At 73.5% G+C, this 40,388-nt stretch carries 49 protein-coding genes; 26 read left to right on the top strand and 23 right to left on the bottom strand.

The window, feature by feature from the left end; translation table 11 throughout:
• Nucleotides 1-790 precede the first annotated feature (790 nt).
• From ACFVTF_RS21475 to ACFVTF_RS21455, 5 genes are all read right to left on the bottom strand, one after another.
• A complete protein-coding gene (locus ACFVTF_RS21475) occupies nucleotides 791-994 on the bottom strand; it encodes a DUF397 domain-containing protein (protein ID WP_387815570.1) in 204 nt (67 codons plus the stop codon).
• A 39-nt stretch (nucleotides 995-1,033) separates the two neighbouring features.
• Nucleotides 1,034-1,579: a GNAT family N-acetyltransferase gene (locus tag ACFVTF_RS21470; RefSeq protein WP_387815568.1), complete on the bottom strand. Its 546-nt coding sequence runs from the start codon at nucleotides 1,577-1,579 to the stop codon at nucleotides 1,034-1,036.
• 75 nt (nucleotides 1,580-1,654) lie between these two features.
• Nucleotides 1,655-1,861 carry a DUF397 domain-containing protein gene (locus ACFVTF_RS21465; RefSeq protein ID WP_387815566.1) on the bottom strand — a complete coding sequence of 69 codons (207 nt, stop codon included), beginning with the start codon at nucleotides 1,859-1,861 and terminating at the stop codon, nucleotides 1,655-1,657.
• A 70-nt stretch (nucleotides 1,862-1,931) separates the two neighbouring features.
• Nucleotides 1,932-2,141: a DUF397 domain-containing protein gene (locus ACFVTF_RS21460; protein WP_371515372.1), complete on the bottom strand. Its 210-nt coding sequence runs from the start codon at nucleotides 2,139-2,141 to the stop codon at nucleotides 1,932-1,934.
• Between the two features lie 24 nt (nucleotides 2,142-2,165).
• Nucleotides 2,166-3,029, bottom strand: coding sequence for a helix-turn-helix domain-containing protein (locus ACFVTF_RS21455; protein ID WP_387815563.1), 864 nt, complete (start codon nucleotides 3,027-3,029; stop codon nucleotides 2,166-2,168).
• Between the two features lie 252 nt (nucleotides 3,030-3,281).
• Here ACFVTF_RS21455 and ACFVTF_RS21450 point away from each other — a divergent pair, with 252 nt between their 5' ends.
• From ACFVTF_RS21450 to ACFVTF_RS21440, 3 genes are read left to right on the top strand one after another with little or no spacing between them, the layout of a single operon-like run.
• Nucleotides 3,282-3,722 carry an ATP-binding protein gene (locus ACFVTF_RS21450; RefSeq protein WP_387815561.1) on the top strand — a complete coding sequence of 147 codons (441 nt, stop codon included), beginning with the start codon at nucleotides 3,282-3,284 and terminating at the stop codon, nucleotides 3,720-3,722.
• A complete protein-coding gene (locus ACFVTF_RS21445) occupies nucleotides 3,719-4,075 on the top strand; it encodes a hypothetical protein (RefSeq protein WP_387815559.1) in 357 nt (118 codons plus the stop codon). The genes ACFVTF_RS21450 and ACFVTF_RS21445 overlap by 4 nt, the downstream gene beginning before the upstream one ends.
• The gene (locus tag ACFVTF_RS21440; RefSeq protein ID WP_387815557.1) at nucleotides 4,072-4,269 is read left to right on the top strand and encodes a hypothetical protein; all 198 of its coding nucleotides are present in this window, start codon (nucleotides 4,072-4,074) and stop codon (nucleotides 4,267-4,269) included. Before ACFVTF_RS21445 ends, ACFVTF_RS21440 begins: the two co-directional genes overlap by 4 nt.
• 312 nt (nucleotides 4,270-4,581) lie before the next feature.
• Here ACFVTF_RS21440 and ACFVTF_RS21435 read toward each other — a convergent pair whose 3' ends face one another.
• Nucleotides 4,582-5,103, bottom strand: coding sequence for a GNAT family N-acetyltransferase (locus ACFVTF_RS21435; protein ID WP_371515367.1), 522 nt, complete (start codon nucleotides 5,101-5,103; stop codon nucleotides 4,582-4,584).
• 208 nt (nucleotides 5,104-5,311) lie between these two features.
• Between ACFVTF_RS21435 and ACFVTF_RS21430 the strand changes: the two genes are divergently transcribed.
• Nucleotides 5,312-5,854 carry a hypothetical protein gene (locus ACFVTF_RS21430; RefSeq protein WP_387815555.1) on the top strand — a complete coding sequence of 181 codons (543 nt, stop codon included), beginning with the start codon at nucleotides 5,312-5,314 and terminating at the stop codon, nucleotides 5,852-5,854.
• Between the two features lie 158 nt (nucleotides 5,855-6,012).
• Here ACFVTF_RS21430 and ACFVTF_RS21425 read toward each other — a convergent pair whose 3' ends face one another.
• Nucleotides 6,013-6,555 (bottom strand): DUF1707 domain-containing protein, encoded by a 543-nt coding sequence (locus ACFVTF_RS21425; protein ID WP_371515364.1) that lies wholly within the window; start codon nucleotides 6,553-6,555, stop codon nucleotides 6,013-6,015.
• A gap of 140 nt (nucleotides 6,556-6,695) precedes the next feature.
• Between ACFVTF_RS21425 and ACFVTF_RS21420 the strand changes: the two genes are divergently transcribed.
• Complete coding sequence (locus tag ACFVTF_RS21420) at nucleotides 6,696-7,007, top strand: helix-turn-helix transcriptional regulator (RefSeq protein ID WP_063352995.1); 312 nt, start codon at nucleotides 6,696-6,698, stop codon at nucleotides 7,005-7,007.
• Between the two features lie 170 nt (nucleotides 7,008-7,177).
• Nucleotides 7,178-8,434 carry an MFS transporter gene (locus tag ACFVTF_RS21415; RefSeq protein ID WP_387815552.1) on the top strand — a complete coding sequence of 419 codons (1,257 nt, stop codon included), beginning with the start codon at nucleotides 7,178-7,180 and terminating at the stop codon, nucleotides 8,432-8,434.
• 131 nt (nucleotides 8,435-8,565) lie between these two features.
• On the opposite strand, the gene ACFVTF_RS21410 is transcribed toward ACFVTF_RS21415, so the two are convergent.
• The 4 genes from ACFVTF_RS21410 to ACFVTF_RS21395 form a co-directional block, all read right to left on the bottom strand.
• Nucleotides 8,566-9,051 (bottom strand): DUF6879 family protein, encoded by a 486-nt coding sequence (locus ACFVTF_RS21410; RefSeq protein WP_387815610.1) that lies wholly within the window; start codon nucleotides 9,049-9,051, stop codon nucleotides 8,566-8,568.
• Between the two features lie 131 nt (nucleotides 9,052-9,182).
• Nucleotides 9,183-9,371: a hypothetical protein gene (locus tag ACFVTF_RS21405; RefSeq protein WP_387815550.1), complete on the bottom strand. Its 189-nt coding sequence runs from the start codon at nucleotides 9,369-9,371 to the stop codon at nucleotides 9,183-9,185.
• A gap of 123 nt (nucleotides 9,372-9,494) precedes the next feature.
• Complete coding sequence (locus ACFVTF_RS21400) at nucleotides 9,495-10,331, bottom strand: helix-turn-helix domain-containing protein (protein WP_387815548.1); 837 nt, start codon at nucleotides 10,329-10,331, stop codon at nucleotides 9,495-9,497.
• Nucleotides 10,328-11,083 (bottom strand): DUF6879 family protein, encoded by a 756-nt coding sequence (locus ACFVTF_RS21395; protein WP_387815546.1) that lies wholly within the window; start codon nucleotides 11,081-11,083, stop codon nucleotides 10,328-10,330. Before ACFVTF_RS21395 ends, ACFVTF_RS21400 begins: the two co-directional genes overlap by 4 nt.
• A 339-nt stretch (nucleotides 11,084-11,422) precedes the next feature.
• Here ACFVTF_RS21395 and ACFVTF_RS21390 point away from each other — a divergent pair, with 339 nt between their 5' ends.
• A complete protein-coding gene (locus ACFVTF_RS21390) occupies nucleotides 11,423-12,418 on the top strand; it encodes a zinc-dependent alcohol dehydrogenase family protein (RefSeq protein WP_387815544.1) in 996 nt (331 codons plus the stop codon).
• A gap of 111 nt (nucleotides 12,419-12,529) precedes the next feature.
• Here the strand turns inward: ACFVTF_RS21390 and ACFVTF_RS21385 are convergent, their stop codons facing one another.
• Together ACFVTF_RS21385 and ACFVTF_RS21380 are read right to left on the bottom strand one after the other, a co-directional pair.
• On the bottom strand, nucleotides 12,530-12,877 hold the full coding sequence (locus ACFVTF_RS21385; RefSeq protein WP_350886075.1) for a helix-turn-helix transcriptional regulator: 348 nt from the start codon (nucleotides 12,875-12,877) through the stop codon (nucleotides 12,530-12,532).
• Between the two features lie 298 nt (nucleotides 12,878-13,175).
• Nucleotides 13,176-14,048 (bottom strand): BTAD domain-containing putative transcriptional regulator, encoded by an 873-nt coding sequence (locus tag ACFVTF_RS21380; RefSeq protein ID WP_371515356.1) that lies wholly within the window; start codon nucleotides 14,046-14,048, stop codon nucleotides 13,176-13,178.
• 598 nt (nucleotides 14,049-14,646) lie between these two features.
• Between ACFVTF_RS21380 and ACFVTF_RS21375 the strand changes: the two genes are divergently transcribed.
• The 15 genes from ACFVTF_RS21375 (at nucleotide 14,647) to ACFVTF_RS21305 (ending at nucleotide 27,313) form a co-directional block, all read left to right on the top strand.
• A complete protein-coding gene (locus tag ACFVTF_RS21375) occupies nucleotides 14,647-15,858 on the top strand; it encodes an aminotransferase class I/II-fold pyridoxal phosphate-dependent enzyme (RefSeq protein WP_063352988.1) in 1,212 nt (403 codons plus the stop codon).
• Nucleotides 15,859-15,994: 136 nt separating this feature from the next.
• Nucleotides 15,995-17,233, top strand: coding sequence for a beta-ketoacyl-[acyl-carrier-protein] synthase family protein (locus ACFVTF_RS21370; protein ID WP_387815541.1), 1,239 nt, complete (start codon nucleotides 15,995-15,997; stop codon nucleotides 17,231-17,233).
• Entirely contained in the window at nucleotides 17,230-18,150 is a 921-nt protein-coding gene (locus tag ACFVTF_RS21365) for a MaoC family dehydratase (protein ID WP_387815539.1), read from the top strand. The genes ACFVTF_RS21370 and ACFVTF_RS21365 overlap by 4 nt, the downstream gene beginning before the upstream one ends.
• A gap of 7 nt (nucleotides 18,151-18,157) precedes the next feature.
• On the top strand, nucleotides 18,158-19,684 hold the full coding sequence (locus ACFVTF_RS21360; RefSeq protein ID WP_387815537.1) for an AMP-binding protein: 1,527 nt from the start codon (nucleotides 18,158-18,160) through the stop codon (nucleotides 19,682-19,684).
• 57 nt (nucleotides 19,685-19,741) lie between these two features.
• A complete protein-coding gene (locus tag ACFVTF_RS21355; protein ID WP_371515352.1) occupies nucleotides 19,742-20,014 on the top strand; it encodes an acyl carrier protein in 273 nt (90 codons plus the stop codon).
• A 3-nt stretch (nucleotides 20,015-20,017) separates the two neighbouring features.
• Nucleotides 20,018-21,049, top strand: coding sequence for a hypothetical protein (locus ACFVTF_RS21350; RefSeq protein WP_387815535.1), 1,032 nt, complete (start codon nucleotides 20,018-20,020; stop codon nucleotides 21,047-21,049).
• Nucleotides 21,042-21,944 (top strand): tryptophan synthase subunit alpha, encoded by a 903-nt coding sequence (gene trpA, locus ACFVTF_RS21345; RefSeq protein WP_387815533.1) that lies wholly within the window; start codon nucleotides 21,042-21,044, stop codon nucleotides 21,942-21,944. The genes ACFVTF_RS21350 and trpA overlap by 8 nt, the downstream gene beginning before the upstream one ends.
• A 19-nt stretch (nucleotides 21,945-21,963) precedes the next feature.
• The gene (locus ACFVTF_RS21340) at nucleotides 21,964-22,338 is read left to right on the top strand and encodes an ectoine synthase (RefSeq protein WP_387815531.1); all 375 of its coding nucleotides are present in this window, start codon (nucleotides 21,964-21,966) and stop codon (nucleotides 22,336-22,338) included.
• A 277-nt stretch (nucleotides 22,339-22,615) separates the two neighbouring features.
• Entirely contained in the window at nucleotides 22,616-23,761 is a 1,146-nt protein-coding gene (locus ACFVTF_RS21335) for an acyl-CoA dehydrogenase family protein (protein WP_371515348.1), read from the top strand.
• Nucleotides 23,758-24,483 carry an N-(5'-phosphoribosyl)anthranilate isomerase gene (locus ACFVTF_RS21330; protein ID WP_371515347.1) on the top strand — a complete coding sequence of 242 codons (726 nt, stop codon included), beginning with the start codon at nucleotides 23,758-23,760 and terminating at the stop codon, nucleotides 24,481-24,483. The genes ACFVTF_RS21335 and ACFVTF_RS21330 overlap by 4 nt, the downstream gene beginning before the upstream one ends.
• Nucleotides 24,480-25,184, top strand: a complete 705-nt coding sequence (locus ACFVTF_RS21325; RefSeq protein WP_387815528.1) for an indole-3-glycerol-phosphate synthase — start codon at nucleotides 24,480-24,482, stop codon at nucleotides 25,182-25,184. Before ACFVTF_RS21330 ends, ACFVTF_RS21325 begins: the two co-directional genes overlap by 4 nt.
• The gene (locus ACFVTF_RS21320; protein WP_371515345.1) at nucleotides 25,181-26,113 is read left to right on the top strand and encodes an alpha/beta hydrolase; all 933 of its coding nucleotides are present in this window, start codon (nucleotides 25,181-25,183) and stop codon (nucleotides 26,111-26,113) included. The genes ACFVTF_RS21325 and ACFVTF_RS21320 overlap by 4 nt, the downstream gene beginning before the upstream one ends.
• Nucleotides 26,114-26,169: 56 nt before the next feature.
• On the top strand, nucleotides 26,170-26,643 hold the full coding sequence (locus ACFVTF_RS21315) for a hypothetical protein (RefSeq protein ID WP_387815526.1): 474 nt from the start codon (nucleotides 26,170-26,172) through the stop codon (nucleotides 26,641-26,643).
• On the top strand, nucleotides 26,640-26,993 hold the full coding sequence (locus ACFVTF_RS21310) for a hypothetical protein (protein WP_387815524.1): 354 nt from the start codon (nucleotides 26,640-26,642) through the stop codon (nucleotides 26,991-26,993). Before ACFVTF_RS21315 ends, ACFVTF_RS21310 begins: the two co-directional genes overlap by 4 nt.
• 116 nt (nucleotides 26,994-27,109) lie before the next feature.
• Nucleotides 27,110-27,313: a hypothetical protein gene (locus ACFVTF_RS21305; RefSeq protein ID WP_387815522.1), complete on the top strand. Its 204-nt coding sequence runs from the start codon at nucleotides 27,110-27,112 to the stop codon at nucleotides 27,311-27,313.
• Nucleotides 27,314-27,322: 9 nt separating this feature from the next.
• Here the strand turns inward: ACFVTF_RS21305 and ACFVTF_RS21300 are convergent, their stop codons facing one another.
• The 3 genes from ACFVTF_RS21300 to ACFVTF_RS21290 all read right to left on the bottom strand — a co-directional run bounded on the left by ACFVTF_RS21300 (nucleotide 27,323) and on the right by ACFVTF_RS21290 (nucleotide 31,124).
• Nucleotides 27,323-28,822, bottom strand: a complete 1,500-nt coding sequence (locus ACFVTF_RS21300; RefSeq protein WP_387815520.1) for a pentapeptide repeat-containing protein — start codon at nucleotides 28,820-28,822, stop codon at nucleotides 27,323-27,325.
• Between the two features lie 425 nt (nucleotides 28,823-29,247).
• Nucleotides 29,248-30,483 carry an MFS transporter gene (locus ACFVTF_RS21295; RefSeq protein WP_387815519.1) on the bottom strand — a complete coding sequence of 412 codons (1,236 nt, stop codon included), beginning with the start codon at nucleotides 30,481-30,483 and terminating at the stop codon, nucleotides 29,248-29,250.
• A gap of 209 nt (nucleotides 30,484-30,692) precedes the next feature.
• Nucleotides 30,693-31,124: a tetratricopeptide repeat protein gene (locus ACFVTF_RS21290; RefSeq protein ID WP_387815517.1), complete on the bottom strand. Its 432-nt coding sequence runs from the start codon at nucleotides 31,122-31,124 to the stop codon at nucleotides 30,693-30,695.
• Nucleotides 31,125-31,308: 184 nt separating this feature from the next.
• Here ACFVTF_RS21290 and ACFVTF_RS21285 point away from each other — a divergent pair, with 184 nt between their 5' ends.
• Nucleotides 31,309-32,394 carry a hypothetical protein gene (locus ACFVTF_RS21285; RefSeq protein WP_387815515.1) on the top strand — a complete coding sequence of 362 codons (1,086 nt, stop codon included), beginning with the start codon at nucleotides 31,309-31,311 and terminating at the stop codon, nucleotides 32,392-32,394.
• Between the two features lie 57 nt (nucleotides 32,395-32,451).
• Here the strand turns inward: ACFVTF_RS21285 and ACFVTF_RS21280 are convergent, their stop codons facing one another.
• The 3 genes from ACFVTF_RS21280 to ACFVTF_RS21270 all read right to left on the bottom strand — a co-directional run bounded on the left by ACFVTF_RS21280 (nucleotide 32,452) and on the right by ACFVTF_RS21270 (nucleotide 33,767).
• Entirely contained in the window at nucleotides 32,452-32,589 is a 138-nt protein-coding gene (locus ACFVTF_RS21280; RefSeq protein ID WP_387815513.1) for a hypothetical protein, read from the bottom strand.
• Between the two features lie 147 nt (nucleotides 32,590-32,736).
• Complete coding sequence (locus tag ACFVTF_RS21275) at nucleotides 32,737-32,943, bottom strand: DUF397 domain-containing protein (RefSeq protein ID WP_387815511.1); 207 nt, start codon at nucleotides 32,941-32,943, stop codon at nucleotides 32,737-32,739.
• Entirely contained in the window at nucleotides 32,928-33,767 is an 840-nt protein-coding gene (locus ACFVTF_RS21270; protein WP_387815509.1) for a helix-turn-helix domain-containing protein, read from the bottom strand. The genes ACFVTF_RS21275 and ACFVTF_RS21270 overlap by 16 nt, the downstream gene beginning before the upstream one ends.
• A gap of 118 nt (nucleotides 33,768-33,885) precedes the next feature.
• On the opposite strand from ACFVTF_RS21270, the gene ACFVTF_RS21265 reads away from it, so the two are divergent.
• Nucleotides 33,886-34,083, top strand: coding sequence for a hypothetical protein (locus ACFVTF_RS21265; RefSeq protein ID WP_387815507.1), 198 nt, complete (start codon nucleotides 33,886-33,888; stop codon nucleotides 34,081-34,083).
• Between the two features lie 97 nt (nucleotides 34,084-34,180).
• Nucleotides 34,181-34,648 carry an NUDIX domain-containing protein gene (locus ACFVTF_RS21260; protein ID WP_387815505.1) on the top strand — a complete coding sequence of 156 codons (468 nt, stop codon included), beginning with the start codon at nucleotides 34,181-34,183 and terminating at the stop codon, nucleotides 34,646-34,648.
• Between the two features lie 18 nt (nucleotides 34,649-34,666).
• Here ACFVTF_RS21260 and ACFVTF_RS21255 read toward each other — a convergent pair whose 3' ends face one another.
• The 4 genes from ACFVTF_RS21255 to ACFVTF_RS21240 form a co-directional block, all read right to left on the bottom strand.
• Nucleotides 34,667-35,575, bottom strand: coding sequence for an aminoglycoside phosphotransferase family protein (locus tag ACFVTF_RS21255; RefSeq protein ID WP_387815503.1), 909 nt, complete (start codon nucleotides 35,573-35,575; stop codon nucleotides 34,667-34,669).
• A gap of 104 nt (nucleotides 35,576-35,679) precedes the next feature.
• Nucleotides 35,680-36,411: a DUF6875 domain-containing protein gene (locus ACFVTF_RS21250; RefSeq protein ID WP_387815501.1), complete on the bottom strand. Its 732-nt coding sequence runs from the start codon at nucleotides 36,409-36,411 to the stop codon at nucleotides 35,680-35,682.
• Nucleotides 36,408-37,073 (bottom strand): hypothetical protein, encoded by a 666-nt coding sequence (locus ACFVTF_RS21245; protein WP_371515336.1) that lies wholly within the window; start codon nucleotides 37,071-37,073, stop codon nucleotides 36,408-36,410. The genes ACFVTF_RS21250 and ACFVTF_RS21245 overlap by 4 nt, the downstream gene beginning before the upstream one ends.
• 129 nt (nucleotides 37,074-37,202) lie before the next feature.
• Nucleotides 37,203-38,582: a pyridoxal phosphate-dependent decarboxylase family protein gene (locus ACFVTF_RS21240; protein WP_387815498.1), complete on the bottom strand. Its 1,380-nt coding sequence runs from the start codon at nucleotides 38,580-38,582 to the stop codon at nucleotides 37,203-37,205.
• Nucleotides 38,583-38,840: 258 nt separating this feature from the next.
• Here ACFVTF_RS21240 and ACFVTF_RS21235 point away from each other — a divergent pair, with 258 nt between their 5' ends.
• Nucleotides 38,841-40,349 (top strand): multicopper oxidase family protein, encoded by a 1,509-nt coding sequence (locus ACFVTF_RS21235; RefSeq protein WP_387815496.1) that lies wholly within the window; start codon nucleotides 38,841-38,843, stop codon nucleotides 40,347-40,349.
• Nucleotides 40,350-40,388: the final 39 nt, after the last annotated feature.

Here is a 40,388-nt window from a genome sequence, read left to right as displayed (position 1 = left end):
TGTTTCCCACAACCTCTCTGGGTTTCAAACCATCCGTTTTTTGGGGGGGGGGGGGGGGGGGGGGGGGGGGGGGGGGGGGGCCCGGGGGCGGCCCCCCCCCCCCACGCCGACGCGTCCGCTGCTGGGGGTGCGGTCCGGGGCGAACCGTTCCTGCGGCCCCGTTGCTCACCGCAAGGGGCCTTCGGCGCAACAAGGTTGGCCGTCCCGGCTGTCTCCCGCACCTGTGCGGGGAGGTCGTGGCCACCGTGGTGCGGGTCGGGCCGGCGGGGCGGGGCGTCGGGCCGGACGGCATTCCCGTGGTGCTGCGGTTGTACGGACCTGTCCACGGCCTTCCGCCGGACGGCGGCGCGGCCTGTTCCGACGGCTTTCCGATCTTTCTCGTGCTCGCTGTTCTGTTCGGCCTGGCGGTCCTGCTGGCCGAGGCGGTGCGGCGGGTGCGCGGGACGCCTCGCTACCGGCTGGGCGTCGAGGTCGGCGGGCCGCAGCCGCGCAGCCTCCTGCTCGATCTCAAGCACCGGGCGCAGGCGCAGGATTGCCGCCGGAGCCGGGCTGTCGGCGTCGGCGGGCACGGCGGGGGAGCGGTGCCCCCGCACCCCGCAGGGCGGCGGGGGCGGACTGAAGCGCGAGAAGTCGGCCGGTCCGACTTCCTGTGCGGAACCACCGGTTTGCTGCGGGCCCGCGCCCTGCCGGGTCCCCTGTTCGGCTCCCGCTCAGAGGCCTGGTGGATCCGCTGGGGCGGGCTCTTGGCGCTCGCGGTGCGTTGCAGGCGGTGGCGGGGGTGGTTGGAGGGTCAGGCGGTGGGGAAGTCGCCGGCCTTGATTCCGGTGAGGAAGTCGGACCAGGCGTCGGAGGAGAAAGCGAGCACGGGCCCGTCGGGGTCTTTGGAGTCGCGGACGGCCATGCCGTCAGCGACGATGTTCCCCGCCTCGACGCACTCGTTCGCCTGTGCGCTGTAGCTGCTCTTGCGCCACCGTGTCTGGTCGTTCGCGTGCACGGTTGTCTCCCTTGGCCGCAGGGTGTTGTGAACGAGACGCTATGCCAAGGGGGTTGGCTTTCGGTACAGCATCGCGATCAGCGGCGGCGCGTCCGGGTGGGGGCGGACCTCGTTGACGTCCTCGTAGCCCCACGCCCTGTACAGCGCGTGCACCTTGCCGTCCCCGGCGGCGGGGTTGACCATGAGCGTGGCCCGCTCCTCGGGTCGGGCGGCGAGGAGCGCGTCGTGGATGCGGCGGGCGACGCCGGTGCCGCGCCACGGGGTGCGCACACCCAGTTCCTTGAGGGCGAACACCGGCGCGGTGGTCAGGTGGTGGGGCATCGGGCGGGCCATGCGGGTCCACCAGCGGTCGGCCGCCTCGACGGTGTTGCCGTAGGCGTAGCCGACGGGCACGGTACCGGCGTAGCCGATGACGGCCTCGAAGCCGGGCTCACCGCCGTGGCGCTGCAGGCGTCCGGTGAAGGTGGGCAGGGCGTAGTTGGGCAGATGCAGCAGCGGGGCGCGCACATCGGCGTACAGGGCGGCCAGTTCATGGCGGACCGCGTCGGCGAGTTCGCGGTGGTGGCGCAGTTCGATCTCGGTCATGCCGCCGTCCTCGGGGAGTCCGCGAAATGCCCGGGTCCCCTGCCGCAGTGGCATGGACCCGGGCCTGTCAAACCGTCAGATCTGGCCGAACTCGCCGCTGCGTACGGCCGTCACGAAGGACTGCCAGGCATCAGGGGAGAAGGCCAGCCGGGGGCCGTCGGGGTCCTTGGAGTCCCGGACGCGGCCCGGGTGTGCGTCGTCGACCTCGACGCAGACACCGCCGTCGTTGTTGCTGTGGCTACTCTTGCGCCAGGAGGCGGGGTTCTGGGTGGTGCTGGTCACGGGCGATCCTCCGCAAGCTGGGTTGCGTTGTTGCCGGGTGGTCCTTCGCTCCGACGGGGTGGTTGGAGGGTCAGGCGGTGGGGAGGCCGTCGGCCTTGATCCCGGTGACGAAGGCGGTCCAGGCGTCGGCGGGGAAGACCAGTGCGGGGCCGTCGGGGTCCTTGGAGTCGCGGACGGCCATGCCGCCGCCGACGACGCGCCCCGCCTCCACACACTCGTTCGCCTGTGCGCTGTAGCTGCTCTTGTACCAGCCCCGAGCGGAGATCTTCGGCTTGGTCATGCGCTCACCCTCTTGTCTGATCTCTTAACTCGCTGTCTCTGCCGCGATTGCGGTGATCATATCCAGCGACTGGGCGGGGTTCAGGGCTGACGATCGCAGGTCCTCGAAGACGAGCCCGTAGCCGTCGAGTTCCGCCTCTCGTTCCAGGTAATGGCTGCTCGTCAGATTCTCCAGGAACACCGCTCCCGAGGTGGGGGAGCCGGTGAATCCGTACATCACGAATGCCCCACAGGCGCCAGCGGTCGGACCGATGTCGAGCGGAACCACTTGCAGGGTGACGTTGGGGAGTTGTGCCGCTTCGACGAGGTAGTCCAGTTGCGCGCGGTGTGCATCGGCGCCGCCCACCGGGCATCGGAGGGCCGGCTCCCAGACGATCGCGCAGAGTCGGGCCGGATCGGGCTTGGTCAGAACCTCCTTGCGTTCCATCCGGAGCTTGACCAACTGGTCGATGCGTTCCGGGCGGACAACAGCCGGGTTGGCCTGAAGCAGGGCGCGGGTGTAGTCCTCGGTCTGCAACAGGCCTGGCAGGACCAGCGGCTGCCAGTTTCGGATGTAGCGAGCGTCTGCTTCCAGATCGAGGAAGTCCACATAGGCGGGCGGGATCGTATCGCCGTGGTCGTGCCACCAGCCGCGCTTCTTGCTGTCGCGGGCCAGCGCCTCAAGGGAATTGCGGTCCCTCGGCTCCGTGACGCCATACAGGTCCATCAGGACGCCGAGGTCCAGCCGGCGGATCCCGACCGCGCCGGTCTCTATCCGGCTGATCTTCGCGCGCGAGCACGCGAGCGCGGATGCGGCGTCCTCGGTGGTCTTGTTCGCTGATTCCCGGAGCCGACGGAGCTCCGACCCCAGGCGGCGGCCGCGGACGGTCGGCCTCGGTTCGTCGGTCATGCGCGATTCCTCCCTTGAACTGCCCAGTCTGCCCCGTGACGGACCGTCGGGGCCACGCGCCTCGCAAATCTGCATGGTTGCAGTTGTTCTTGTTGCAGACAGCATTGGTGCAGTGGCATGCTACAGGGAGTAGTCCATGAAAAACACAGTGTGATCTTGATGGGTCGTCACCCGGGCATCCCCATGCCCGCAGACCGTCCTCGGGCCTTGCCCCACGCGCCCGGATCACCACGCCGCCGAGGAGGCGTCGCCATGTCCGAAACGCTGAAGATCCCGCCCTCCGCCGTGGGGGAGTACTCCTGCTGGCTGTCGCGCCACCAGAAGTCCGTGCCCACCGCGCGGGGGCTGCTGCGAGGCTTCCTCTCCGACCACCAAGGGGGTGAACTGTTCCGCGACTACTCCGGGTTGGTGCTCGGCGCACTCGTCGCCAACGCCGTCCAGCACGCCCGCACCCCGTCCGACCGGCTGCTGTTCGTGCGCTTCGCCCTCTCCTCCGACGACCTGCGGATCGAGGTCCACGACGCCGACTCCCGGCCGCCCGTGCTGCGCCGCGTCAACGGGGACCAGGAATGCGGGCGGGGGCTGTGGCTGGTGTCCGAACTCGCCCTCCAGTGGGGCTGCCGCCCCCGCGCGGGCGGAGTCGGCAAAGCGGTCTGGGCGGTCCTCGGACCCCAGAACGGCGCCGCCGCGTGACCACCACCCCGCCCCGCGACTACCCGCACCCGGTCACCGTCGAGATCGGCGGCGTCACCAGGACCGCCACCTTCACCCGGCTCGCCGACGCCCTGACGGCCGTGCGCACCGCCCTGGCCCGCCTCCCCCTCGACGACGACCACGCCGCCTACCTCGCCGACCTGTTCGCCCCCGAATCCACCGCCCGCATCGCCCGCCGGCTGACCGACTTCGGCGCGCTGCGCACGATCGCCTTCGTCGGCACCCACGCCCACCCCATCCACCTGCGCCCCGCAGACGGAGCCGACGACACCGAAAGCCCTGACGGCACCGGCAGCACCGCAGGCGCCGACGACTTCCCGGATCCGGCGTGAGGCGCAGCTGCGCCCGGGTCGTGAGGTGGTGGTGCCTGCACGGCCAGTTCTCCCTGCCCGTACGGGCGTTGAGCCCCGGGCGCCGCGCCGCCCACGCCGGGATGCGGCACTGGGCGGCCGCCCCCGGCAGTGCCGAGGCCCTGCTGCGGGCCGTCGCCGACCGCGCCCGCCAGACGCCCTCGCGCCGGCCGTAACAGTGCTCGACGTGACGAGGCTTCGGCTCTCGGACCGTGGCCTCGTTTCTCGAAGTGGCCGGTACGGGAACGGTGTTGGCGTCGGCAGCGCCAGCGGGACCCGCAGGACCAGCGGGACCAGTGCGGGATGTGGGCCGGTTCTGCGGCGAACGGGCCGGGTGCGGCGGGCGATCAGCCGGCGGATCCCGGGGAGGTCGGGCGGGATCAGGCCCGGCGTCCGAGCGGGCCCGGCCCCGCCCGGTCGCGTACCCGAGGAAGGCACCGACCCGGTGTCCGGCCGGCGCCGCCGCCCGCATCATGCGCGTCCTGGGATCAGCTGTCGCGCACCGGCGCATCCTCGACCTCGGTGCGGTAGACGCGCAGGCCCCGGCGCCGGTAGTTGACGAGCGCGCTCGGGTGGTCCTCGGAGTCGGTGTGCAGCCACACCCTGCGGACGGCCTGCGCCTGCGGGAGTTCGGTTCCCCAGGCCTGCTCCAGCGCCAGCGTGAGGGCGTGCCCGCCGAGCCCGCGGCCGACGTACTCGGGCAGCAGCCCGAAGGTGCGGACCTCGACGTCCCCGCCGGGCTGGGGCTCCAGCGCGACGACCCCGGCCGTCTCGCCCGCCAGCTCGATCAGCCAGTACTGGCAGCGCGGGTGCGCTGCCGCCAGCTCCTCCCACTGCTGCTCGGAGCGCGTCGAACTGCGCCACCCGTACGCCGCACCGACCCGGGCCATCACCGAGCGCACCAGCGCCGACAGCCCCTCCTGCCGCCGAAGCCCCACCTGCGGCACGACCCGCCCGGGCCGCAGCTCCCCGCGGCTGGTCATCTCCAGATACGTCACAGTCCGTCCCATCCCGGCACGCTACCGTGCGCCTCCGACACCGGCCGCGCCGGCCGGACGGCACCACGCGGCCCCAGGCCGCGGGGCTTCGCGCCCAGACCGTCAACTCGACCGCGCGAAAGGCAGGGTGGGCGCACCGGCGGCCGTCGGAGGCGGGGGGCGCCGAGCCGGGGCGGCCCCGGGCGGGTGCCTCGGGGGCGGGGGTGGCATCGTGGGCGGTGTGATCGACGGAGACTCGCGGACGGCGGCGGGGGCGCTCGCGCGCCAGGGGCGCTTGGTGCTGGGCGAGGTGGCGTGCCGCTACCGGGTGGGGGAGGTCGACGCGGCGCAGCTGCCGATGATCGCGGCCGAGGCGCTCGCGGCCGGGCTGGACGGGCCGACGCTGTGCGAGCTGGCCGGCCGGCCGCGCAACGCGGACGGCCAGGAGCTCCGCGACGAGTTCGAGCGGGCGCTGGCCGAGTGCGGGATCGCGCTGCCGGACCTCGCCCTGGCCGGCCGGCACGCCCTGCGGCGGACGGCGGCGCGGTTCCTGGCCGGGGAGGTCCCGCTCGCCGACCTGGGCTTGGAGGACCTGGGCTGGGACGACCTGGGGGAGACCGGGGCCCAGACGGCGCAGGAGCGTGCGTTCGTGCGGCTGATCCCGCAGTGCACCTGCTGCCTCGCGTACACGCTGGGGCTCGACCAGCAGGCGGAGTGGGAGGCCGAACTGCGGGCGGCCGCGCTCGCCCTGGTCTCGTCCACGCCGGCCGAACCCGGCTGCTGACCCCGCGCGCGGCGGCGCCCGCGACCCCGCGGCCCGGCTAGCGCCCTTCCCGCGCTGCCGCGGGGCGGAGAGCGGGATCGATCCCCGGATATGACGAACCGTCAATTATGCTTTAGCCAAAGGAATTTAAAGAATTCGCCAGCCCCGGGGGAGGGGCCTCAGCGCCGCGCGTGGCGGATCTTCAGCCGTCCGAATCCGGTGGTCCCGGAGATCCGGATGGTGGGGCCGCCGGGCGTGGGGTGCCGCGGGGGCTTGTAGCGGGCCTCCTTCCAGCCGGCGTGCATGCCCTCGATGTCGACGACCGCGTCGTGGGGCACCGTGATCCTGGCGCCGCCGGTGCCGAGCTGCAGTTCGATGTCGACGACCGGGTGCTCGAAGACCGCCCGGGACAGGTCCAGGCGCACCCTGCCGAGCGCGGAGGCGACCTTGAGGGTCCGGGGCACCCGCCAGGCGCCGCTGCGCCGGATGCGTCCCGTGGCGGCGCCGATCGTCACCTCGGCGCCCGCGCCCGGCTCGGGGAGCGAGGCCAGGGACCGTGCGAGTGCGCCCTGCGTCCTGGCGGTGAGCGCCTGGTGGAGGCGTTCGTCCATCTCCTCGTGGGAGATGCGCCCTTGGCTGTACGCCTCCTGTAGGCGCTGCACGGCCGTGTCGCGGTCGTCGTCGCCGGCCAGGGGCGAGAGGTCTTCCGGCAGCGAGGTCACCGCCACACCCTAGCGCCGCGAACCCGCCAAGGCCCCGGGCGGGAGGGGCCCGCCCCGCGCCGGCCCCGGTTGACACGCTTCTTCACATCTAGAATATTGGATACGTCATCTGGTCGAGGCTCGGGCGAAGGGAGCGCGCGGTGGATCCGCTGGCCGTCCACAAGGCGCTCGCCAACCCGGCGCGGGCGGACTTCCTGCGCTGGCTCAAGACGCCCGAGCGCTACTTCGACGAGGACTACTACCGCGAACGCGGCGTGGGCTTCCACATCGGCGTGTGCGTGACGGACATCCGGGAGAAGTCCGGGCTCGCCCAGTCCGTCGTCTCCGGCTACCTGCAGATCCTGCGCGACGCCGGACTGCTGGTGTCCGAACGCGTCGGCAAGTGGACCTTCTACCGCCGCGACGAGGAGACGATCGCCGCGTTCGCCGCCTACGCCCGCGACGAACTCTGACGCTCCGCCCCCTCAGGGGCGCACCCCACCGCCCCCGCCCGGGGCGGCCCGGGCTGCGCCCTTCCTTTTCGCCCCATTCCATCTAACTATCTAGATTTGTAGCCCCGTACGTGGGGGGGCGGGTGCCGTGCGCCCGCACACCCCGCGCACCGGGCGGACGGAGGCACCACATGGGAAAGACCGGCCCCGCCGTCCTGACGCTCTCCCTGGGAGTGTTCGGGATCATCACCACCGAGATGGGCGTCGTCGGCGTCCTGCCCCGCATCTCCGAGGACCTCGGCGTCACCCCCTCCGCCGCCGGCTGGCTGGTGGGCGTCTTCGCCCTCGTGGTCGCCGCCACCGGACCGTTCGGCACCCTGCTGGCCTCCGGCCTGCGCCGCAAGGCCGTCCTGGCGAGCGCACTGGCCGTCTTCGCGCTCTCCAACGCCGTGTACGCGCTCACCGACGACTTCGCCGTGATGTTCGCCTTCCGGATCCTGCCCGCGCTCTTCCACCCCGTCTTCTTCGCCGTCGCCCTCACCACCGCCGCCAACCTGGTCCCCGCCCACCGCGCCACCCGGGCGGCCACCACCGTCTTCGCCGGCGTCACCGTCGGCTTCGCCTTCGGCGTACCGCTCACCTCCTACCTCGCCGAACACGCGGGCCTGGCCGCCGCGTTCTGGTTCGGCGCCGGCGTCAACCTGCTGGCCTGCCTGGGCGTCCTGCTCCTCCTGCCCGCCACCCCCGCCGCGCCCACCACCCCCGCAGCATCCGCAGCGCCCGCCGGTCGGCGCCCCTCCTACCGGGGCCAGCTGGCCATCCTGCGCCGGGGCCGCCTGTGGCTGTCGGTCCTCGCCGTCGTGTGCGTGTTCGCCGCGATGTTCTCCGTCTACGGCTACTTCGCCGAATACCTGGAACGCGTCACCGGCCTGAGCGCCTCCCTGGTGGGCGCCGCGCTGATGGCCTTCGGGATCGTCATGGTCCTCGGCAACCTCCTCTTCGGCCGCCTCCTCGAACGCGACCTGCCGCGCACCGTCACCGCCTTCCCCGCCCTCTACGTCCTCCTCTACGCCCTCCTCTACGCGATCGGCCCCTGGCCCGCGCCGATGACCGCCGGCGTCCTGCTCTGGGGCGCGGTGCACTCCGGCGGACTCGTCGTCAGCCAGAGCTGGCTGGCCCGCGACGCCCAGGACGCACCCGAGTTCGGCAACAGCCTGTTCATCTCCTTCTCCAACCTGGGCATCACCGTCGGCAGTGCGGTGGGCGGCCTCGTCGTCTCCACCGCCGGCGCCCGCCACCTGCCCTGGGCCGGAGCGGGCTTCGCCCTCGCCGCCCTGGCCGCCGTCCTCCTGCGCCGCCGCCTGGGCCCCGCCACCCCGGCCGCCACCCCGGCCGCCGCCGTCGTCCCGGCGCCGCGGGCGCAGGACGCACCGCCCGCCGCCGTCTGACGCCTCCCGTATCAGTCCAGGCAGGCCAAGGCGCCCGCCACGAGCGAGCGCGCTGCCGCGCCCCGCACCGCCCCTGCGGGCCTGCTGAACGCTCGCAGAGGGGCGGTGCGGGCGCGCAGGCCCGGCCTTCGTCAGATGTCGTACAGGTGGTGCGGGACCGCTCGCTCCCAGACCGCTTCGAACGCGGTGGCGCACAGCTCGACGGTCTGCGGGTCCTCGGTGATCTCGTCCTCGACCACCGCGCCGTCGCCGGAGAAGTGGTGCACCCGGAGCAGCGCGCCGTCGAACAGCCAGAAGTCGTTGCCCGGCAGGGGGATGCCCGTGGCCCGTCGCCGGGGCAGCCAGCGGACCTCCTCACCCGCCGTGACGTTGGCGTGGGTGACGTAGTGCTCCCACCGGACGTACGCGGACACGGGCTCGGAGACGACCCGGGCCCGGCGCACGGCCACACCCCGGGCCACCGTGTCCGTGATCAGCTGGTCGTAGGGATGCCACCAGGACGCGCGGTCCTGCCAGTCGATCCGCTCGCCGCGCCGCCATGCCTCGAACCGCTCGGTCGGGGCATAGGAGTCCCGCAGCTCCAGATGGACGGCGGAGCGCCGGCACCGCCCGAGCAGCTCGGCGAAGTCGGGCCCGCTCGACGGCGCTCGCGTTCCTCCGGGGACGGCCTGGACGGCCGGACCGCTCGCCGGGGCCCGGCGGGGCCGCCCCGCCTCCCGGCGGCCGGGGGCCCCTTGCGGTGCCGCGCTCACGTGTCCAGGGCTTTGCGGATCAGGGCGGCGAGCGCGGCGGCCTCGGCCTCCTTGAGGTGTCCCAGGGCCACCCAGGAGAAGCTGGATCCCGCGAACACCTCCGGGCCGCCGCGGACGAGGGTGGAGATCCCGGCGGCGCGCAGTGCTTCCCGCAGATCGTTCGCCGCCGACTCCTCGGCGCTCACCCGTTGCGACTGTCCAGTCGGCTCAAGACCCGCCATGTGCCACTCCCTTGACCGGTGGGGGTTCCGTCACCACGAAGGTAGGGGCGGCGGCCGGAACCGGGCGCCGGTGATTCCCGGTGATTCTCACAGCAGCGACCGGCGGGCCCGGGAAATCACCCGATGGGCTGACGGTCCGTAGACGGCGCTCTCCGCCAGGGCCTCCCACGCCCGGACGTGAAGCGCGACGTCCGCCGGATCGTCCAGCCACATCTCCGCGTGCCAGGACTCGGTGATGACCAACGCGCCGTCGTGGATGGAGAATCCGACTCCCGCGGGCACTCTGAGATCGGCATCGAACGGCACGATCCCGAGCCGGACGTTGCCCCGGGCCAGCCAGGGGGCCAGGGACTCCAGCTGGTCCGCCAGTACGGCCGGCGGGCAGAGCCGGGAGACGAGGGCGCCTTCCCACACCAGGAAGTGGAACGACCGCGACCGGTCGTCGAGAGCCCTCTGGCGTTCCATGCGGGTTGCCGTCGCGGCCTCCACGTCGCGGATCGACGGATGGACCCTGGTGTACCGGGTGAGGACCGCTCGCGCGTACTCGGCGGTCTGGAGCAGGCCGGGAACCAGGGTCGGGTCGAATGACCGCCGGTCGCCGGTCCGCTTCCCCTGCGCGGCGTGCGCCTCCTGTACCGGCCGGACACCGCCGGCGAGTTGGCGCCGCCACGACCGGTACTGGGTCTCCACCGTCCGCAGCCGGCCCACCAGTTCGGCGCCGGCTTCGGGCCGGCCGACGGCCTCGGCCCAGGCGACCACATCGGCCCCGGTGGGCGACTGCCTGCCGTTCTCCAGCTTGCTGACCTTGGACTGGGGCCAGCCCAGCCGCACGGCCAAGGCGCGTCCGGACAACCCGCACTCGGTGCGCAGTTCACGCATCCGGGCACCAAGAGCAGACCGCGCCTGCTGATAGTCGGTGCTCACATGCCGGAAGGTACCTGAGCCCGGAACTGCGCGTAGGGCCTCGCGTGGTGCCAGGCGGCATCACGCACCTGGCAGGCACGGAGGACTTCCAGCGGGTCGGTGACCAACTCCATTCCCACGGTGCGCTCCCCCTCGAAGTGGAAGCGCGCGACCGTGCGGGAGCCGAAGAGCCAGAAGTCCGACAGCCCGGCCAGCCCGGCCGCCTCGGCCTCCGAGCGCCACATGCACCGGATGTCCTCACCGGCCGCCACGTTGGTCCGGGCGCACGCCAGCAGGTACCGCTGCCCCTCGGTCGGCGGATCGTCCACCAGGCGCACCCGCTCGAACCTCTTGCCCTTGCCGACCATGCGGCGCACGTTCTCGAACCAGGGGTGCCCGACCTCCCCGGCGCTGTCCCCCGTCCGAAGGAACTCGGCGTAGGAGGGCATCTGCTTGTCGGAGAGGTATCCCGCCCTTGTCTCCAACCGCCACGCGGTGTGCTCGAACCCGTCGTTGATGAACTCGGTGATCCGCTGCTGCGGTACGAACTCCGGCACCGGCGTCGACTCCTTCGGAGCGAACCGCACCAGCAGCTCGCGGGGCACGACTACGAAGCCCTCATCGTCCTTCACGTGCATGAGTTGCGCCACGTCCTCGGGGTCCGTCACGGCATACCCCTGCACGACCACCTCGCCGGTGTCCACGTCCTCGTACAGCGTCGGGCAGTCGCCGACACCCGAGGTGCTACCGATGACGCGCAGCCGCCTTGCCATGGCTGTTCCTCTCGACGGCGGACAGGAAGGTCCTCCCATGATCGGCCCCAACCGGCGCTCCGGAAGGGGCGATTCTCGATGATTCTCATGACGATCCGACGCGGGCGCGGTGACGCCCGCCCGCCGCCGCGCCGGGTCCCCGCCCGCCCCCGCAGCCCCGTATCTGACGCGAGGTCAACTCACCGGCAACGCCCGCCGACCGCCCACTATTCCGAGGCCGGTCGAAGTTTGACAGTTCCCCGCGCACCGGGTTACGTAAGTGGCCGCACCACACGCCGCACCGCACACCGCACCGCACGCCGCACCGCCATCGGCCCGCCGCAGCAGGGGAGTTGCACCATGTCCAGGACCGTCGTCTTCGACCGCACCGGAGGACCGGAGGTCCTGACCGTGCGAGCCGCCCCCGTACCCGTGCCCGGCCCCGGCGAACTGCTCATCCGCGTCACCGCGATCGGCCTCAACCGCGCCGAGGCCCTCTTCCGCGCCGGCACCTACCTCGACGAGCCCAGGCTGCCCGCCACCCCCGGCTACGAGGCCGCCGGCACCGTGGAAGCCCTCGGCGAGGGCGTCACCGGCTTCGCCGCCGGCGACCGGGTCGACACCGTCCCCGCCTTCTCCCAGAACGACTACGGCGTCTACCGCACCCACGCCCTCGTGCCCGCCCGCGCCGTCGTCCACCACCCGGCCGGCCTCACCGACGTCCAGGGCACGGCCGTGTGGATGCCCTACCTGACCGCCTACGGCGCCCTCGCCGAGGACGGCCACCTGCGCCCCGGCGACCACGTCCTGCTCACCGCCGCCGCCTCCGGCACCGGCCTGGCCGCCATCCGCACCGCCCGCCGCCTGGGCGCCGTCCCCATCGCCACCACCCGCACCCGCGCCAAGAAGCAGCAACTCCTGGACGCCGGCGCCGCCGACGTCGTCATCACCGGCGAGGAGGACCTGGTGGCCCGCGTGGACGCCATCACCGCCGGCGCCGGCGTGCGCACCGTCTTCGACCCCGTCGCCGGCCCCGGCGTCCTCACCCTCGCCCGCACCCTCGCCCCCGGCGGCCGCCTGATCGTCTACGGCCGCCTCGACCCCCGCGACACCCCCCTGCCCGGCCAGGACACCTTCGCCCCCGTCACCAGCCGCTTCTACTCGATGCACGAGGTGACCCGCGACGACGAACGGCTGCGCCGCGCCCAGGCCTTCGTCACCGCCGGGCTCGCGGACGGCTCCTTCGCCCCCGCCGTCGACCGGGTCTTCGAGGGCCTCGACGAGATCGCCGAGGCCCACCGCTACCTGGAGGCCGGCACCCAGGTCGGCAAGATCGTCCTCACCGTCCGGAACTGACCTCACCAGGACCGACCCCGCCGGAACCGGCCCCACCAGGACCGGCCACGCCAGGACCGACCCCGCCAGGACCGGCCACGGCCGGCCCGCTCGCCCGGAGCGGGCCGGCCGTCAGGGCGCCGTGCGGGCCTCGGCGTCGGCGGCGGCCACCACCGCCGACAGCAGGCCCGGGAAACGGCCCTCCAGCTCCTCGGCGCGCAGCGAGTTCATCTTGGTGGTGCCCACGTAGTACTGGTGCAGCAGTCCGGCCTGGCGCAGCACGTTGAAGTGGTGCGTCGAGGTGGAGCGGGAGACCGGAAGGTCAAAGGAGCCGCAGCTCAGCGCGGCGCCCGCGTGGGCCAGCCGGCGCACCACCGATCTGCGGGCAGGGTCCGCCAGTGCCTCCAACACCTGCTGGACGCTGAGGTCCTCCACACCAGGGTGCACGATCACCCGCGCCGCCACGCGTGCCCGTCCCACACCCACCACCCCTTCCCAACGCTCGACCCCCGTCCCGGTTCGGTAAAAGCCGCGCGGCGTGCGCGACTTCGCGCCTCGACGCTACTACGAGCGCGCCGTGCGCCACGCCCACCGCAACACCTCCGCAACACACGCGCGCCCGCCCCGGCGCGCCCGCGACCCCCGCGCCCCCGCCCGCCCCCGTGCGCGCACGCGGGCGGGCGGCCCCCAACGCCGGGGGCCGCCCGCCACGACGACAAGCCGTCAGACCACGCGCACCGACAAGCCGTCAGGCCGCACCGCACGCACCGACAAGCCGTCAGGCCGCGCGCACCGGCGGCCCGGCCGGACGCGCCAGCCGGGCCAGGGCCAGCGGCTCGAAGATCCCCATCAGCACCGGGTCCACCGGCCGCACCGCCGCCGCGGCGGGCGCGACCGGGGCGGGGGAGCGCAGCAGCGCCAGGTAGAGCTCCTGCGTCTCGGCGGCCGGGTCGATGCCCAGCTCCTCCGCCAGCACCTGGCGCAGCTGCTGGTAACAGCGCAGCGCCTCGGCCCGGTTGCCGGCCGCGGCCAGCGCCTCCATCCGGCAGCGGTAGGCGCTCTCACGGAACGGGGCGCGGCGCACCGCCTCGTCGGCCCAGCGCAGCGCGTGGTGCTCCTCGCCCAGCGCCGACGCCGACAGGCTCGCCGTCTCCAGCGCGGACATCCGCAACTCCTCCACGTGCTCGCGCACCCCGCCCGCCCACTCGCCCTCGTGGTCGGGCAGGAACGCGCCGCGCAGATTGGCGATCGCCCCCGCGGCCAACTGCTGCGCCACCGCGTAGGAGCGGGCCGCGTACGCCTCCCCGGCCTCCCCGACCGCGCTGGCGGCGGCCTCCAGGTCCACCGCCGCGTCCGCGGGCAGCCGCAGGACGTAGCGCCCGCCCTGGGCGATCAGCGGGGTGGCGCCCGGGCCCTGGCCGGGGGAGGCGACGAACGCCCGCACCCGCGAGACCACGCTGCGCAGCGCGGAGGCCCACGTGTCGGGCAGCCCGTCGGGCCAGATGGTGTCGGCCAGCTGGTCGCGGCTGGTGCCGGCGGAGCGCTCCAGGACCAGGCGGGCGAACGCCACCTGGGCCTGGGCGCTGGACAGGTGCTGCGGGGCGCCGTGGTCGTGCTCGATCGTCACGAGTCCTGTCAGGCGGATCAGCATGAGAATTCCCCCGATCTGCCGGACGGACTGTCTTCCCGGAAGCCGTTCAACGTGCTCCAACCCCCTTGAGCCAAAGCGGAGCCGACGGCCCGTGACGCCGGGCCGACGGCGTGGGAAACCTGGACCGGAAATGCCGCCGACCAGCCGTTCGGTTTCGGCGGATTTCGACCATACATTCGGCGCATCACACGGTGTCAACACTGGTCGACAAAACATACCCACCAGCCGGTCCATGCGTCGTGGACGCAGGGTTTCTGCACGTCAGAGCGTTACCGCAGGCCGGGAACACGGCTATTGCGGACGCCTTGCGCATCCTGCCGTAGAAATGTAGTCATCCTTGAGCACCCCGCGTGAAGGCTTCGAGAAACACCACCCCACCCCCTGCGCCGGGCACCACCCGTAAAAGCCCCGGGACTATCCCGGGAGGAAACCCCAGCACCACCACCCGCCCCCGCGCCGGGAAATACCGAAAACAATCCTGAACAAGCCGACGACGAACCGCCGAACAGCCGACGGACAACCGGCGGCAAACCGACGGCAAACCGCACGGCAAGACCGCCGCGCGCCCGCCGCGCCCCGCCGAGAAGGAGACCCGCACGTGAACGCCACCGGAGCATGGGACCGCCTGGAGCCGAAGCTCGCCGCCACCCTGGACCGCGTGGCCGCGCTGGAGTCCGACCCCTCACGCCGCAACAGCTTCGTCGCCTACACCATGGAACGCGACAGCGCCTACTGCGACCTGGACGGCGAGCGCCTGCTCATGATGTCCGGCTACAGCTACCTGGGCCTGGCCGGAGACGAACGCGTCGTGGCCGCCGCCAAGGCCGCCGTCGACGTCTACGGCACCGGCAACCACGGCGTGCGCGCCCTGGCCGGCACCATCCCGCTGCACGAGGAACTGGAAGCCGAGGTCGCCCGCTTCGCCCGCCGCGAACGCGCCCAGGTCTTCGGCTCCGGCTACGCCGCCAACGTCGGCACCGTCGGCGCCCTGGTCGGCCAGGGCGACACCGTCCTGATCGACAAGTACGACCACGCCAGCATCGTCGACGGCTGCCGCCTCTCCGGCGCCACCGTCACCCGCTTCCGCCACAACGACGTCGACCACCTGGAACGCCGCCTCAAGGCCGCCTCCCCGACCGGCGTGCGCCTGGTCATCGTCGACAGCGTCTACTCCATGGACGGCGACATCGCCCCGCTGCCCGAACTGCGCGCGGTCTGCGACGCCCACGACGCCCTCCTGATGGTCGACGAGGCCCACGCCCTGGGCGTCATCGGCGAGACCGGCGGCGGCATCGAGGAGCACTTCGGCTACCGCCACCGCGTCGACATCAAACTCGGCACCCTCTCCAAGGCCATCCCCTCCATGGGCGGCTGGGTCGCCGGCAGCCACGAACTGATCGGCCACCTGCGCTACGCCGCCCGCCCGTTCCTGTTCTCCGCCGCCCTCGGCCCCGCCCAGACCGGCGCCGCCCTGGAGTCCCTGCGGATCCTGCGCCGCGAACCCGAGCGCGTCACCCACATCCAGGTCCAGGCCGAGCGCCTGCGCCGGCGCCTCAACGACGCCGGCATCTCCACCATGGACTCCGCCACCGCCGTCCTGCCCGTCATCGCCGGCTCCGACGACGCCGCCTACGACTACGCCACCGCCTGCCGCAAGGCCGGCGTCATCGGCCTGCCCGTCGTCACCCCCGCCGTGCCCAACGACCTGGCCCGGCTGCGGATCGCCGTCACCGCCCGCCACACCGCCGCCGACATCGACTTCGCCGCCGACGCCTTCCTGACCGCCGCCGCCCAGACCGGCCTCATCTGACCGAGCCGGCCCCCGCCCCCGCGCCGGCCACACCCCGGCCAGGCCCCCGGCACCCGCCGGTCCCGCGCCGGCCACCCCCCGGCCCGCCCGCGCCGGCCCCCAACGCCGGCCCCCAACGCCCGGAAAGGACAAGACCATGGCAGCCCGCCCCACCCGGCCCCCCATCGCCGTCACCGGCCTGGGCGTCGTCAGCCCCGCCGGCCACACCCCGGACGCGTTCTGGCACACCGTCAGCACCGGCACCCCCACCGCCACCGCCCTCACCGACACCGCCCTGGCCCGCCACCGGGTCCGCCTGGGCTGCCGCGTCACCGACCTGCCCGCCAACGGCCCCGTCCCCGCCAAGGACGCCCGCCGCCTCGACCCCTTCGCCCACTACGGCACCCTCGCCGCCCTCGCCGCCCACCAGGACGCCGGCGCCCCCGAACCCGACCCCGGCCGCAGCGCCATCGTCGTCGGCAACGCGGTCGGCGGCCGCACCACCAGCGACCGCGAATCCGCCCTCTTCACCACCGCCGGACCCCTGCGCGTCAGCCCCCTGATGCCCCTGGTCACCATGCCCAACGCCGCCGCCGCCCAGATCGCCATGCGCCTGGCCTGGACCGGCCCCGCCCTGACCATCGCCACCACCTGCGCCTCCAGCGCCGACGCCATCGGCCACGCCGCCCTCCTCCTGGAAACCGGCCGCGCCGACATCGTCATCGCCGGCGGCTGCGAAGCCACCCTCACCCCCGTCACCCTCGCCGCGTTCGGCAACCTCGGCGCCCACTCCCAGCGCAACGACGACCCCACCCGCGCCAGCCGACCCTTCGACACCGACCGCGACGGCTTCGTCATGGGCGAAGGCGCCGGCTTCCTCGTCCTCGAACGCCTCGCCGACGCCCGCGCCCGCCACCGCACCCCCTACGCCCTCCTCGCCGGCTACGGCTCCAGCGCCGACGCCTACCACCTCTCCAACCCCCGCCCCGACGGCGCCGGCGCCGTCACCGCCATGCGCGCCGCCCTCACCGACGCCGGCCTCACCCCCGCCGACATCGCCCACGTCAACGCCCACGGCACCTCCACCGTGCACAACGACCGCGCCGAAGCCGCCGCGCTGCGCACCGTCTTCGGCCCGCACGGCGTGCCCGTCACCTCCACCAAGGGCTCCATCGGCCACCTCATCGGCGCCGCCGGCGCCGTCGAGCTGATCGCCGCCGTGCAGGCCATGAACAGCCGCCTCGCCCCTCCCACCGCCAACCACGAGCACACCGAACAGGGCCTGGACCTCGACGTCGTCCACGGCACCGCCCGCCCCATCCGCGCGGGCGCGGCCCTGTCCAACTCGTTCGGCTTCGGCGGCCACAACTCGACCCTGGTGGTGACCCCGCTATGACCACGACACCCGCGACCACACCCGCGACCGCGACCACACCGGCGACCACACCCGCGACCGCGACCACACCCGCGACCGCGCCCGGGCCCGCGACCACGCCCGCCCACCGCACCGCCCGCACCAGCACCACCGTGACCGCCGACGCCCTGGCCGCCTACCGCACCGCCGCCCGCACCGGCCTGCCCCCCGCCCCGGACGCAGCCGCCGCCCCCGCCCACCCCTTCGTCCTCGCCCACACCCTCGCCCAGCACACCGTCACCACCCTGACCACGGGCGATCCCGGCTTCACCGGCGTGGTCCACCTCGCCCAGGAGATCCACACCCACCACCCCCTCACCGCCGGCACCCACGTCGACATCGACGTCACCGTCACCGCCGCCCGCCGCGAAGCCCGCGGCACCCGCCTGGCCCTCACCACCCACCTCACCGACGGCACCCGCACCCTGGCCCGCCTCACCACCTCCGCCCTGCTGGTCGGCGCCACCACCATCGAACCCTTCGGCACCCTCACCCCCGCCGCCCACCCCGGCACCACCCCCGACACCGAACCCCTCACCCTCACCCACACCCTCACCCCCGCCGACGTCACCGCCTACGCCCACGCCGCCGGCGACCTCAACCCCCTGCACCTCGACGACGCCGCCGCCCGCGCCGCCGGATTCCCCGCCGCCATCGCCCACGGCATGCACCTGGTCGCCCTCGCCACCGAGGAGATCACCGACCGCCACGCCGACGGCGACCCCACCCGCCTCACCGCCCTGGGCGCCCGCTTCGCCGCCCCCACCACCCCCGGCACCCCGCTGCGCCTGACCCTGCAGCCCTACGACCAGGGCACGGTGGTGCGCTTCACCGTCGCCACCCAGGACGGCACCGCCGTCAAGGCCGGCTGGGCCGCCCTCACCCCGGCGGGGGAGTGAGACCCCGATGACCACACCCGCCGAACCCACCGCACCCGCCGCGCCCACCGTGCAGGCCCCGCCGCCGCTGTCGCTGCCCGACGCGTTCACCGCCCACGCCCGCACCCGGCCCGACGCCGTCGCCCTCCTGTGGCACGAACGCGCCGTCACCTACCGCGAACTCGCCGAAACCGCCGAACGCGAACGGCTGCGCCTGCACACACTGGACCTCGCCCCCGGCGAGCCGGTGGGCCTGCCCGCCGCCAAGTCCCCCGAGCAGATCGCCCTCGTCCTGGCCTGCCTGATCGAGCGCCGCCCCTTCCTGCTGCCCTCCCCGCAGCTGGCCCCCGCCCTGCTCGCGGCCCTGTTCGCCCAGGCCGGCGCCCGCCACCTGCTCGCCCCCCTCGGCCAGGACACCCCCGCCCTGCCCACCCTGGCCCGCCCCGCCCCCGTGCCCACCCTCGCCGCCGGCACCTCCTTCCTGCTCACCACCTCCGGCTCCACCGACCTGCCCAAGATCGTCCCCCTCGCCCAGGCCGCCGTCGACCGCTTCACCGCCTGGGCCCACGACACCTTCGACCTCGGACCCGGCCGCGTCGTCGCCAACTACGCCCCCCTCAACTTCGACCTGTGCCTGCTCGACGTGTGGGCCACCCTCGCCGCCGGCGGCACCGTCCTGCTCATCGACCCCGCCCACGCGCTCAACGCCCGCCACCTGCTCGCCCAGCTCACCCGCCACCGCCCGCACGTCCTCCAGGCCGTCCCCCTCGCCTACGCCCTCCTCGCCCAGGCCGCCGCCCAGACGGCAGGCACCGCGGTGCTGGACAGCGTCGAGCACGCCGCGTTCACCGGCGACGCCATCGACGCCCGCACCCTGGCCGCACTGCCCGCCCTGCTGCCCGGCGCCGCGCTCTACAACATCTACGGCTGCACCGAGACCAACGACAGCTTCCTGCACCGCCTGGACCGCCTGGACGCCACCGCCGCCCTGCCGGTGCCCATCGGCACCCCCCTGCCCGGCGTGCGCACCCTCCTCGCCGCCCCCGACGGCACCCCCGTCACCGGCCCCGGCCGCGGCGAACTGTACGTCTCCACACCCTTCCAGGCCGCCGGCTACCTGGACCGCTCCCGCGACGCCGGCCGCTTCACCACCCAGCCCGAGGGCGCCGGCCCCGGACGGCGCTGGTTCCGCACCGGCGACCTGGCCGTCCGCGACGAACACGGCCGCCTGCACCTGACCGGACGCGCCGACTTCCAGGTCAAGGTCCGCGGCGTCGCCGTCAACACCGCCGAGGTCGAACGCGTCCTGCTCGCCCACCCCGAGGTCCGCGAGGCCGCCGTCGCCGCCGCCCCGGACCCGCTGACCGGCAAACGCCTGCACGCCGCCGTCCAACGCGCCGCCGGCTCCGCCCTCAACAGCCTCACCCTGCGCGAGCACCTGGCCCGCAACCTGCCGCGCGCCGCCGTGCCCGAACGCCTCGCCATCCACGACGCCCCGCTGCAAAAGACCGCCACCGGCAAGGTCGACCGCAAGGCCGTCCTGCCCACCGCCTGACCGAGCCACCCGACCCGAAACCACCAGAACCCCACACACCCAAGGGAGTTGCGAGCCATGAGCAACATCGCCCAGATCAAGCGGTTCCTCATCGAGGAGTTCCTGCCCGACGTCACCCCCGACCAACTCGCCGACGACCACGACCTGCTCTCCGACGGCGTCATCGACAGCCTGGGCGTCCTCAAGCTCATCGCCTGGGTCGAGGACCACTTCGCCCTGCCCGTCGACGACACCGACCTCGACCCCAACAACTTCCGCTCCGTCACCGCCATCGACGCCTTCATCACCCAGCGCCGCGCCGTCCCGGCCAGCGCCGTGGCAGGCGGCTGACCCGTGCACCCGGCCCTCACCGCCCTGCTCGCCGGGCACGACGTCGACCTGGACACCTGGCGCTCGTGGTGGGACCAGCTGGAGCAGCGCACCCCGGGCCCGGCCCGCGACAGCGACCGGGCCCAGGCCGCGGCCCTGCTGGCCGCCCTCACCACCCGCCTGCCCGCCCCCGACACCCTCGCCGCCTTCACCACCTCCCTGACCGAACGCATCCCCCACCCCGGCCCCGCCCACCCCGCCAGCGTCAACATCGTCGGCACCGGCGGCGGCCCGGCCACCTTCAACCTCTCCACCGCCGCCGCCCTGACCGCCGCCGCCATGGGCGTACCCGTCGTCAAGACCGGCTCCCGCGCCTACACCAGCAGCGCCGGCTCCATCGACCTGCTGGAACGCCTGGGCATCACCCTCACCTCCTCCCACACCGCCACCGCCGACCACCTCGCCCGCCACGGCATCGCCTTCGCCGGCCCCCACGTCTACCCGCCCGCCCTCACCCGCCTGGCCCGCCTCCTCTTCCCGCTCACCCTCAAACCCTTCGGCCGCCTCCTCAACACCCTCGGCCCCCTGCTCGCCACCGTGCCCGTCACCGCCCAGCTCACCGGCACCAGCGCCACCACCGACCTGACCGCCCTGCGCCACCTCGCCCCCCGCACCCCCGGACGCGCCGTGTGGCTGGCCACCAACACCGCCGGCGCCGACGAACTCCTGCCCTTCGCCGACAACACCCTGCACACCCCCGACACCACCATCCACCTGCCCGCCGGCTCCATCGCCCCCGCCGACGGCACCCTGGCCGACCTCGCCCCCCACCCCGACGACCTCACCGGCCACTTCCTGCAAGCCCTCGCCGGCCGCGCCGGCCCCACCGCCACCCACACCATCGCCCTCAACGCCGCCGCCCTCGCCCTCGCCTCGGGCCGCCACACCCACTGGCACACCGCCCACACCGCCGCCCTGGACGCCCTGGCCGACGGCGCCCCCCGCGCCCTGGCCACCCGCCTGCGCACCGACCACAAGGCCCCCGCCCATGCCTGACACCACGTTCTTCGCCGCCCGCGCCGACGGCCGCCCGCACCTGGCCCTGTTCCTCAACGCCGGAGACCCGCCCGCCCGCCTCACCGACCTGGCCCTCGTCCTGGACGAGGAAGGCGTCGACGTCCTCGAACTCGCCGTCCCCTTCCCCAACTCGCCCACCGACGGCCCCGTCATCCGCCGCTCCGCCGACCGGGCCCTGGCCGCCGGCACCACCCTGGACACCGTCCTGGACGAACTCGCCACCCTGCGGCCCCAGCTGAAGAACCTGAAGATCGCGCTGCTCGCCGACTGGAGCCACAGCCTGCGCGCCGCCGACCCCGCCACCTGCGCCCGCGCCATCGCCCGGGCCGGCGCCGACGCCCTGCTCGTCCACGCCCTGCCGCCCCGCCTGCGCCCCGCCTGGCGCCAGGCCCTGCGCGAGGCGGACCTGCCGCAGGTCGCCACCTGCTACCCGACCTCCACCCCCGAGGTCCTCACCGCCGCCGCCCGCGACGCCCACGGCGCCTACGTCTACCTCGTCGCCCACTACGGCCGCTCCGGCACCACCCCCGCGGCAGGCCACCACACCCTGGCCGCCACCGTCGCCGCCCTGCGCGCCGCCGCCCCCGCCACCCCCGTCGCCATCGGCTTCGGCGTCAGAAGCGCCGCCGACCTCGACGCGGTCGCCGCCGCCGGAGCCGACGCCGCGATCGTCGGCTCCGCCGCCGTCGCCCGCATCGAGACCGCCCTCACCGAGGGCCGCGACGCCGCACAGGCGCTGCGCGCCCTCCTCCACGACCTCCGCCCGCCCGGGCCACCCCAGCCCGCCACGGCCGGACGCACCACCACCGGCACCACCGCCGTACCGCGCACCACGAGCACCACCGCCACGCGCACCACCACCCCCGCCCACTGAAACGAAAGGCAGAACCAGCATGCTGATCCGCGACCTTGACGACGTCCAGACCGTCGAGTGGGGCAACGGCCTGTCCCGCCGCTTCCTGGTGGCCGGCGACAACCTCGGCTACACCCTCACCGACACCATCGTCAACGCCGGCACCAAGTCCCGCCTGGAGTACCGCAACCACCTGGAGGCGTGCTACTGCATCGCCGGCTCCGGCGAGGTCATCGCCATGGACGGCACCTCCCACCCCATCACCCCCGGCCGCCTCTACGCCCTCGACCAGCACGACGCCCACTACCTGGTCGCCAGCCCCCACGAGGACCTGCGCCTGGTCTGCGTCTTCTCCCCGGCCCTGCGCGGCGACGAGGTCCACCAGCTCGACGCCGCCTCCTCCTCCGCCTACTAGGGCGTGTTTCATCATTCCCGCCGGGCTCGCGACGCCGGGCATCCCGCCTGGACGCACCGGCGAAACGCCCAAGTACGGCCCAGTACGAGGACGCTTCGCCGGCACGCCCAGCCGGGCGCCCAACGCCGCGCGCTGATCCGCCGCGAATGATGAAACACGCCCTAGCCCCCTCTCCGCCCACCAGGCGAAGACCCCCTTCGAGTCACGCGCCGGCGCCCCGCGCGCCGGCCTGCCACCCCGGGCCCGCACGCGGGCCCGGGAGGAAGGCGGCACGTCCATGATCCGCTGGAACGCCGACCAGCACGCCCTGCGCGAGGGCCTGGCCCGCTTCGGCGACGACCTGAGCGCCGGCCACATCGAAGGCGACGAACAGGCCGCCTTCTCCCACGACAAGTGGCGCCTCGTCCAGAAGACCGGAATCCTGTCCCTGCCCTTCGAGGAACGCTACGGAGGGCTGGGCCAGTCCCTGCTCACCACCATGTACGTCCTGGAGGGCCTGGGCCAGACCTGCCGCGACGGCGGCCTCAACTTCTCCATCACCACCTCCCTCGCCTCCACCGGCGTCCCCCTCCAGGCCTTCGGCTCACCCGCCCTCAAAGAGGCCTACCTGCCGCGCATCGCCTCCGGCGAGGCCATCGGCGCCCACGCCATCACCGAGTCCGAAGGCGGCTCGGACGCCATGCAGATGCGCACCCGCGCGATCCGCGACGGCGACCACTTCGTCCTCAACGGCGCCAAGACCTTCGTCAGCAACGGCCCCGTCGCCGACGTCATCGTCGTCTACGCCCGCACCCACCCCCAGGGCGGGGCGCTCGGCGTCACCGCGTTCCTCCTGGACCGCGACATGCCCGGCATCAGCACCGGAAACCCCATCAAGAAGATGGGCCTGCGCACCTCGCCGCTGTCCGAGGTCTACCTCGACGACGTCACGGTGCCCGCCTCCCGGGTCCTGGGCCGCGTCGGCGGCGGCTTCCTCGTCCTGGACCACGTCATGAAACGCGAGATCCTCTACTCCTTCATCGTCAACACCGGCGAGATGCAGCACCGCCTGGCCCGCTGCCTCGACTACGCCAAGACCCGCATGTCCTTCGGCAAGCCCATCGGCTCCTACCAGTCGGTCGCCAACAAGATCGTCGACACCAAGATCCGCCTGGAGACCGCCCGCAAGTGGCTCTACGACACGGCCCAGCGCCTGGAGGCCGGCGAGAACGTCACCGTCGACATGGCGATCGCCAAACTCCTCACCAGCGAATCCAACCTCGCCACCTCGCTGGCCGCCGTCCAGGTCTTCGGCGGCAACGGCTACATGTCCGAGTACGGGCTGGAGAAGGACGTGCGCAACGCCGTCGCCGGCACCATCTACTCCGGCAGCAACGAGATCCAGTACAACCGCATCGCCGCCATGCTCGGACTCGGCAAGTGAGCGCCCCCGCCCCGCCCCGCCCGCTGCCGCCCACGCGGCCCCGCCACCTCAAGGTGTGCGGGGCCCGCACCCGCGCCGACCTCACCCTCCTCGCCGAATCCGGCCCCACCCTGGTGGGCCTGTGGCACGGCGTGCCCGGTGGCCCCGCCGAACTCTCCGAACAGCACCTCGCCCACCTCGCCGCCACCGCCATCCGCCTGGGCCTGGAACCCGTCCTGGTCACCTTCCTCGACGACGCCGACCGCCTCGCCCGCCTCGCCCGCGCCACCGGCATCCGCTGGATCCAGCTCCACGCCTACCAGAGCCCCGCCCTCGTCACCGAACTGCGCCACCGCCTGCCCTACGCCGTCCTCGTCAAAGTCCTCCACCTCTCCCGCGGCCGCTGCCTGGAACGCCCCTTCATCGGCGCCTTCGAACGCGCCGGCTGCGACCTGTTCCTGCTGGACACCGTCACCGACGACGGCCGCGTCGGCTCCACCGGCCACCCCCTGGCCCCCGCCGACGTCCACACCCTGCTGCCCCGCCTCACCATCCCCTTCCTCCTCGCCGGCGGCCTGAACGCCGCCAACCGCGACACCTACCGCACCGTCACCGACCACCCCCTGTACGCCGGCGCCGACATCGACACCGCCGCCCGCAACCGGGCCGGCGACTTCACCCACGAAGCCGTCACCGCCCTCGCCCACGCCTGGCACCCCCGCCCCAAGGAGGCGTACGTATGAGCGCCCCGCGGTTCCTCGACGCCCTGCTGGCCGCGAGACGCCCCCTGATCATGGAAGTCAAACTCCGCGACCCGCACGGCACCGACCTGCTGGGCCCGCGCACCGTCACCGACCTCGTCACCCGCTACGAACAGGCCGGCGCGCCCTGCCTGTCCGTGGTCACCGGCCGCTGGTTCGGCGGCACCCCCCGCCTGCTGCGCGAGGTCACCGCCGCCACCGACCTGCCCGTCCTGCAGAAGGACTTCCTCACCCGCCCCGCCCAACTGGAGGCCGCCGCCGCCCTCGGCGCCTCCGCCGTCCTGCTCACCGCCGCCCTGCTGCCCGCCACCTCCCTGCACCGCCTGGTCACCACCGCCCTCGCCCTGGGCCTGACCCCCTTCGTCGAGATCACCGGCGAACACGAACTCGCCCACCTGCCCCAGCCCGAACACTGCGTCATCGCCGTCAACAACAAGGACATCCGCACCCGCGAACGCGACCGCGGCGACCTCGGACGCAGCCTGCGCCTGCTGCCCGCCCTGCACGCCACCGGCACCCGCGCCCCCGTCTCCGCCTCCGCCATCACCGAACCCGCCGACGCCGCCCGCCTCCTGGACGCCGGCTACGCCGGGCTGCTCATCGGCACCACCCTGATGCGCCAGAGCGACCTCACCGGCTGGCTCGCCGATCTCGACACCGCCCGCGCCGGGGCCGCCGTATGAGCTTCCGTCCGAACCCGCGGCCCAACCCCCGCCTCGCCACCCGCTCCCTGGTCCTGGACGCCGGCGGCATCCCCGTCTCCGCCCTCGTCGCCGAACCCCAGGACCGCGCCCCCAAGGCCGTCCTCCTCGCCATCCACGGCCGCGGCATGCGCGCCGCCTACTTCGCCGGCCCCGCCCACCCCGACACCAGCCTGCTCACCCTGGCCGCCGACCTCGGCTACACCGTCCTGGCCCTGGACCGCCCCGGCCACGGCGCCTCCGCCCACCGCCTGCCCGACGGCCAGCTCATCGCCGACCAGGCCGCCACCCTGCACGCCGCCCTCACCGACTACGCCCGCGCCCACCCCGTCGGCGCCGGCGTCCAGCTCCTCGCCCACTCCTTCGGCGGCAAGATCGCCCTCCACCTCGCCGCCCACTGGCCCGCCGACCCCCGCCTGCCCCTGCTCGGCGCCGACATCTCCGGCCTCGCCCAGCACTACGCCCCCGGCGCGTGGGACCGGCCCGACGACCTCGCCGGCGGCGGCCGCCTCAACTGGGGCCCCCTCGGCCTCTACCCGCCCGGCACCTTCCACGCCGCCCGCACCCTGCTCACCCCCGTCCCCGCCCTCGAATCCCGCGAACTGGCCACCTGGCCCGCCCGCTACAGCGCCCTGGCCGCCCGTGTGCGCGTGCCGGTGCGCCTCACCCTCGCCGACCACGAGGCCTGGTGGCGCTTGGAGCCCTCCCACCGCACCGCCCTCACCGCCGCGTTCCCCCCGGGCCTGGCCCACCTCGTCACCGCCCACCGCGCCGGCCACAACCTCTCCCTGGGCCACGCCGCCCGCCCCTACCACCTGCGGGCCCTCGCCTTCACCGACGAATGCCTCACCCGCCCCCGGCCCCAGCCCGCCGCAGCCGCCCCCGAACCGCTCCTGGCCGCCGCCGGCTGACCGCAGGGCGGGCGATCACCCGCCCTGCGGGCGACATCCGAGCTACTGTGGATGTCATGACTGCGGCCTACGAGGACGTGCCCTTCAGCGAACTCCTGCACCACCCCGCCGCGACCGCGCGCCGGCTGGACGCCGTCCGCGCGCTACGACTGCGGCGGCGCGACGCGGGGGACCTGGCCCTGATGCGCGTCGAGCAGATGGAACGCGACGCCTCCGTCGTGGACTTCACCGCGCGACTGCTGGCGGCGCTGGTACGGACCGGGAACACCGCCGCCCTGCGCCAGGCGCTGCCCGAGGCCCTGCCGTGGAGCACGTTCCTGCCCGCCGAGGACATCGACACCCTGCTCGGCGAGCTCGTGGACACCGCCAGCGGCGCGGTGGCCCTGGACAACCTCGCCCCCATCGCGCTGCTGCTCACCCAGTGGCGCCACAGCGCCGAGGTCCACGCCGACCCCGCCCTGCTCGCCCTGATCACCCGCGAGCCCGACGGCGACCTCGGGCCGGCCGCCATGCCCGAGGCCGCCGAGTGAGCCCCAAGCTCGGCGACCGCGCCGCGCCGCCCCCGAGCGGCGACGAGTACGACCTGCGCTTCGCCACCACCGAGGCCGCCGACGGCTGGGAACACCTGGCCCGTCAGGCAGCGGGAAACCTGCGCCGCGCCTTCGAGAGGATCCGCGCCACCCCCCGCGCCGCCGACCGCCCCGACCGCCAGCACCGTCTCAAGGGCAAGCTCGGCACCGGTGTCTTCAAGGGCCAGGAACTGGAACGCTGGCAGTACGAGGTCACCGGCGCCGGACGCATCTGGTACCTGCTGGACGATGCCGGCCGAACCGCGTGGATCACCTACGCCGGCACCGGGCACCCCAAGGCCACGGACTGACCACCGGCCACATCCCCGGCCGCGCGAGCCACTGCGCCATCGCCCGCGCCCATCGGTACGCCGCCAGGGCGCGTGAAGCGTATTGCCTTGGCGCCACGACGGCCTGACGTCTCGCCATGGAACAGTGGATCGTCATCGATCGTCTCCGTGGTGAACCTGACCGCCAACGGCACCTGCTGATCCGGCCGCCGTTGCGCTGCGGACGGCTGCATGAGAAGTCGGAGGGGCCGACTTCTCATGCAGGGTGGGACGACGCGACCGCGACCACCTGGGCAACAGCCGCCCCGGCCATGGCCGGCCTGGTGCCGATCGACGGCTGACGGACCGACTCAGGCAGTCACCTCGGCTGACCGTGCCCGAACCCGTTGGAGGGTCTCGTCGGCGCTTCTGCGCCAGGCCCAGCCGTCGGTGAGGGCGGCGCCGGCGGTGCGGCATTCGCCGTGGAACGTGGCGTATCCGCCGCCGCCCGGCAGCATGAAGTGCACCTTGAACGCGCTTCGCTCCAAGTTGGTGGTCCCGTGGAACTGCGTGCCCATGAAGTCCGCACGCGCGAACCGGCAGTCACTGAGGTCGAAGTCGATCAGGGTGGCGGCGGAAAGGCCGAGATCGACTCCGTCCCAGAACCGTTCGCGCGGCGGGGAATCCGGCGCCGCCCCGGGGTCGTGAGGGCGGAGGTGGTCGGTGAGGATCTGCTGCGCGGTCCGCCGCAGCCTCAGTTCGGCCACCTGCTCCGCGGTGAGCGCGGCTTCATCGCCGGCCTCGAACGCCAGCGGCGCCCTCAGGAATCCGCAGACCGCGTCGACGATTTTGGCCCGCTGGTCGGCGCGGGCCTGGCCGAGCGCGTCGAGCACGCGCAGTCCGGACAGCCGCACCGCCGGGTCGGCGTCGGCGAGATGGTGGGCGTAGGGCGCCACGGACTCGTCCGTCACCAGCCGGCCCGGCCCGTTGTCCCCGGGGCGCAGCACCCAGCCGAAGGGCCATTGCCGAGGGCTGAACGAGCCTTCCGCGTCGTCGGACTCCGAAGCGTCGTCTTCCTCGGCGACGGTGTCCGCGGTCGCGCCGGTGAGATCCACACTCGGCTGGTCGAGATGGACCTGATCGCCGAACCAGGCGTCGCCGAACTCCGCATCCGCCCCGAACCGTGCCTTCCAGAACCAGGCCGGACCGTGGAATCGCGCGCCGCGGAAGGACACCCGATCCCGGAAGCAGGTGCCGTCGCTGCCCTCGTACCAGGTCTGGTACTCCTCCTGAAGCACGGCGCTCGGCCAGCCGGGATCGGCCTCGTTCGGCTCGCGCCAGGGGATCCGCACGCCGAACGGATCCGGCTTGTCAGAGGGCAGGTCGCCGTCCTCGTCGAACTCCTCGAATCGGGGGTCGTCCTCCTGGACGGACTCCTCACCACGGCCGAACCAGGCCAGATGGTCGAACCGGGCACCGGCGAAGCCGGCCGGGGAGCGGAACCGCGCCAGCCCGAAGTGGGCGTCTGCGCCGAACCTGACGTCGGCGAACGACGCCTCGCCTTCGAACACCGCCCGCGCGAAGATCGCGTCGTCGCGGAAGTGAGCGCCGTCGAAGACGCAGCGGCCGCGGAAGTGGGCGTCCGCGAAGACAGCCGGGCCGAAGGAGCAGCCGCTGAAGTCGACGTCCGGCAAGACGGCGCCCTCCAGGGCGAACGCGAGGTGGTCTCCGCCCCGCGCCAGCGCGACAAGAACCGCGACAGCACTGTCGACAGCTTCCACGACCGTGCCGCGCAGGTAACGGCACACGGCGTCGGCAGCAGGCTGGCGCAGCGCGGGATGCGCCCGGGCGAGTGTCTCAAGCTCCCGCAAGCCGGCGTGGTGCGCGTCGGCACCCGGTCCCGCCAAGCAGTCGGCTATCCGCTGAAACTCCCCGGAGGCGTCCGGCTCCCTCGGTGATCCCATGCCGCCAGACCCTAGCCCCGTTCTTCGCACGTGACGAGTTCGGATGTATTGGTGATGCGGCCGGTGTCCCGGTGGGGTGCCGGTGGGGTGCCGGTCGTTGGGCCCGGCATGCCGATATCTCGTTCACGTCGCTCACGGGTCCACCGTCCTCGGATGACGGTTGAGTTGGCCCCTGTGGTGGAGAGGCGTCTGGGCGCTCTGCCTGCCTGTACCCGGCGGTCTCGTGGCCGCCCGGCGGAAGCCCCCGAGGTGGTCGGAGAGCAGGCCGGTGATCCCCCCCGACAATGAGGGCGCAGCTCACGGAACCGAGCAGATTCTTCATGCCTCCGAGCCTAGAGAGGCAGCTCAGCCCCGGTATCCGACTTGCAGAGCGACCTGTCGCCACCAAAGTCGCGCAGCCGATGGGCGGCTGACGCGGCGCAGAGCAGCGCGGGGGCGGCCGCCAGGGCGAAGCAGAGCGGCAGCGGCAGCCGGCCGACCAGCAGGCCGACGCTCGCGGTGCCGCACGCCGAGCCGGCGTTGAAAGCGGTGTTCACCCAGGCGCCGGCCCGGGTGCGGGCCCGTGGCGCGGCCGTCTCGTCGGCGATCAGGTAGGCGGTGGTGATGACGGGCGAGACGAACAGGCCGGCCAGCGCGACGGCCGCGGCCAGCACGGGGAGGTTCGGTGCCAGCCCCGCGCCCGCCAACGCCAGGCCCAGCCCGGCGACCAGCAGCGGCAGCCGGGCCCGGTTCGGGGCGGACCAGCCGACGGCGCCGTAGGCCAGGCCCCCGACGGCACTGCCGGCCGAGAGCGCCGCCAGGATCCAGGCGACCGCCCCGGCCCGCCCGCGTTCCTCGGCAAAGGCCACCACCATCAGGTCGAGCGCCCCGAGCGCCAGCCCGGTCGCGGCCGAGGCGAGCACCGCCCGGCGCAGCTCTCCCCGGCCGTCCGGGCGCTCTCCGGGTGCCACCGGCCCGGTCCGGTCCGCCTCCCGCGTGGCCGGGGAGGCGACCAGCGCCAGGGTGCCCGCCAGCACGAGCCCGGCCCCCGCGGCCACCCCGGCCCCCGGAGCGGCGACCGCGAGCAGCAGCCCCACCAGCAACGGGCCGCTGACGAACAGCAGTTCCTCGGCGACAGTGTCCAGGCTGTACGCCCGCCGGAGCAGCGCCTGGTCCGCCAGCAGCCGGCGCCAGAGCGTCCGCATCACCGGCCCGAGCGGCGGGGTGCAGGCACCGGAGGCCACCACCAGAGCACCCGTCAGGACCGGCGGCGCGCCCGGCCGCCAGGTGACGCCGGCCACCAGGGTCAGCAGCCCGGCGTACAGCGCGGCCATCGGCGGCAGCGCGCGCCGGGGGCCGTACCGGTCGACCAGGGCGGCACGGGCCGGCGAGAGAAGGACACTGGTCAGCCCGAACAGGGCCATCACGGTGCCGGCCACCGGGTAGGAGCCGGTGGTGTCCCGGACGGCCAGCATCATGGCGAGCGGGACCATCCCGTACGAGAGCCGGCCCAGCAGGGCGGCACCGAAGGTGCGGCCGGCGTGCGGGGCGCGCAGGACAGCGGCGTAGGAGGGGTTGGGCGAAGACAAGGGAGACGTTCCTCGGCGAAGGCGGGCAGGGCGGGGCCGTACCCGAAGGCGTGCGGGGACACCGGAGCGCCGTGCCCGCTGAGAGGGGGCCACGGTCGTTGCGGGTCCGCTACGCACGGGGGAGGAACATGCCCAAAACCGTAGCAGGCCCGCCGTCCGCGCCGGGAGCCGGGGACGGCCGTCGCCTGAACGTCGTCGGCGGTATGCCGTCAGGAGGTTCCGGCGTCGGCCCGGGTCTTCAGGAAGCCGAGGTACTTGGGGTCGTCCTCTTCGAAGATCTCGGACCCGCCGCCCATGTAGGCCCTGATCAGCTCATCCGCGGCGCGGTCGTCGTCACCCAGCTCGAAGGCGGTCTGGCCCAGCCGGAGATGGATGTACGGATTGCCGAGCCCGTCGGGGCACTGCACCGCGTTGTGGAAGCACTTGTAGGCCCTGTCGTAGACACCCAGCCGGAAGTGCACGTCCCCGATCGCGACGTAGATCCAGGTAGCAGCCGCCCATCCACGAGCGTCGCCCGGCAACAGCCGCAAGGCTTCGACGTAGCGCTGCTTGGCCTCGACGAGCTCCCCCAACCCGGCCAGCGCATCACCCTCCTGACACAGGTCCCTGATCTCGGCATGGACCTCGTCGGGCAGCTCCATGGTTGTCCTCTCGTTCTTCGGCGCTTCGCGCACCGCGCTCCTCGAACTACCCGACCGTAGACCGCGATCCGACACGGCGTGCGCTCAGGGCCGCTTCCCCGGGCACGGGGAGGAAAGCACGCGAGCCCGGGCCGGCGAGACTCTCCCTGCCGAGAAGAGAAGGCAACAGGGAGGAGAGATCGTTATGCCATCAACCCGCAAACGCCTGGCCCGTGGCCGGCGCGCGGTCATGGCGGCGTTCGCCGGGGCGGTCCTGGTGCTGACCGCCGCGCAGGTTCCCGCGCACGCCGACGAGTCGAACTGGAGCAGCTACGACGGCAATCAGGCCCGGGTGCGGTCGGGCGTGTACTCGGTGACGATCGGCGGCGCCTCGTACGAGGTCGCCCGGGGCACCGACGACAACGTCTGGTTCCGGTACAACGGCGGATCCTGGAACCAGCTCAACGGGGACCCCGCCACCCGGACCACCTCGCCGCCTCGCATCATCGAATTCCCGCCCGGCCGCGCGATGACCGTCGTCCGGGGCCTGGACGGGGAGATCTGGTACAGCCAGGTCAACAACGGCGCCCTCAACTCCTGGACCCCCTGGACCCGGCTCCCGGCCGGCGCCAACGCGATCGGCAGCCCGCTGCTCACCCTCAGCCCGGCCACCGGCGCCCTCATGATCGAGGTTCCGAACGCCAACCGGGTCCTCAGCTACACCTTCCTCAACAACTACCCCGGCGGCCTGACCTCCTACGGCTGGACGGTGGACAACCACGTCCTCCTCGGCACCAACGCCACGGACCTCGAAGGCGACAGCCAGATCGCCATCTACGGCACCGAGTACTACAACTCGGTGCTCCGCAACTTCATCACCGGCAGCGACCACCGCGTCTGGCGCGAAACGCTGAACCCCTCGACCGGCGCGGTCCTGCACCTGGAGGAGGTCAACGGCGGAGCCGAGTGCACCACCGGTGTGGCGGCGGCGCACCTGGGAAGCCAGACCACCGTGGTCGCGCCCGGCCAGACGGGCTTCGCCGAGCAGCAGCGCGTCCTGATCGCCTGCGTCGGCAACGACGGATACGTGTGGGAGAGCATGTCCTCCGACGGCGGTCTCACCTTCGACGGATGGCGCCACCCCTCGGGCACCCTCGCGCCGTCGGTCTCGACCCCGGCGATCGCCCCCACGCCCTTCTCCAGCAACACGTGGACGCTCAACGTGCGCTGGAACGGTGCCCGGGACTCGCTGTTCCCCGGCGACTCGATCGTCGCGAAGGTCATCAGGTAGCCGCCCTCTCCGCGCCGGGCAGCCGGGCCACGACAACGTGGCCCGGCTACCCGACTGTCAGGCGTGGTGGTCGAGTTCGCCGGCCTTGATGCCGTGGAGGAGCGCCGCGAGGGCGGTGGGGGTGGTGTGGATGACGAGATGGCCTTCGTCCGATTCGCGGAGTTCGACCAGCCCGTCAGTCGTGCGGACCTCCACGCGCCGCCCGGGACATCCCCGAGCGGCGCCGACGGCGTTCTCGGCTCCTGGGCACCTGCGAAAGACGGGCCTAGCGCAGCACCGCGTTGATCCTTCGGGGGCTCATGCGGCTTTGAGTGGGGAGCCGTCGCAGGCCCAGCGGTAGGCCTAGTTGGCGTCGAGTTCGCCGGTACGGACGGCGGTGACGAAGGCCTGCCAGGCGGCGGGGGAGAAGAGGAGGGCCGGGCCGTGGGGGTCCTTGGAGTCGCGGACGGGTGTCACGTTGGCGAAACCCTCGGCCACCTCGATGCACTGGCCGCCGCCACTGCTGTATGAGCTCTTTTTCCAGCAGGCGTCAGTCAGTTCGACATCCATTCGAGCTTCCTCCGTACCGAGCTGATCGTTGCGAGTGAGTCGGCCTGGTTCATGGCCTCGACTACAAGGCGATCGTAGCTCCTGTCCAGTTCCCTGGTCGGCTGAGAATCCCGGTCGATGTAGCCACGCTGCTCAGTTTCCAGGTAGGCGAGCATTTTGTGGTTCGGCATGGTAAGCAGCGTCACCGGACGAATGAACGGCCGGTTCTCGCCCAGGGAGTACGGCGCCACCTGGATCACCACGTTCGGTCGGCGGGCGAACGCTTCGAGGTGGGTCAGCTGGTCGAGCATGACCTCCCGGCCCCCGATGATTCGGCTGAGACAGCTTTCGTCGAGCACGGCGTGCAGGAACGGCGGTGGTGTCCGGTCCAGGATCTGCTGTCGGGCGATCCGGAAATCGACGCGTTCGGCGGCCTGTTCCGGAGAGGTGCTGCCCTGTCGGACGTAGCCGGCCTCGATCGCCGCAGCGTAGGCCCGTGTCTGTAGGAGCCCGGGGATGACGTTGATCTCGAAGAGTTTGATCTGATCCGCTCGGGCCTCGTAGTTGGTGTACTCCGGGAAGCCCTCCAACAACGCGGTGTGCTTGAGCTGCCAGTACATCAGTACCAGCGTGCCGCCGGTCCTGAGCTCCTGGTCGGCGAGCTCCGCCAGCTGCAGGCTCGGCGGCCGGTGCGCAAGTTCGACGTAGGACAGGTGCGACGCGGTGCACCCGACCTTCTTCGCCAGTTGGACCTGGGTGAGCCCAACTGCTTCGCGTGACCTGCGGAGTTGAACTCCGAAGGCGGCCCACGGGGACGAGGTCGGGTCGATGGTCTTCTTGTTCATGGAGCTTCCCCAACTCACGGCTGGCCTGACTGCAAGTCGCACATCACTTCCGATGCTAGATGGCGCCAGGCCATCATGTGCACAGAACGTGAAACACTGATTGCGGAAGGTTATTCCCATGGCCGATGCCCAAGTTCCCCGCCTCCACGGCTACGGCGTGCGCTGGGACACCGGGGCCCGCCTCTACCGGGTCCGCAACGAGCTCACCGGGGAGTGGCTGCGCCAACCGGACGGTGAGCTCGGCGGGTTCAGCTCCTTCTCCGACGCCTGGAGCACCTGGCGCGTCTTCGAGGTCCACAAGCGGCCGGGGGAGTGAGCGCCTGACGCATGACGGCCGAACTCCTCGCCCGCCTCCTCTGGTTGGCGGGCTTCTCCCTCCTAATCCTCGCCGCCCTCAGAAGGTGAACCGCCCGATGCGCGACCCCCGCCTCCTCGCCAAGCCGCCCGTGTGCCGACTCGGCTGCCTCGTCCTCGTCCGCAACCCGCGCGGCGACGTCCTCCTCGTGGACCCGGACTACATGGACGGCCTGATCCTGCCCGGCGGCGCCGCCCAGCCCAACGAGCCCCCACACCTGGCCGCCGCCCGCAACCTGCACGCCGAGACCGGCCTCAACCTGCGCCTCGCCGACGTCCTGGCCGTCGACTTCACCCCCGCCGACCGCCACCTGGAACGCCTCAACCTCGTCTTCGACGGCGGCACCGTACGCGACGACACCCGCCTCACCGTCCCGCCCCGGCACCGCAGCGGCCTGTTCGGCGCCCGCTTCGTCCCCGTCCGCCGGCTCCCGGACGTCATGGCCCCCTCCCAAGCCGCCCGCGTCAGCGAGGCGTTGGCGGGCCGCGCGCTGCCCGTCCTCCTCCACGGACAGCGCGCGACCTGAGGACCGCGCCGCCCTGGTTCACCGCGCGCCGGCGGACTCCAGGATCGCGGACAGCCGCGCCAGGCATTCGTCGACGAAGCCGGGATAGGTGCCCCAGTAGTACGACAGCCCGCCGACCCCGACGCCGGCCGCCCACGCCCGGGCCCGCAGCCACGTCACGTCGTCGAGGCCGAGGGCGTCCCAGTACGCCTGGCGGGCCGGGGAGGGAAGGTCCCACACCGTGGCGTGTTCGGCGTCGGGAAAGCCGACCGACAGGCATCCGAAGTCGATGACCGCGTGCAGCCTGCCCTGCCGGACCAGCAGGTTGGAGGGTTTCAGGTCGCCGTGCAGCCACACCTGGCGCCCGGACGGCCCGGGCAGGTCGAGCGCGCTCTTCCACAGGTGCAGCAGGTGCTCGATGTCGAGGTCCAGGCCCGGGATCGTCCGGCACTTCTCGAAGCATGCGCTGATCGACTCGTCGCTGTCCCGCAGGTCGCCCCCGCGGTACCAGTCGAGCGCGCCGTGGCGGGCGGCCCCCATGAGCGGGGCGCCGTGCAGGCCCTGGACGACCGCCGCCAGGTCGGCCCCGAAGGCGGGCCAGTCGGTGACCGATCCGGGGCCGGGCTCCTCGCCGTCGATCCAGCGGTACACCGACCAGGCGAGCGGGAACACGGCACCGGGCGTCCCGGCGTGCACCGGCTCCGGGACGCGGCACGGCAGGTGCGGCGCCAGCCGCGGCAGCCAGGTCAACTCCTTCTGCACGGAGTGCGCGCTCTGCGCGGTGCGCGGCAGCCGCACGAGCAGGTCCTCGCCGAGCCGGTACATCGTGTTGTCCGTGCCCGAGCCGGCCGGCGAGACGGGCAGGTCGGCCCAGTGCGGCCGCTGCTCCCGGAGCAGTGAGCGGACGACGGCCTGGTCGGCGAGGACCTCGTTCTCGTGAAGCGTCACGGTGAGAGCCTTCACGCCGGGCCCCGCCGCCGCCAGTGGTTTTCCCGAGGGGGTGCGCGCGGAGCCGGGCGCCGACCCGGCTCCGCGCGCAGGGGGGCCGCGGCTCAGGCGGCGGTCAGGCGGGCGGTCCTGCGGTGTTCCGTCATACCGGAGACCAACTGGTCGCGGATGCGGGCGGGGACCTGCGGGGCGAAGCGGGCCAGGTAGTGGGCCAGGTGGGCCTCGTCGGCGACGAGGAAGGGCAGGTCGAAGACGAGGAGCTTGCGCACCGCCAGCAGCGGTACGGGCGCGCGCAGCGGCCTGAAGGAGTGGTTCCACAGGCCCCCCTCCTCGCAGACGGGGTGGAACTGGCCGATCATCAGGCCCTGTTCGACGAACTCGTCCTTGGCCTTGCGCTGCGCCTCGTCCAGCGCGGTGGAGTCGGCCCGGTCCAGGCCCGGCAGCACCAGCAGCACGGTCAGCAGCTCCCGGTCCGACTCCTGCGTCAGGTCGGCCAGCAGCCGGTCGTACCAGGCGCGCAGCTCGCCGACCAGCGCGGGCAGGTCGCCGTCCGCGCCGGTGTCGGCGACGGCGATGTGGAACAGGCCGCGGCGCAGCGAGGGCTGGGTGTAGGGGCAGACGGGGCCGCTGCGCCCGAGGTCGGGGTGGGCGGTGGTGAGGAAGCGCCGGCTCCAGGCGAGGATCTCGGCGGCCTCGGGGTGGTGGTCGGCGGCGCCGGCGTCGATCTGCTCGGCGGAGTAGACGCGTAGCGCGGTGTCGATGCGCAGTGCGGTGCCGCCGTGCAGTGCGGTGCCGCTGTGCAGTGCGGTGTCGATGTCGAGGGTGTGGGTGGTCATCGGGGGCCCCGCCACACGGGGGTCAGGCGGGGGCCGCCGGCGGGCAGGGCGATGGCCTCGCCGAAGCGGGTGAAGCCGCCGGCGCCGCAGACCCGGGCGCCGCCGGGGGAGCTGGTCTCGGCGTAGGCGGCCTGGCCGTCGTGGTCGACGCGGGCCAGGAAGGCGCGCAGGAGGGCGGTGCCGGTGCCGGTGTGGCGGGCGTCGGGGTGGGCGCCGACGAACGCCAGGTAGTGGTGGGGGCGGTGGCGCGGGTGGCGGCGGGCCTGGAGGCGGGTGATGGCGGCCAGGCGGCGGGCGGATTCGGGGTGGGCGTCGGCGTCGACGGCCGCGTCCAGGGCGCGGGCGGCCGCCTGGTCCTGGTGGCCGGGGTGCTCCCACACGCCGGGGGGCAGGAAGAGCAGCGCGCCGGCGGGGGCGTGGTCGTCGGGGTGCTGGGCGGTCAGGGCGCCCTGGTGGGCCAGGCACTGGTCGACGTGGACGCGGAAGAAGGCGGGCAGGACGCGGGCGCGGTGGGCGTCGTCGGGGAAGGCCCAGCGGGTGAGCGGGTCGTCGTGGAAGGCGGCGGCGAGCACCCGGGCGAGGGCGGGCGCCTCCTCGGGTCGGGCGGGGCGGACCGCGGGGGCCGCGAGGGCGGCGCCCGGCGGGACGGTGGCGGTGGTCAACGGACACTCCTCGGCAGACAGGCGACAGGCGACAGGCGACAGGCGGCGGGCGGCGGGCGGCGGGACAGCGGGACGGCAGGGCGGCGGGGCGGTCGTACGGGGGTTCTGTCGTACGGGGGCGTCAGGGCCTCAGGGCCGGGCGGTGGCGAGCGAGGTCAGGCGCGCGTGCAGATCGGGCAGGTGGTCCTCGGCCTCGGGCTTGATCAGGACGCTGCGCAGCACCGAGGCCCCGTCGGCGTCCGCCGCGGCCGCCGGGTGGCGGCGGGTGAAGTCGGCGGCGTCCACCCGCAGCAGGCTCAGGTAGAGCGGGTCGTGCTCGTCGGCCATGCCCTGGCGCAGCACGTGCCGGCTGGCGGCGTCGACGGCGGACATCGGCGTCCCGCCGGGGGTGGGGTGGTAGGTGACGATGTCCAGTTGCGGGCGCTGGTGGAGGGTCAGGTGCGGGCTGTCCTCGATCAGGTCCGCCCAGGCCAGGGCCGCGCGGCGCCCGCCGGCCAGGACGGCGCCCAGGCCCTGGGGGGTGAGCGGCAGCAGTTGCAGGGTCAGCCACAGGGCGGCGGCCGCGGCGCCGGCGCGCGAGCATTCCAGGCTGATCTCGCCCAGGTGCAGTTCGGCGTCGGTGAAGTAGGTGTAGGGGGAGTCGTGGGCGAAGTGGCGGCCGATGTCGGGGTCGGCGAACAGCACCGCGCCGCAGCCGTAGGGCTGGAGGCCGTGCTTGTGCGGGTCGACGGTGACGGAGTCGCAGCCGGCGATGGCCCGCCACGGCGCCGGGTCCAGTCGCAGGGCGGCGGCCTGGGCGTCGTCGGTGGCCAGCAGGGCGAAGAACCCGCCGTAGGCGGCGTCCACGTGCACCCGCACCCCGTGGCGGCGGGCCAGTGCCAGCACCTCGTGCACCGGGTCGACGGCGCCGAGCCCGGTGGTGCCGGCGGTGACGACCACCGTGCCGACCCGGCCGGTGGCGAGCAGGGCGGCCAGCGCGTCGACGTCCATGCGCCCGTCCGCGTCGCAGGCCACCGCGTGGCCCTCGACGCCCAGGACGTGGCACATGCGGCTGTGCGTGTAGTGGGACTGCGCGCTGTAGGCGACGCCGAGCCCGGGGTGGCTCTGGCGGGCCACGTACAGGGCTTCCAGGTTGGCGATGGTGCCGCTGCTGGTGAGGTGGCCGACGTGGCGGAGCAGGCCGAACATGGCGGCGAGCCGGGCGACGCACTCGCGTTCCATGTCGTTGGTGGCGGGCCCGCCCTCGTAGGCGTGGTTGTTGGGGTTGAAGCGCATCGCCGTCAGGTAGCCGACGACGGCGGCCGGGTGCGGCGGCTTGACCATCTGCCCGGCGTAACGGGGGTGGAAGAACGGGTAGTTGTGCTCCAGGCGCTTGGCGAAGCGCTCGAACGCGGCGGCGAAGTCCGCGTCGTCCACCTGGTGCGAGGGGTGCGGGCTGTACGGCCCGAACCGCTCTCCCCACTGCTCGGCGACCTCGGCCGCCCTCGGCAGCCAGTACCGCAGGTCCACGCTCCGGCCCTTCCCTTCGAGGGATCCTCCAGTGTTCTGCGAGCCACGGTGACCGCCCGCCGCAAGCGGCCCGCAACACCCGCAGCTCACCGCGCGCCCCGCCCGCAACCCGCCCCGCGCGGTCCACCGGGCCTCAGCCGGACCCCAACCGGGCGCAAGGATCCGCTGCTGCAATCACCCCCGGAACCCGCCCCGGCCCCACCCGCCGGGGCCGCACGGGCACACCGCCACACCGGGCCGGCAGCAGGAGGACGCGCGATGGTGACCAGACGCAGGATGATCGGCGCCGCCCTGGCGACCGGGGGAGGGGTCCTGCTCATGCGCACCACCCTGCGCCCGGCCGCCTCCGTCGAGACCGCCGCCGCCGCGGCCGCCCACACCCACCCGGGCACCGACGCCTCCGCCGCCGAGGCCGACCCGGGCCCCGACGCCGGCCCCACCCTGGCACCGAAGTTCACCGCCGCGATGCCCCTGCCCCCGGTGCTCGCCCCCGTCTCCACCGACGGCGGCACCGACACCTACGCCGTCACCATGCTCAAGGCCTACGCCCGCATCCTGCCCGGGCACCGCACCGACGTCCTCACCTACAACGGCGCCTTCCCCGGCCCCGTCATCCGCGCCCGCTCCGGACGCCCGGTCGTGGTGCGCCAGACCAACCTGCTGGACGACCCCGTCTCCGTCCACCTGCACGGCGCCCGCGTCCCCGTCGCCTCCGACGGCGGCCCCATGAACCTCCTGGACGCCGGCGCCACCCGCACCTACACCTACCCCAACGACCAGCCCCACGCGAGCCTGTGGTTCCACGACCACGCCCACCACCTGGAGTCCGAGCACGTCTACCGGGGCCTGGCCGGCACCTACCTGATCACCGACGCCACCGAAGCCGCCCTGCCGCTGCCCGCCGGCCGCTACGACCTGCCCATCGCCCTGCGCGACGCCCGCTTCGACCCCCAGGGCCGCCTCGTCTACCGCATGGACGACCCCCTCAACCGCACCACCATCCTCGCCAACGGCCGCCCCTGGCCCAAGGTCGAGGTCGCCGCCCGCAAGTACCGGCTGCGCCTGCTCAACTCCTCCAACCTGCGCTTCTTCTCCCTGCGCCTGGCCGACGGCGGCCCCCTCACCCAGATCGGCTCCGACGGCGGCCTGCTGGAACGCCCCCACGTCACCGACACCGTCGACCTCTCCCCCGGGGAGCGCGCCGACGTCGTCGTCGACTTCTCCCGCTACCCGGTCGGCTCCAGCATCGTCCTCACCAACTCCATGCCCCCCGGCCCCGCCGAACACGTCGGCCAGGTCCTGCGCTTCGACATCACCCGCGCCGCCGACGACCCCAGCCGCGTCCCCGACCGGCTGCGCACCCTGCCCGCCCTGGGCGCGGCCGCCCGCGAGCGCACCGCGGTCATGGAGTATCAGGAGAAGCCCGGCGCCGCCCCGCTGGGGCTGATCGACGGCAAGGTGTACGACCCGGCGCGGGTGGACGCCTCGGTGGCGTTCGGCACCTCGGAGATCTGGACGGTCGTCAACGCCAACAAGGACGTCCCGCACAACTTCCACCTGCACCTGGTGCAGTTCCGGGTGCTGGCGCGCAACGGCGCCGCGCCCGGCCCGGCGGAGTCCGGCCTGAAGGACACCGTGCGCCTGCTGCCGGGGGAGAGCGTGCGCCTCCAGGCCCTCTTCGACTCCTACCGCGGCCGCTACCCCTACCACTGCCACCTGCTGGACCACTCCGCGATGGGCATGATGGCGCAGCTGGAGATCACCTGACGGGGCCCCGGTCCGCCCCTCGCCTGCCCCCCGCCGGGC

This window comes from Kitasatospora sp. NPDC057940, from assembly GCF_042887425.1.
GTDB lineage: Bacteria > Actinomycetota > Actinomycetes > Streptomycetales > Streptomycetaceae > Kitasatospora.
This window is presented reverse-complemented; position numbering and strand designations above follow the sequence as displayed.

Excerpts from the sequence above, each read along its gene's own strand:
- ACFVTF_RS21305 (WP_387815522.1), top strand. The coding sequence starts at position 27,110 with ATGGAACAGTGGATCGTCATCGATCGTCTCCGTGGTGAACCTGACCGC.
- ACFVTF_RS21250 (WP_387815501.1), bottom strand. The coding sequence starts at position 36,411 with ATGACCACCCACACCCTCGACATCGACACCGCACTGCACAGCGGCACC.
- ACFVTF_RS21470 (WP_387815568.1), bottom strand. The coding sequence starts at position 1,579 with ATGACCGAGATCGAACTGCGCCACCACCGCGAACTCGCCGACGCGGTC.
- ACFVTF_RS21315 (WP_387815526.1), top strand. The coding sequence starts at position 26,170 with ATGACTGCGGCCTACGAGGACGTGCCCTTCAGCGAACTCCTGCACCAC.
- ACFVTF_RS21355 (WP_371515352.1), top strand. The coding sequence starts at position 19,742 with ATGAGCAACATCGCCCAGATCAAGCGGTTCCTCATCGAGGAGTTCCTG.
- ACFVTF_RS21265 (WP_387815507.1), top strand. The coding sequence starts at position 33,886 with ATGGCCGATGCCCAAGTTCCCCGCCTCCACGGCTACGGCGTGCGCTGG.
- ACFVTF_RS21370 (WP_387815541.1), top strand. The coding sequence starts at position 15,995 with ATGGCAGCCCGCCCCACCCGGCCCCCCATCGCCGTCACCGGCCTGGGC.
- ACFVTF_RS21415 (WP_387815552.1), top strand. The coding sequence starts at position 7,178 with ATGGGAAAGACCGGCCCCGCCGTCCTGACGCTCTCCCTGGGAGTGTTC.
- ACFVTF_RS21450 (WP_387815561.1), top strand. The coding sequence starts at position 3,282 with ATGTCCGAAACGCTGAAGATCCCGCCCTCCGCCGTGGGGGAGTACTCC.
- ACFVTF_RS21435 (WP_371515367.1), bottom strand. The coding sequence starts at position 5,103 with ATGGGACGGACTGTGACGTATCTGGAGATGACCAGCCGCGGGGAGCTG.
- ACFVTF_RS21320 (WP_371515345.1), top strand. The coding sequence starts at position 25,181 with ATGAGCTTCCGTCCGAACCCGCGGCCCAACCCCCGCCTCGCCACCCGC.
- ACFVTF_RS21260 (WP_387815505.1), top strand. The coding sequence starts at position 34,181 with ATGCGCGACCCCCGCCTCCTCGCCAAGCCGCCCGTGTGCCGACTCGGC.
- ACFVTF_RS21395 (WP_387815546.1), bottom strand. The coding sequence starts at position 11,083 with ATGGCAAGGCGGCTGCGCGTCATCGGTAGCACCTCGGGTGTCGGCGAC.
- ACFVTF_RS21390 (WP_387815544.1), top strand. The coding sequence starts at position 11,423 with ATGTCCAGGACCGTCGTCTTCGACCGCACCGGAGGACCGGAGGTCCTG.
- ACFVTF_RS21360 (WP_387815537.1), top strand. The coding sequence starts at position 18,158 with ATGACCACACCCGCCGAACCCACCGCACCCGCCGCGCCCACCGTGCAG.
- ACFVTF_RS21380 (WP_371515356.1), bottom strand. The coding sequence starts at position 14,048 with ATGCTGATCCGCCTGACAGGACTCGTGACGATCGAGCACGACCACGGC.
- ACFVTF_RS21335 (WP_371515348.1), top strand. The coding sequence starts at position 22,616 with ATGATCCGCTGGAACGCCGACCAGCACGCCCTGCGCGAGGGCCTGGCC.
- ACFVTF_RS21460 (WP_371515372.1), bottom strand. The coding sequence starts at position 2,141 with ATGACCAAGCCGAAGATCTCCGCTCGGGGCTGGTACAAGAGCAGCTAC.
- ACFVTF_RS21340 (WP_387815531.1), top strand. The coding sequence starts at position 21,964 with ATGCTGATCCGCGACCTTGACGACGTCCAGACCGTCGAGTGGGGCAAC.
- ACFVTF_RS21455 (WP_387815563.1), bottom strand. The coding sequence starts at position 3,029 with ATGACCGACGAACCGAGGCCGACCGTCCGCGGCCGCCGCCTGGGGTCG.
- ACFVTF_RS21285 (WP_387815515.1), top strand. The coding sequence starts at position 31,309 with ATGCCATCAACCCGCAAACGCCTGGCCCGTGGCCGGCGCGCGGTCATG.
- ACFVTF_RS21325 (WP_387815528.1), top strand. The coding sequence starts at position 24,480 with ATGAGCGCCCCGCGGTTCCTCGACGCCCTGCTGGCCGCGAGACGCCCC.
- ACFVTF_RS21235 (WP_387815496.1), top strand. The coding sequence starts at position 38,841 with ATGGTGACCAGACGCAGGATGATCGGCGCCGCCCTGGCGACCGGGGGA.
- ACFVTF_RS21270 (WP_387815509.1), bottom strand. The coding sequence starts at position 33,767 with ATGAACAAGAAGACCATCGACCCGACCTCGTCCCCGTGGGCCGCCTTC.
- ACFVTF_RS21365 (WP_387815539.1), top strand. The coding sequence starts at position 17,230 with ATGACCACGACACCCGCGACCACACCCGCGACCGCGACCACACCGGCG.
- ACFVTF_RS21290 (WP_387815517.1), bottom strand. The coding sequence starts at position 31,124 with ATGGAGCTGCCCGACGAGGTCCATGCCGAGATCAGGGACCTGTGTCAG.
- trpA (WP_387815533.1), top strand. The coding sequence starts at position 21,042 with ATGCCTGACACCACGTTCTTCGCCGCCCGCGCCGACGGCCGCCCGCAC.
- ACFVTF_RS21275 (WP_387815511.1), bottom strand. The coding sequence starts at position 32,943 with ATGGATGTCGAACTGACTGACGCCTGCTGGAAAAAGAGCTCATACAGC.